Source organism: Fuerstiella sp. (assembly GCA_022447225.1).
Taxonomy (GTDB): Bacteria; Planctomycetota; Planctomycetia; order Planctomycetales; family Planctomycetaceae; genus S139-18.
The window spans coordinates 173,014-230,684 of sequence record JAKVAZ010000010.1 but is presented as its reverse complement, the minus strand read 5'-3'; the positions used below and the strand labels follow the sequence as shown (position 1 = coordinate 230,684).

The window sequence follows — 57,671 nt, the reverse complement described above, 5'->3', positions numbered from 1 at the left end:
GCGCGATCACTGGCCTCAATGTGGTTTCTCACTTCTGTTCGGTGGCGGGAGTCGGCGAGGAGTTGTCGTAGGAAAGACCGACAAGCACGCCGCCTATCCCGCAGAACGGCCCGTGTCAGCGGGAGACATGGTGGCCACGATCTACCATTTACTGGGGATTGACTCGCGGATGACGGTCCGTGATCTGGGGGGGCGCCCCGTACATATCGCGCACGGGGGTTCGCCTGTGTTCGAAGCGATTGCCTGACCTCATCAATCGAAGTTTCCTTTGATCGATGGAAACCAAATACAGTCCTGGTGACCGGGACTGAACTACCAGTCGACAACGGAATTGTCGTCCGGGTCATACTGCGTCAGATAAGGACGAGGCTCACCGACCAGTGCCATGAGTTTATCCTCGTCGATTGTGATGCCAAGACCGGGCTCCGTGGGGATCGGACGGTGGCCATTCCGCACGGGAGGCAGTGGCCTGGCAAGAAGATCAGCGTATTCGTTGTCCCCGCGTTCCTGCACCATGAAGTTGGGAACTGATGCGCCAATCTGAAGACTGGCAGCGAGTGAACACGGTCCCTGCGGATTATGTGGCGCCAGCGGAGTGTAGTACGCTTCGGCCATACCGGCGATGATCTTCAGTTCCGTAATCCCGCCCGCGTAGCAAACATCCGGCTGCAGGATGACAGCAGCCCGTTTTTCCAGCACCTCCCGGAAACCCCATTTGGTAAAGATGCGTTCCCCCGTGGCAATGGGAATGTGGGTTTTCCTGGCGAGCTCAGCCATTACGTCGACGTTGAGCGCCTGGACAATTTCCTCGTAGAACCAGGGACGATACGGTTCCAATGCCTTCATCAGCAGCATGGCGGTTGGAGGCTGTACCGCTCCGTGAAAATCGATACCGATATCAACTCCTGAACCGTATTTGTCTCGAAGTGCTCTGAAACGTTCAGTGACTTCATCCACAAACTTCTGTCCTTCGACATATCTGAAAGGGTTGCGAGTCGTACCAGGGCCAACTTTCATAGCAGTCACCCCGGTTTCTTCGCTGACACGCCCGTAGACGCGAATTCGATCACGAGTCGGACCGCCCAGTAGTTTGTACACAGGTACGCCGTAGCATTTGCCTGTGATATCCCAAAGCGCCTGATCGATCCCGGACGAAATTGCTGTTTTAATCGGCCCACCACGATAAAAGGCTCCTCGATGAATGGCCTGCCAGTGGTGAACCACCGGGCGAGGATCTTTCCCAATCAGATACTTCCCAACCTCAAGGGCGCCTGCGGCACAGGCTTTTGCGTCGTCCTTGAGCATTTCGCCCCACCCCGTAATCCCGGCATCAGTAGAGATTCTGACAAACACCCAGGAATTTTTCAGGACGAACGTGTCAATCGCAGTGACCGTGATCTGATCCTTTGGACCGATTGCTGCGGCCTCCGTACGCTTTGCGTTAAACGCTTCCAGACTGAGCAGTGCAGCGGGCCCGGTGAGCATTGAATGAATCGCCTGACGGCGGTTGAAATGACTTCGTGACATGGTCGTGTCTACCTGAAAAACAAAACCTGGGTTACAGCGTAAAGGTGATGACAGTGTCCATAACCGGCCTTCTTTCGTAAAGGAACTGATTCCGATCCGGATATGAAATGAAACAACAAAGATAACCTGCGGGATCAATCCACGCTTATTGCTTTACAATTACCTCGTGCAGATTCAGCAGAAGTCGCACTGTCACAATCCACGCCGCGAATTCTGCAGGGGCTACAGAATCAACCGTCTGTTCACCTGCGGTCAACGCAGCTGTAACGTCAGACCGATCAGTCAGATGACTTTTTTGCTGCTGATAAAAGTCTCGGATTGTCTGCAGCTCGTGCGAATCCGGAGACCGGGAGGTACATCTCTCGAAAGCCAGTATCAGTTTTTCGTCCTGTGATGTTCTTCGTTCACCCAGAATCTTTTCTGCCAGCGCACGGGATGCTTCAATCGTCAGACTGTCATTCAGCAGGGCGAGCGACTGAAGTGGTGTCGTCGACCGACGACGCCGAACGGTACACGTCAATCCGGGTGGTGCGTCGAACAGTGAAGACATTGCATACGGTGAGGCACGCTGCCGAAACGTATACAGGCTGCGGCGATACTGGTCACCTCCTTCGCTGGTCGACCACCTGAATCCGCTAAACCCGGCCAGGGCTCCGTTCGGCTGAGCAGGAAACACACTGGGACCACCTATTCTGCGATTGAGCAGCCCGCTCGCCGCCAGCAGAATGTCGCGTACCATTTCGGCGTTCACACGATGTCGTGGTCCCCGATCAAGCAGAATGTTTTCCGGATCACGATTCTGCTGCTGTACTGTCGTCCGCGATGACTGCTGCCATGTGGCTGAATTGACAATCAACCGATGGAGTTCCTTGAGGCTCCAGTTCCGTTCCATAAATTCCACAGCCAGCCAGTCCAGTAACTCCGGATGTGACGGCAATGCCCCCTGAGAACCGAAATCCTCCGGTGTACTGACCAGGCCCCGTCCGAAGTACTGCTGCCAGATTTGGTTAACAATCACTCGGGCCGTCAGCGGATTGCGACGGTCAACGATCCAGTTTGCCAGAGCCAGACGTGACGGCGTTTCGCCGGCCCTCAGCGGATGCAGTACGTCCGGAACGCCGGCGGCGACCTCAGTCGCAGGTCGACGGTAGTCACCTCGCTCATGCAGGCGTGTACGACGCGGCACAGCGCGTTCCGACAGGACCATCGTTGTGGGCAGTTGCGGCCGAGTCTCTCGGAGTTCTTCAATCGTCCTGTTGTACTCGGTCAGTTCTTCCGCAACCGACAGGTAGTGTTTTTTCAGCTGCTCGATCTGCTGCCGGCTGCGTTTCGCCGGATCTGCCCGCAGAATCGAGTCAATCACCGGATCACGGAGATTGGCACTGAGAGTTTGTTCATCATCGGTAACAAACAGTCGAAAACGTCCCAATGTCTGCTGATGAACAAAATTCTGCAGAACCGTGATGGTCAGCTTGGTTCTCCCCTCCGCGAGGTACGGTTCATCGACTTGAAACACTGCGACGTGTCGTCGTCGTGCCGCATTGTTGGTATGCCAACTCGTCAGACGATTGCCGTCGATTGCTTTATCGACTGTGCGTCTCTCGTTTTGATACGTTGCATCCGCCCGCACAAAGTTCAATGACCGGATTTCGGTCGCGGAATCACCCTGCTGAGAAACCACGAGCGGTTGTGCATCCACGTCGAATTCCGTGACGACGAAAGTGCCGTCACTCATAACGCTGCCCCGCCCTGGGCCGTGGTTCGGAAGTCGGGGATCCGGGATTGCTTCCAGTCGAAATCCCGTAATCTGCGGCAAATCGGTATCGCAAACGATTTCATACGTATCCAGCTCCGGCCGATCTCCCGTGACCAGCAGAGAACCATCTTCAAGGACTGTCATGGTAGCATTATTAGCCGAAACCGCTTGACGGGGATCAAGCAACTGCCAGCGCACGGCTGTTGCGGACTCATGCTCGATCCATTCCAAAACCCGCTGCTGCAGGTGTTCCTGGCGTTGTTTCTGTGCTGAATCAGTCACGGCAACGTTGGCATTCTGAAGCTCGCTGTCCAGCGGGAAGTGCTGTGGCCTGTCGGCTTCCATGACCGCTATCTGGGCATCGATTTCTGCCTGGCGGGCGAGGAGGTCTTCGACGGGAACTTCAAGTTCCGGTTCATCGGCATTGTTCAGCAGCGCAAAAAACTGAAAATACTCTTCCTGAGTGAACGGATCATACTTGTGGTCGTGACACTGTGCGCACGCGAGAGTGAGTCCCATAAAGACAGTCGCGGTTGTGTGCACTCGATCGACAATCGATTCGTAACGGAATTGCTCCCAGTCATGCGCACCTTCTTCGTTCATAAACGTATTACGGTGGAAACCGGTAGCAATTCTCTGTTGAGTTGTTGCATTCGGCAACAGGTCTCCGGCCATCTGCTCCATCGTGAACTGATCAAACGGCATGTCGTTGTTGAGGGACCGGATAACCCAGTCGCGCCAGGCCCAGATCATGCGGGGCCGGTCAACTTCATAACCGTTCGTATCGGCGTAGCGCGCGCCGTCGAGCCACCACACAGCCCAGCGTTCACCATAATGAGGCGACTTCAAAAGCCTCTCTACGAGGCGTTCCCAGGCGTCAGGTTCACTGTCAGCCATGAACGCATCTATTTCCTCTTTCATCGGTGGCAGACCTGTCAGATCCAGACACAATCGGCGAAGCAGTACGGCCCTGTCCGCACGAGGAGACGGTTCGAGACCTTCATCCTGCAGTCGCGCAACAACGAAGCGATCAATCGGATTCCGGTACCATTTCTCATTGACAATCACCGGCAGTTCAGGACTGACCGGTGGCTGAAAAGCCCAGTGCTCATCAGCGGTCGCCAACGGCACCGCCATCAACAGCAGCACCTGCCACGACAGAACCGGCAAGCCGGCTGGAATCGCGTATCGGAGATTCATTGTGAGAGACCTCGAAACCACAGAATCCGGCTGTTCACCAATCCAACACAGAAAACAAACAACACGGGATCCCGGTACCAGTGCTGACGAACAGGTTGGTTCAGCGACGTCTCAGTAAACGCACGCCGGCGCACGAAAACTTTTATCGAATCATCCCAGCAATTTCTCAACGACTTCTCCTTCCACGTCGGTCAGTCGAAAATCACGTCCCTGGTGCTGAAACGTCAGCTCTGTATGTTCAATACCAAGCAGATGCAGGATCGTTGCCTGCAAGTCGTGAATATGCACCGGATCTTCAGTGACGTGGTATCCTAATTCATCCGTCTTTCCGATCGTCTGCCCGGGATTGATTCCACCACCGGCCATCCACATTGTGTAAGCATTGGGATGGTGATCACGACCACGCGTACGACCAAGCGCCGGATTGTCTTCGACCATTGGTGTCCGACCAAACTCGCCTCCCCAGACCACCAACGTTTCATCCAGCAGTCCGCGCTGCCTCAGATCTTTGATCAGTGCTGCGACAGCCTGATCTGTTCTTCCGCATATCTTTTTGACTCCCCCTTCCACATCCGAGTGATGGTCCCAGCCTTTATACATGAGCTCCACAAATCGGGTCCCGCGTTCAACCAGCCGGCGAGCAAGCAGACAGGTCCCGGCAAACGAAGGCGTGCCGGGTGTCACTCCGTAGAGGTCGAGTGTTGTTTTGCTTTCCTGCGTCAGATCAATCAGATCGGGAGCACTGGTCTGCATCCGGAACGCCATTTCACAGGCAGCGATGCGTGTCTCGATTTCCGGGTCGCCAACGATGTCGACACGATGACGATTCAGTCGGCCCAGCGCGTCGATCGTATTTCGCTGAATCGATCGATCGATCCCTTTCGGATCGCCCAGAAACAGAATGGGGTCTCCATCCGGTCGCAGTGTCACACCCTGATGGACAGAGGGGAGGAAGCCATTGCCATAGCACGAAGCACCACCACTGACTCCCTGTCCCGTTGTAAGCACAACGAATGCAGGCAGGTCCGATGATTCACTTCCAAGACCGTACGAAATCCAGCTGCCCACACTCGGCTTACCGAGTTGAAGATGCCCCGTATGCAAAAAAATCTGTGCCGGCGCATGATTGAATGCATCCGTGTGCATGCTTTTCACAATGGCTATCTCATCAACAACTTCGGCCAGTCGCGGCAGCGCTTCAGAAAGCTCGGCACCCGATTCTCCATAGCGTGAAAAGCGAAGTGGTGACGGCATCAGCGTCGCGTCACGTTCGATAAACGGAAGCTCCTGGTTCCCGAGTACGGAATGCGGAACTTGACGGCCGGCATACTTTCGCAACGAAGGTTTGTTATCGAAAAGTTCCAGCTGACTCGGCCCACCTGCCATGAACAGGAAAATCACATTTTTGGCACGGGGTACAAAATGCGACTCATGTACTGTGCGGGAACGATTTACCTGCCCCCCCGGCGCTGCCGTGGCGCCGCGACGATCCATGAGTGAAGCAAGTGCAACGGTCCCCAGACCAAGTACCGATTCCTTAAGAAAGCAGCGTCGGCCGGCTGTCACGGACAGAGACATGGTTCACAACTCTTTTTCTTCAGGAGAAATCTAATCAGTGTCATCCAGTCCTGTATCACTCAGCCTGGCATAAGCAACTGCCGGGAAACCCTCCCGTCAGACGCTCCGAAAAATTGACCCAACGTGAACAAGTCGGCCGAACTGTGAACTCTAAACAGGATGAAACCAACCAGAACTCGCTATTCCGACAATGGACGTAACAAACAAATCAACTGTGACATCCACGGCCCCCAGCGTATACGTCCTCACCCTCGAAAAACAGTGAGTACACCCGGGGCGAAGTAATACGTATTAATTGCTTTGGTCACTTAAGGGACTAATCACACGGACACCAGAAATTCAGGAGTTCCCGGACCGCCCGGACAAGATCGGGACATCGATGCAGGCAACCGGCGACGGTATCAAAGAGACCCGCATTCGTAATATTCGCCGGACTGCCTGACGCCGCATCTCCAGTTGTTGGGTGTCACTCATTGACTGACTCCAGTTCAACATTGAACAGATGATCACCGCGACGCAGCAGCAGGGAATCTCCGCACCACACGGCAGCATAAAGAACGGGTCCCGAAAAGAACGAGGGACGGCGACCTTCGGCGGCCGGAGTTGGTAGAGGTTTCGGAAGTTCGTCCCAGGTTGTTAGTGTTCCAGACGCCGTCATTTCGGACAGAGAATCGACCTTGCCGTCCCTTCCAAAGAAGAACACCTGACTGCCGCAGCCTACGGGTGTCGCCCAGGAACTGCCCTTCAAGCGGCGAACGAACCGTTCTTTGCCATCTTTCGCGTTCAGTCCGTAGAGCACTCCTTCCCGATTGACAAACAAGGCCGTGTTGTTGTGAACGATCGGCGAACCGAAAGAACTGGTTGCTCGTTTAGCCCGCCACGCGTAGTCGACCAGCCACTGACCGTCTGCACGACGTTGAATCTGAATAACACCATTGCTTTCTGCGGCCCTGCCGGCACCCGATTCGCCACGACCGACTGTTGCACCAATCAGAAACCGACCGTCACCCAGTGGCATTGGAGTCGGTGTTGAATTTCCGCTGATGTCTTCAAATTTCCACAGCTGCCTGCCGGTTTCCACATCCAGACCCGTGAGTGAACCAATAGCACTCAGAACCAGCTGAATGCCGTCTTCCACGGGAATGAGTCTCGGACTGGCCCAACTGGTCGCTCCCGCCCCAACGGCTTTCCACATCGTTTCGCCGTCTGCCTTCTTCAATCGCAGCACGTACGGATCTTCGGACCGCTCAACCCACACAAATATGGAATCCTTGTCCTGCTCAAGTGAGGAAGAAAGACCGTGACGAGCCGCCACGCTTCCGTAATCCGCGACCAGATCACGCTTCCACCGTTGGTTGCCCTCGTGATCAAACGCCACGACGATCCCGCCTTCGAAGAAGCACACGACACCGGATTCGTCTGTGACGGGCGACGGAGCCGATCGACTAACATAAGTGTTATTTTCCTGTGGTGATGGATTGGCAACCGACTGCTGCCACAACCGACTCCCGTCTTTCAGAGCGAACGCAGTGATGTGATAGTTGTCTTTGTTCGGCCCTTCGACCGTTGTGACATAGATGTGTTCATCCCGGACAACGGGCGACGACTGGCCGTAACCTCGAAGTTCAACGTCCCAGGAAATCTCACCGGGCTGCAGCGCTCGATCCGCAGGCTGCGAAACGCGTCCGCCGTTCTGGAACGAAGACCACCTGTCGGCGGCTTTGACGTCTGCTGAGCTGAGACAGAGAAGAGTCAGGATAATTGATATCGTTCTGGTCACGGTGATTCCTGTCAGACGCGAAGTGCAAAAAGGGTATAAACGAACAATTGCTGTCGCCGCTATCCCTGATGCCTCCATGAAAAATTATTCGATTTTCATCACTTCAATCACATCGGCTTCTTCAAACTTCCCGATGCTCATGTTTGCCACGCCAACTGCCAGCAGTGGATTGTCATCAAACCGCAGCAGGCGGTAAAAGAAGACGTATCAGGTTTGGTACGTCGACAACGCGGGCAGGACAAACGCTGCACCACGACGTCATTCTGACGATGTGCTCTGTTGTTTTGTACCATTCCGGACGATACAGATTGAAAGTCACGCACAGATTGCTGAAGGTAAATTTCTGAAAAAAAACCTGTGCCCTGGACTGATGTGGCCATACCGTTTTCCGGGTGACAGGGTTGCAATGTTCGTTATCCGCTATGCGAACTACGCAGATATAACTTCGTGAGACTGCACAACAGCAGGTAAATGATGATGAATCCTGAACCTGATCTCCACTCACTGGACTGGTCGAAAACGGCTCTGGCTTTTCGTGGTTTCGGCGTTTCCAATCTGGGCCGTACCGCGGAACTGTGGGCTCATGATGACTACCGCGCCGTTCTGGACAGTTCACTAAGTACAGCGTCAGCCGTCTGTTCGGAGATCGCCGGGAGTACTGTTGACCTGACAGAATTTGTCCGCGAAGGACAGAATCCCGACGTTGAAAACTACTCCGCAGCTTTGTCGTTTGTCATGGCCGTCGAGTTGGCTCAGTTGAAAATACTGCAGGAATTGTACGGCATCGACTGGACAAAGTCCCAATTGAGCTGTGGCTACAGTCTGGGCGAAATTGCAGCTTTGGTGGCTGGCGGCGTGTTCGAGTTCGATGAAGCACTGCGGATTCCATTACTGCTGGCAGAAGATTGTGTTGAGTTGTCCCGTGAAGTGACACTCGGCGTCCTGTTTTCTCAGACGCATGAAATTCCGTTTGCAGATGTGCAGAGACTTTGCTGTCTGATCAACGCCGAAGGAAATGGCGTCATGGGTATTTCCGGACAACTCACACCCAACTCATTTTTACTGATCGGTCAGCAGGACACACTGAATCGTTTTAAAAACGAAATCAAGAAAAACCTGCCGAAATCAACGCGTCTGCACCGCGACTCCCGTCGCTGGCCCCCCATCCACACTCCTGTTCTGTGGGAACGTAACGTCAGCGATCGTGCCGGCCGACTGATGCACACGATGACCGGTGGATTTAGTGAACCAGTCCCGCCTGTACTGTCGCTCGTGACCGGCGAACTGAGCTACAACGACTACAACTCACGCGAACTGCTGGGACGCTGGATCGACCACCCGATCCTGCTGTGGCAGGGCATCGAACACATGCTTGCCAACAACACCGAAACTGTGATCCACGTAGGACCGTCTCCCGAAATCATCCCGGGAACATTTCGGCGTATTTCGGACAACGTGGCAGGACAAATGCAGTCATGGCCTGTGCGCACAGTTGGTCGAATGGTTCGGCACCCGTGGATGGCGTCATTGTTGCCTAGTCGCGCCACACTTTTACGGGCGCCGCTCGTTCGGCATATCAATCTTGAAGACTGGCTTCTTCAGCAGTCACCGACGGCTTCGATTTCAGGGGAATTCGAGACCACAGAGTAAACCACTTCGACGAATGCCGTCCAAAGCGAGGATCTTGACATGAACAAATCCACCACCGCCGGTGGTGACGTTTGACCTCGCAGTTGCAGATTTTTGCGGCACCGCAACTCCAATCGCACCTGTCAGGCCAGTGAATGCATGTCGGCTAATTGTCGCCAACTCGCGATTGCCAGCGTTCGAAAGAAGTCACCATGTGCGCAACTTTCTCGGGATACAGTGCAGCAACATTTGTGGTCTCGGTGGGGTCGGTTTCCATGTCATAGAGCTCCCACTTTCCACCACGTTCCGCATTCACAAGCTTCCCTTGCCCTTTGCGAATGGCCTCATTCCGCGGCACGCTGAAGCAGAGAATATCGTGTCCTTCTCTTTGCTGACCGCAGAAGACGGGTGTCAGGCTTTTTCCTTCCGGCGGTTGCGGCTTTCGGCTTTGGAATTCACTGGGATATTCCACTCCTGCGATGTCCAGAAAGGTTGCCATGAAATCGATCACGTACCCTGGTTGTGACGTCATCTTTCCATGTTTCCGAATGACCGACGGCCAGCGTGCGATCAATGGTGTACGAATTCCAGTATCGCACACGCGGTACCAGCGGTTTAAAATCACCCAAGTGTTGATCACTTAATTCTGGCGTTTTGAACGTGTATTCTCAATGCTCGGGTCCCTGTTTGACAGGTGACCCCGATCGCACGATCTGTGATGGCCTACTCAGATCAACGGCATGGTGCCGGCTGACAAAGACGGCCACATCGTTGCCACCAGCGGACAAAAACACGATTCATTGATGGCACAGACGCGGACGCTTTGTGTGGCGGCTGCGAACCGGGACAAAACGTGGATCTCATCTGCAGCCTGTCTTTGTCTCAAATCAGGCAGGCCAGCACGTCGTCCCGATAGGCTTTCAGACCAGGCACTTCACATCCACCGACTTTGCCGCCGTCATCCCAACGACGAAGCTGCACAGCAAACTCCAGGTGTGAAGTCTTTTCAAATTCGGTGCGTTCGGCATCGCTCATTTTTCCGCCCTGGACCTCAAAACTATGCTTCGAAGAAGCAGACAGGCCGTCGTAGTAACCGACATCCACGGTGCAGAGGTATCGTTTCGACGGCACATGCAGGCCGATAGGAACTGTGACCTCCTGCGGAAAGAACGGTTCAAGATATTTTGCCCCAACCACTTCGTGTTCAAGATCCTCCTCAAGGAAGTCATTTTCCGTATTGTGTTCGCTGACCAACAGGTGGCCCAGATCATGCAGCAGGGCGCTGGTCACCTGGGCGTGTGTACCTCCGGCCGACTTGGCCAGAGCTGCAGTCTGCAAAGCATGTTCCAGCTGGGTGACCTGATCGTCATAGTTCGTTCCGCCGTTTTTCTCTATGTAAGCAAACAGCGCGTCTACCTTGCCGTCCGCATCGGCGTCCTGCATCTGATGAGCCAGGGACTGGTCAAGCATGTGGATCGTCATTGGGTCACCGTCCTGCCTTGAAAATGTCCAATTTTGCTGATTTGCTGGGCTTTGTCCGAACCACTCGACTTATACATAGCGAATGCCTTACGTTTGTCTTCGTAATACTGCTGACGAAAATCACCTTCTGCTAAGGCGTTGTAGGTCAGGTAGATGGCTCGTCGTGGTTCATCCGTAGCATTCGGAGGACTCTTATGTGGTGCATACGAGCTGAAGAGCAGCACGTCACCCGGTTCCGTTGGCACGGGGACCCATTCCAGACTCTCCGCCGTTTCAGAATGGATGCACCCGCGGTCGTCCAGTGCAATCAACCCCTCCTGGTGACGACCGGGAGAAAAGAACAGGCAGCCATTCTCCTCGCACATCGGATCGATTGTCACCAGGCAGGTCACGTGCTGCTTAATGAATTCGTACGCCGGAGCATCCTGGTGAGCCGCATAACCACCACCACCGGGGTACTTGTAATTGATTTTTTCCTTGTACAGAACGGCAGGCTGTCCCATAAGTTGTCCGAGTGCAGCCAACAGTTTTCCCTCTGTGAGCAAATGCTTCATTCCTGAATGGAAGGGAACGAAATTCTCCGTGCGCGCTAACCGAATATCGCCTCTGCTGGTCTGCTCTCGATGGTGCATCCATTTGTCGTCGCTGACCGGCCATGAGGAGATTTCTTCAACCCAGTCACGGGCATGGGCAACTTCCCGTTCACTGAGGAAACCATCCACTTTGAGGTATCCATCCTCAATCCAGCGCCGCTGCAATGTCTCTGAGATGCTTTCAACCATGCGATTGCTCAATCATGATTCTGTGATGACTGTCTCTGCGGGAATCAAACCGGTAAGGCCGGTATGTTAGCCTCGGCGGTGTCTCTTTTACAGGGTAATTGCACGTCGCGTAGTTCCTGCACGCTGTGAATAATGCTGCCGGACTTACGGTGACCGTCTTTGTACCTGCATACGGAATCTGAATGAGCAACGCACCCCGTTTCTATTGGCTTTAGTATCGTTTCCGGTGCTGTCTTCCATTCCACACACAACAGCACAACAAACGTTTCCGCGTGGTCACGAGACCCATACAGAAACAATCTCGTGGACAACATCACCTTCGAGAGTTTCGCAGGCCAGAAGATGATCCACGACTGCCGCCAACCCAGGCCAGACGTCGTCGCGAGAAAACAGGCGGTACAGTTCTACGGAAACCTGTTCCAGCAGAGTCAGTCGCTTTTGCTTTTCCGCTTCCAGTTGAAAAGCGGCTTCCCACGCGAAGTCCCAGTCAGCTTTCCATTCAGCGACCAATCCTGGATGGTAAGGATCTCCACTGTGCACCATTTCCGCGGCCGGTCCGGCGAGTGCCACCAAGACCATTTTTTGATGCAGTTCTCGTTGTGTGAATCGTGAGTGATCCCATTCAATCCGGGTGTCGCCGAATCGTTCGGGGCCGTCATCCCAGTCCGGATCAATGGTGACCGAGCAAACTCTCGCTCCAAAATAGACAGCAGCGAATGCATGACCGGCCTCGTGGTAGGCAATTATTTCCGACATTGATGTCAGTAATTCCGATGGAATTCGAAACACGTTTCAGACTCATCAGAACCATGGTGAGTCGTGATTGCTATTTCAACAGGTTCAACAAGACAAGCGTACTCCGGCAGATACACAAAGGTTTAGACCATCGTGGTAAGACCCTGCTCAACGAACACGATGACAGAAACCATCGCTCCCGGAGCGATCTCCATATATTAATATTACCCTTTGGTTCTCGATGCAGGTGTCGCTCCGCTGCTTACCGGCTCTTAGCAATCGGTCAATGATAATCGATTCCCGACCACTCCGCTGTCTGCTGCCAACGACACCACAACTGCAGTGGCAACTGTGCATTTGGAGTGACGGAATCTGATCCTGACCAGCCTGCTGCCGTTTGCCGCTTACGGACAGGAAAGCCATGGGTTGGCCATTGAGAACACTGTTCAACACCGATTCCGGGGAACACGTGTTCTCCAGGATTAATGCTTCGATGAACGAAAAAACGTTTGCAGCGTAGTCAACGATCTTAGTGTCATTCAGACCGACGTCTTCATCGTCTGGATACGAGGTACAGGCTATTTACAGGTATAATCAGGAGCTGGGAACGTAAGGAAGTTTCGCATGCTAATAATATCGGGTTTATGGGCCAACACGGGGAACCGGAAATTACCGCACCGAACAGCGCAAATCCCAGGCGAGGTCGACACAACGCCGGTCACGATCCTAATAGGGAAGACGTCGATGGTGTCGGACGCAGTAACACGATCGGCAGTAATATCAACACCAATACGAACGGCTGGTGTGGCGGGGTCTTCAGTTTGTGGCAGGCGCATTTCGATTGTGATTTCGCGTCCACCTGTGAATTGCTGAACCTGCCGCTTGTGGGGCCGAAGCTAATGACCCGCAGTATCGATCGCATGCGGTTTGCCGGACAGCTCCAGGCTCGGTATCGACGGGGTATAACTGGCGACGCAGCAATCGAACCAGAGGATTCACCGGACAACATCGCTGGCGCTGCGGGCATGATCCTGCAACCCGATGCGGCCGGTGTTAATACTGCAGACGACAACGCGTGGTATCGACTGCTGCAGTTCGTTGAGGTTCCCTCGCGCGTCAACCGCATGCTGGGAAACTACATCAATCTGCAGCGTCTGCCGGGGAAACTGAATCTCAATACGATCCGTCTCCGCGAGGTCTACGCCGGCCTGCTGGATGATCTGAACATCGCCAATCTGCCGGTGATGACGGATACCAACGGCAACGGTGACCTGGACGGACCATTTCTGACGTCAACAACGCCGGATGGAAACGACGCGACACCGGGATTGACGACAGGCCGCGATCGCTGGCTGGAACTGATCAACGAACGTGACGGCTATGTGAACACGGTCAACGGCGATACTGGCGTGGCAGCACAGATGTGGCTTCCAGGCACACCGAACAGCCGCCCATTCCGTTCACTGGCGTATACCACCGGTGTGGCAGGTGCGACCGGCAGTCCGTCAGATACCGGAATCGATTATACGATTCTGCGACGTGGCAGTTTGCATCGTCCCGCACATATCGCGGATAATGTTACCCTGCCCATCGATAATGCGTTCGGTGAACCGACCGATGTTGCCACGACCAACCGACACTGGCTGGAACCAGGCGACACAGCCTTCCATCAGGATCCCGATATAGAAACAGTCACCAATGCGTTCGGACAGGCTAAAGTGGGCTCAGCAGCAAACATGGTGCATCGCCATCAGTTCCTGTCGAAGATCATGAACAATACAACCACAACCAGTAACTGTTTCATTGCCTATGGGACGGCCGCTTACTTTGAAGCCGTGCCGGATGCGAGTGGTGTCTTTCGGATTGGTGGCCGCATGGGACTGGATCTGGATGGTAATTCGAACGAAAAAGACGACGCTGGTTGGGAACAGCGTGCGGTGTTCGTCATTGACCGAACCGAGGCCTTCAATGCATATGATTCCGCCAATGGCGAATTCGAATGGGAACGGCTGATCAAACACCTTCTGGATCTGGCATCTAACGGACAGTAGTAAGAGAGACGACTGAAACGATTCAACAGGCGATCGTGGACGTTCGTCCGTCGTCCTGCCCGGATTGAGTGTCGTCTTCCGATCAGGTTGCCGCATGGCTGTGTGAATCGGTGTCGCGAAAACTCGATAGAACAAACAGGGCCGATGCACGAGTGATTCAGGAATACAGTTCGTGAATCGGCTTTCGTCCATCGACAAGGGGATGCGGGCGACCGCTTAAGTCGGTCAGTTGAGTATGTGCCGCGTTGATGCCGATGTTGCGATAGAGTGAGGCAAAGACATCCCGATAATGCACCGGCCGATCTTCTGGTTCTTCGCCGTAACGATTCGTTGAACCAATCGTTTGTCCGGTTTTCATGCCTCCGCCTGCCAGCAGGACTGAAGAGGCCTGAGGCCAGTGGTCGCGGCCTGCCTGAGTGTTGATCCGCGGGGTGCGTCCGAATTCACCCCACATCACGATGGACGTGTTGTCCAGCAGATCGTGATTCTCAAGATCGCCGATCAGTGCCGACAGACCGGCATCCAGCATCGGCATAAATTCCCGACATCCCTGGAAATTATCTTTGTGAAAATCCCAGTTAAAACCTCCGCGACTGCCTCGATCCATTGGCCATCGGCTAAATGCCAGAGTGACACAGCGGCAACCGGACTGGACCAGACGCCGCGCAACCAGAAACTGCTTCAACAATTCAGGGCCTCCATATGCGGGAACTGCTGAGTCACTGATACCATATTCGCGACGCAGTTGATGGGGCTCCAGCTTGAAATTAAGTGCTTCACCAAGCTGACTGGAAGTCAAAATACCGAATGCCTGTCGGTTGATGTCATCCATGCCATCCATCACTCCCGATGCATCGAGATCTCGTCTCATACGGTCGAAGGACCGCAGTAGCGCACGACGGTCGTTAAAACGATCCAGTGACATGTCCCGCAATGAGATCTCGGCATTTTGTTCCTGATCACTGTTAACCTGTGATTTTGGAACATTGGATTTGTAGACGACGTCATGACGCTTCTTGCGATTGGGTTCAAAACCCGCGTGGCCAATCCCCAGATACCCCGGCTGGTTCAGCGATGCACGGGTAGTTGATTCTGCATTGGGCGGTGCGAGACTGACGAACGGCGGCATACCTGGCTGAACCGGTCCGTACAACCGAGACATCACAGCACCCATCGACGGCCATCCACCAGACGGGAAACCCGGCTTCATCACCGAATCTCCCTGCTGTTCATGTGTTTCCCATCCGGTCAGATTGATGTGCAGGTTGTGGTCATTAAATCCACCATGCAGCGACCGGACAATCACCAGCTTGTCCATCATCGCGGCCGTGCGCGGCATCAACTCTGTAATTTGAATACCGGGAACGTTGGTGGCAATGGGTGAGAACTCACCGCGAATCTCGGTCGGTGCGTTCGGCTTCATATCGAACATGTCCAGGTGAGGCGGGCCACCTGGCAAAAGAATCATGATGACAGACTTGTGCGGCTCAGAATGCCCCAGATGCTGTTCGGCGCGCAGAATGTCAGTGAGCGATGCCCCTCCCAGACCCAATCCACCGATGCGCATAAAACCACGTCGGTTCAGACCGTCGCAATATCGAGCAGGTGCGTCGGGAATAGTCAACATAACCGTGAACTTTCAGATTTCCGCAACTCGGACGAAAACAGCCATCTCATAATACTATACCACATCGTCCGGGCCAATTAGAGAGAGTATCGGATAGTTCTCTTCCGATGCCGCCTTGCCTTGATTTGCCTTTGTTTTTTCAGGGCACGATGCCCGGCCCGATTCGACGGGGCATTGACTGACTCAGTTCCGTAGGCTGTTCTAGAGTCAACATTCTGACGTAGACATGTCTTTTACACATTCATCATCGACATCATCGACTGCCATAAACGGGGTTTTCCTCAGTTGACCTGTTGTTAAGTTCGAAACCAGGTAACGAAAGCTTCCGATGAGGGATACTTTGTATCTCCTGTGTCCTTGGCTGCTAACTAACCCGTCATTCGTGACGACGTCAAAATATGACGGTTTGATTAACAACATCATTTGACGACTCAGCTGCATTGTCGCCGTGGTACGCTGCCGCTAATTTGAGACAGACACAGATGATGTACACGACGTCCTCGTCCGGCGTCCGACTGCGGAAGCGCAGCATGATGACGATGCGGAAAGGGTTCAGATGAAGGTTCGGCGCTGGCTTGAGCGGGCAAACAGTTTCCAGTTCACCTGCTATACCACTCTGGCCGCCTTTTGCACCTATTTCTGTATGTACGCGTTTCGCAAGCCGTTTGCGGCGGGCGAATATGCGGACATGACGCTTTGGGGGATGGACTACAAGATCATCCTGGTGATTGCCCAGGTTGCCGGCTATACACTCTCCAAATTCATTGGGATTCGAGTCATTGCGGAAATCTCCGGGCGAGGCAGACTCGCCATGCTGGTTGCTCTCATTGTGGCGGCTGAGATTGCTTTGATTGGCTTTGGTCTGGTTCCCTGGCCATACAATTTTCTGTTCATGTTTCTCAACGGACTGCCCCTGGGAATGATCTGGGGACTCGTGTTCAGTTTTCTGGAGGGAAGGCAAACGACCGAAGTCCTGGCGGCTGGACTGAGTGCAAGCTTCATCGTCTCTTCGGGAGTCGTAAAAGCCGTCGGCAAACACACGATGGACGTCTGGGACGTACCGGAATTCTGGATGCCGGCCACAACCGGACTTCTGTTTTTCATTCCGTTACTGGTTTGCGCGAAATTACTTAGCCTGGTTCCTCGTCCCACACAGAGCGACCAGTTGAGCCGCACCGTTCGCGTACCGATGAAACGAGCTCATCGCCGCGCTGTCCTGCACCACATGTTCTGGGGAATTAGTCTGCTGGTGCTGGCTCACATGACATTAACGGCCGCGCGTGACTATCGAGACAAATTCGCGGTGGAGATTCTTAGCAGCATCGGCGTCGGAGACGCGACGCATCTGGCCACCTCTGAGATTCCTGTGGCAATCGCGGTCCTGGTTCCATTGGGAGCCATTATGTTAATCCGCAGTCACAGGACGTCGGTCATCGTCCTGCATGGGTGTCTGATCTTTGGTTTTCTGCTGGCGGGCGGGAGCACACTTGCCTTTCGCTGCGGAATACTGGACGGGTTTGTGTGGTACATCCTGGTGGGCACAGGTCTTTACCTGGCCTACGTACCGTTCCACAGCATTCTGTTCGAAAGACTCGTGGCACTGATGAAACGCCCCGCCAATGCTGGTTATCTGATCTACATTGCCGACGCGACGGGCTATCTTAGCAGTGTAGTAATCCTGTTGTGGAAAAATTTCGGTGCAGGCGTCACTCCTCCTCTTGAATTTTTCGTAAATACGACATACGTGATCGCGTTGATCGGCAGTATATCCGTAGTCGCTTCTTTAGTGTTTTTTGTATTCAAACGAAGTGACACCTTAGATGAAGCTGAATTGAAATACTGACATGAGATAACGCTTCACAGAGAGTCACAAACAGAACGTTGTGGGTTCCATGGATAACATCTGTCAGCGTTGATCCGGATACCCGCGTTCTTTTTTGTTTTCAATGTTCTGACAGACGTCTTCGTACAGGAGAGATACCGAAAACCGCATCTGATTGAGTCTGCACGAGTAAGTCGACCACGGACGCGACCGTTTTTCGAGTCAGCTGATTGTCAGCATCTACTCAGACACGTGTTCCTGACGATGATCGATCGAGCGCAGGGACGAGGAATGTCCGGACCCGTTTTGTTGGTCTTGGGGATTTTTCTAACGACCGAAATCTGCAACCCAAAGGGCATTCAGCCGTCTGCATTTCACAGTCAGCCAAAGACAACGATGTGTCGACACCCCAAACGTTACTGCTCATCGAACCTTACAGTGTCCCTGTCGTGAATAGACCGATAACTGCCGTTCAGGAAGGAAACAGTTGCGACATCGGAGCTATTCACAACTTGAAATTCACCAACTAAAACTGAGTCCTCAACAGCTGCAGCAGACTCATCTCACAGATAACAAATCCGCAGCAATCGCAGCCTTGTGAGAAGAATCCTAACCGTGTTAGGATGGCCAAATTACGAGTCTGCCAACTAACCGTCTACCAGTCCTCAAACGGCTCAGTTCGGCAGGATTTTTTTTGAGGGACTTATATTCGTGAAGTGTGGAATTACCATTGCGCAAACGATGTGTTGTGCGGTTTTACTGGCATTGTATCCGATCGACGCACCCCTTGTTCACGCTCAGACAACAGCAACAGTACCATCGGTTGACCCGCATGTGCCACAGGGACGCCCGACACCGAACGTGATTGTCGAATCACTGAAGAGAGCTCAGTCCCATCAGGGGATCACTGCGTGGTGGCTGGGGAACTCCGGGTTTGCTGTGCAGATGAATGAAAACATTGTTCTGACCGATCCCGTAATTGAACTGGCCCGGGATTCAGAACCACTGCTGTCGGAGATGGGCTGGCGCAAGCAGGGCCCGGGAGAATGGCTGCAGCCGGTGTGGCAGTGCGAGCAGATCGTTCCACTTCGTTTTCGACTGCCGATGCTGGCCCGCGAAGTCCCGAAATGTGATGTGGTCATGGTCAGCCATGCGCATGAGGACCACGGCGCATCCAAGACGCTGCATGTACTGGGTCGGCAGACCACGGCTCACTTCTGCGGACCACTGGATATGAAACAAAAATTTCTGGACGTGGGCATCCCCGAGGACCGTATTCATTTAGGCCTGCCGGGACACAGGGAAAAGGTAGCCGGCCTGAATATCGAATGGACCTATGCCGTACACGGCCCTCCCACTTACTCATGCGGTTTCCTGATCGATCAGGACCATGAAAGAGTGTTCTATACGGGCGATCAGAGCACGATGGACCCGCACAAAGATTTTCCGCACATCATGGATTTCCGGGATATCGATCTGCTGATCATGCCCATTCCTTATTTGCGAGGGAACAAAGGTCCGATGCTGGCAAATTCGACCGATGCCTCATTCGTTCTGCCATCCCACTTCAACACCTACGATATCCCCGGCGAGCAGCCCCACACCAGCTGGATGGGAGGGAACCCGGAAGACTGGCGGCAGTACATGCATCATCCCGATCGGCTGATCCGCCTGCTGCAGGGCCAGGCCCTGCATATCGAAGAAGAACAGGGCAGTATTATCACCAACCCCAACCCCAGGCAGCTCCGCGAACAGGCGTGGCCGGCCTATGGAAAGATCACAATCGATGGTGATCTGAATGACTGGCAGCGGGCCCGCTGGACCATCAAACTGAGACCACGGATCCTCACACACTGGGGAACCGATACGGCCCGCTGTGCGGTGCTGTGGGACGAAGAAAATCTGTATATCGGTTTTGACGTCAACGACGCTGAAGTTCGCGGCACGGTTAAACAGCGAGACGGCTCGACCTTCAGTGACGACTGTGTCGAAGTAAATATCGATCCACACGGTGATCGGCCGGAAAGACTGGAAAAGAATGATTACATTTACACCCTCAATGTGCTCAACACGATGAGTGATGCCTCGGGTCCGGGAGAAGACAAGACCTGGAACAGTGAAGTCCGCCATGCGGTGGTGCGACGAGGTTCCGGTTACAGCGCCGAGATGGCAATTCCGTGGCGAGACCTAGGTGTGGAGCCGCGAGTAGGGATGAGAATTCCGATTGACTTCATTGTCGGCGATCGCGATCTGAATCGGGAAGAAGGTGAAACGGACTACTACTACGACTGGGCCGAACTGCGCAGCCCGCAGACACCTGTCAACTGGGGAGAAATCGAACTGGTCGGCCGAGCCCGGTGACTCTTCGCATGTCCGACAGGTTTTTCATCCCCCGAACAAGTTTGATGTACCTGATGACGATCGTCTTCTTGAGATGATTGTGGTCAAACAGTAAGGAAAGGATAACGAGGACATCCCCGCAGCGTATTATTTGGCGAAGGCCTGACCTGGATTCCAAAAAGTGCTCCACCGATATTGATTGGGTTCTTTGGCCAAAGGACTGTTCAGGCGTCCTGTTCTACTCAACAGGCTCCGGACTTTAACAGTCCTGTCCGCGATGTTTCAGGTGGATGCGCTGTCAGACGTCGGTGTTGTTTGAACGTTAAAAAAGGACAGGGACAGACCTCAGACACTACGGACAGGCTGGCTTTAGTATCCGTAACGGTCGATTTTTCGGACCTGCATCCAGCAGAGACCGAACCTGACCTGCAGTCCTTGGTGACTGTCATCCGACTGGTGTCTGATGTTGACACGGAAGCATGGTGGTCTCGTATTGGGATACGCTGTTCGAAACGGCTGCGTGTCAAAACCTTAAACAGGTCAGGGAGTCTACGGATGACACAAACACCTGTTCCGGGGAAGGAAACAGAAGGGCCACACTGTGGATAAAGTCGCGATCTTCGTAGACGTTCAGAACGTCTACTACACGGTCAGGGAGATTCACGGATGTCATTTCAACTACAGGACATTCCGGGATTCGGTTACGGCAGGAAGAGAAGTCGTTCAGGCATTCGCCTATGCTATCGATCGTGGGGACGCGAAACAGATCAGGTTTCAGCAGGTCCTCAAATCAATGGGCTTCGAAGTTAAGCTCAAGCCTTTTATCCAGCGAAGCGATGGCTCCGCAAAGGGTGACTGGGACGTCGGCATTACCCTCGACATGATCGAACTGGCCACTGAAATTGACGTAGCCGTGCTTGTATCCGGAGATGGAGACTTCGACCTCGTCGTCAGGAAACTCCGGGACACCCACGGCGTGGAAGTCGAGGTTTACGGGGCAAGGGAATTAACAGCGAATTCGCTGATTCAGGCCGCCAGCCGTTTCGTGCCGATCGAGGGTCCGCTTCTGCTGCGAAGTTAGACCGAACTTATCTGAACCTGCTGAATTTTCATCTCGATTTCACGGGGCGACACGGGCCGTGGTGTCGCGACTCTCTGCGGGGATGATCAGCCAAAACTTCACTACAATACAGCGCAGCCCGCGACCACAAAGAATATGGAAAAACCATGCACAAGCGACGAATTTCATTCGAAGACATCTACGCATCAGGCCCACATTACAGCCGCGGTGTGCGGGCAGGCAACACACTGTACCTGTCCGGATGCACGGCAAACGGTTCGGATGCAGAGCAGGGCACTGCGATGCAGCAACTGCGCGTCGTACTCGATCGAATCACTCGAATGGTCATTGCCGAAGGTGGCAAGGCCACTGACATCGTCAAGTTGACCACATTCGTCTCTGATTTCGAAGATTGGTTTCCCTTCGAAGGGGAACAGGTTGAGATTTTTCATGAATTCTTCGGTGACGATTATCCCGTCAACACAATTGTGCGTGCCGGATTTCCGGTCACCAGCGTTCATGTAGAGATCGACGCAGTCGCCGAGTTGTGACGGAACTCAGCCACCACGATGCGTCACCCCTGATGACCTGCATGACAACACCAGTTGAGTCATCGGTTCACTGTCCGACCATGTTTGTCACGCTGTATCACAATCAGGGCAGGAACCCTGGTGCAGCCATACTCAGGAATCACTGCAGACTGCCCCACCTTTTCACTCAACATGAAGCGAGGCCACTGAACAGGAAGCCGGACCGATTTCATCTGAGTCCTGCAGTGTCGCTGCGGGTTCGCGGGTTCGCGGGTTCGACCAGCGTTTCCCAGGAGATTGAGACAAGGCTGGGTTCTTTTTTTTGACGTTGAACACATATGGCCTTTCGTGTGCGCTGCTTGAGTAAACCGGTTTCCTTGTTGGTTATCACAAAAACCGGATGCACCGAAAGATGTGCAGCGCGTTGATGATAATACGGGGGAACTCTTCCAAAATGCTTCGTCCAGCACAACGGTTCCGTAAAGCGGTGAAACCGATTCGGCAGGACACAATACGTAACTCAAAGGCGCAGTGAAGATATGATTGAAGGCAAATGACTGATTCCCTGATCCGATGATCGATTCAGATAGCCGAGAAATCGGCTGAGCTTGTTCGGCAGGGATTCTTCGATCAAAACGCGAAGCCGTTTCAGATAGTCGTGGACGTCATCCGTATCCATATCTGAGGGGGCTCCCGTGTCAACGCACAAAGTCGCTTCCATCAGCCGAACAAGACATCTTTGCTGATCAGCAACCCCTTCACACTGTTTGTTCAGTATTTCGTCGACTGTTCCGGCAGCCTTACGTTCCGCCCCATCCAGGTATTCAGGTTTGATACCGGATTTCACAGGCAGTTTTTCCTTTGCCAGCACCGTTTCCTGTTCGGTAAGTCCGCGAGCAATCCATTTTGCAGATTCGGCCGGCTGCACCTCTGACCAGTCGGCCGATGTCGTCCGGAATTTACAGATATTGCCGGACGCTCGAAATCGAAATCCCGGAATGGCATAATCAGCGGAGTTCCAAATCCCGTGAAGACGATGAATATCGCTGCCCGCAAACATCGTTTGTTCAGTGTCTCCGTTCAGGAGACGGACCCGCACATCATTCAACAGGAGATTTCAAATGTCAGTGGCCACAGAATCCGAAGTGTTTGCTGCGCCGGTCATTCGCCAGAAGGGTATTCTGATCGGTGACAAATGGCGTCCTGCTGTCAGCGGTAAAACGTTTCAAACAATCAATCCGGCTACGGAAGAAGTCATTTGTGAAGTAGCCGAAGGTGACCAGGCAGACATCGACGAAGCCGCTCAGACGGCGCGTACTGCATTTGAGTCCGGTCCATGGTCAAAAATGGACGCTAGAGACCGAGGTCAGCTGCTGTTGAAGCTGGCTGACCTGATGGAAGAAAATCTGGAAGAACTGGCGGCACTTGAGACACTGGACAACGGTAAACCAATCGGCGATGCAAGAGCAGCTGATCTGCCTCTGGCGATAGACTGTCTCCGCTACTATGCAGGCTGGTCCGACAAGATCCACGGTGACACGATTCCGGTTCGTGGTGACTACTTATGCTACACGCGTCGCGAACCCATTGGGGTTTGCGGTCAAATCATTCCATGGAACTTTCCGATTCTGATGGTCGCCTGGAAATGGGGCCCGGCTCTCGCCACCGGTAACACGATCGTAATGAAGCCTGCAGAACAGACACCACTGTCCTGTTTGCGGATGGGTGAACTGGCGTTGGAAGCGGGATTCCCGCCAGGTGTAATCAACATTGTTCCCGGATACGGACCGACCGCCGGCGCGGCGATTGTCAAACATCCCCTGATCGACAAGGTCGCGTTCACAGGATCCGGAGAAACGGCACAGCGGATTATGGCCGATGCCGCAACCACGCTGAAGCGGCTGACGTTCGAACTGGGCGGCAAGTCACCAAACATCGTTTTCGCCGATGCCGATCTGGACGCAGCGATCACCGGCGCCGAATTTGGATTATTTTTCAACCAGGGACAATGCTGTTGTGCGGGCAGTCGTCTGTTCGTTGAAGATAGTGTCCACGAAGAGTTTGTGGAACGTGTCGTGGCCCGAGCCAATCAGCGGGTGCTCGGTAATCCGTTCGACAGCAAAACGACACAGGGACCTCAGGTCGACAAAGACCAGTTCGACAAGATCATGGGCTACATTGACAGCGGTTCGAAAGATGGTGCTACGTGTGCCACCGGGGGACACCGAGTCGGTGACCGCGGATATTTCATTGAACCCACTGTTTTCACAAATGTTAGTGATGACATGGCCATCGCTCGCGACGAAATCTTTGGTCCGGTCATGAGCATTCTTAAATTCAGTGACATGGACGAAGCCATCAGCCGCGCCAACAACACGTCGTATGGACTGGCAGCGGCTGTGTGGACCAGCGACGTGCAGAAAGCTCATAAGATTGCCAGGAGTGTCCGCGCAGGCACAGTCTGGGTGAACTGTTACGACGTCTTCGACGCAGCAGCTCCTTTCGGTGGATTCAAGATGAGTGGCATGGGACGGGAACTTGGCGAAGCCGGACTGGCAAATTACACCGAATTGAAAACAGTCACAGTTAATCTCGGTGGATAGTCAAACCTGCGGTGAATTTACAGCCCTACCTGGACTGGATTATTCCAAACAAATGCTGCGACGAAACATTTGATCACAAACTGTCAAGTGGTATTTCGTCTCCCGGCACAATCCAGCTCGTGGCGTTTTTAACCGACGGAATCGTCAACAGATCCAAGTCCGGCAGCGGACGCATCCTGATCCTGCAGAGAAAACAGCAACCGGAAACGGCAACAGGCTAATGTCCATCCCTGTAGACTACTTTCCATTTTCATACTCAACGGAATCATCCAAATGACGGGTACATCAGTAACCGCGCGGACTTTGCCTTTGTTGTTGTTCATTCTGCTCGCGGGGTCTTCTGCCAACGCCGAAGACGTCACGTGGGTCTCACTGTTCGACGGCAGCACCATGGAAGGCTGGGAAATCGTAGGCAGCGAAAACAGCAAGTGGGAAGTCAAAGACGGTGCACTGGCCGGGTCAGGGCAGCCGTCAATGCTGGTTCACACCAGCGGCCCGTGGCAGAATTTTCGTTACCGTGCAGAAGTAAAGATCAGTGATGGTGGAAATTCAGGGTTGTACTTCCGCACTACCCGGAAACCAGGCTTCGCCAACGGCTATGAAGCTCAAATCGACAGTAATCATCGCGATCCAATCCGCACGGGTTCACTTTACGGAATGAATCATGTCTACAGGCAGTTGGTACCACCGGACACATGGTTCACTTACGAAATCGAAGTCCGCGACAATGTGTGGCGTGGCCGTGAGAATACACGGATTAAAGTGACTGTTAATGGTGACGAACTGTACGAATACCTGGATTTTATGATGACCTTTAGAGAGGGACATTTCGCCTTTCAACACCACGATCCGGACAGCAGGGTTGCCATTAGAAAAGTCGAGGTCCTTAAACTGCCGGACGGGAACGGACAGTGAAAGCGAAACCGACTTTCCTTAGAGACAACGGCAAAACGTCGTTACCGGAAAACCTGATGACCGTTTGCCCCGGTCCGCACGATGCTGAAAAATCGGATGTTCCTCACTGCTGTCACTGTCCAGCACAAAACAAGGGCCCTGGATGAATTACCCAGGGCCCTTGTTTTGATTTTGTTCGCTATACAGTTGCAGTCAGGCGCAGACACTCCTCTCCTGCAGGTCAACAGTTGAACAACGTCAGCCGTCAGACTACGTGAGGTAATTGCCGACTTCTTCGAACTTACTGTTGGCACTGCTGCCTACAGTCTGGATAGCAGCAATACACACGACGATGATCAATGCCAGCATAACTGCGTATTCAACTGCAGTTGGACCATCTTCAGAAACCAGAAATTTTTTGATGCTGTTTGTAAACTTAGTCATTTAAGAATCCCTCATATTTGCCCTGTAACGAGCACATAACGTTGCAGCGGACAACAAATTATCCGCCGAAAAGCACTCTGCTACAGCAGAGCGGACCCACGTGGGTGATCCCTGATCGACGATTCCGGAGTTAACGAATTCGTCGGCGATCATCCTGACTGCCATGGCATCCCAACCACGCCGAAACTTAGGTCGGGAAACCCGGGGGGCAAACTGTTTTTCAAAATTGCAGGACCATGCTGCACGAACAGGCCACAGACATACAATTCACGGAAAAATTTACCTGTGCAGAAGGAAACGTCGAACTGTGCGCTGGAACTGTCTGCCAAAGAAAGAGACCGACGGACGAACCGCACAACCGGATCAACCACGGCAAGCGTCACGAGGGTCACTAAACTAATTCGACCTTTGAAGGTTACAAATCAGGAATGCCCACTGGTCTGCGATTTCTTCAATCAGTTTGGAAGTCGGCTTGCCCGCACCATGCCCGGCTCGGGTTTCAATTCGAATCAGCACCGGACTCGCCCCCCCCTGACATTTCTGCAGCATCGCTGCAAATTTGAAGCTGTGACCCGGGACAACCCGATCATCCGTATCCGCGGTGGTAACCAGCGTCGCAGGATATCTGACACCCGGTTTCAGGTTTTGCAGAGGCGAATAAGCCAAAAGTGCCTGGAATTCAGCGGGATTCTCTGCACTGCCGTAATCGTCAACCCAAAATCGGCCGGCCGTGAACTGGTGAAATCGTAACATGTCCATCACTCCCACCGCCGGCAGACAGGCTCCGTACAGATCCGGCCTCTGCGTCATACAGGCCCCGACAAGCAGACCACCGTTACTGCCACCCTGAATAGCCAGACGGGGTGACGTTGTGTATTTGTTTTCGATCAGCCATTCGGCTGCCGCAATGAAATCATCAAATACATTTTGCTTCTGGAGTCGGGTGCCGGCTTTGTGCCAGGATTCACCGTACTCTCCCCCGCCGCGCAAATTGGGCATGGCGAATACGCCGCCCCTCTCCATCCAGGCCAGACGACTCACGCTGAATCGTGGTGTCAGAGAAATATTGAACCCGCCGTAACCGTACAGCAGAACCGGATTTGAACCGTCAAGTTCAAGGCCCGTTTGATGAGTGATAAACATGGGGATCTGTGTACCGTCTTTACTCTCATAGAATATCTGAGATGTACAGTAGTCCTCCGGATCAAAGTCAACATCCGACCGTCTCAACAGGGTGCTCTCTCCCGTTTCAACATCAAAACGATACGTACCGGGCGGAGTTGCAAAACTGCTGAATGAATAGAAAGATTCAGAGTGGTCACTGTCACCGCGGAATCCGCCGGCAGTACCAATGCCGGGCAGGTCCACATCGCGCACGTGTTTGCCATCCAGTGAGTACTGCCGCACCAGAGTCTTTGCATCTTCCAGATAAGTCGCCAGGAACTGACCACCGACGATATCGACGCCCGTCAAAGTGTTGGCGGTTTGCGCAATAATCTCTTTCCAGGAATCAGCTTCGGGATGTCTGAGGTCGATGCCAATGACACGACGCTGCGGGGCGTCACGACTGGTCTGAAAATAAAGCAGCGACTGTTCATTACCAACATACGTGTACTCGAAGTCAAAATTGTCAATCAGCTCATAGGGTTTCTCATCAGGTCGGGTCAGATCATCAACAACAATGCGATAGCGATTGTCGGTCCCCTTCCAGACGTTCAAGATGAGATAATTCCCGTCTTCAGACACATTGATTCCGAATCCCCAGTCGGGATGATCGGGACGCTCATAAATGAGTCGATCCTGCGACTGGGTCGTCCCCGCAACGTGATAGTAGACCTTTTGGTTGAGATTCAGAGACTGAAATTTGTCACCTTCGTTCGGTACGTCGTAACGTGCGTAAAAGAACCCCCGGCCGTCAGGAGTCCAGGCCACATTACTGAATTTGACCCATTCGAGTTTGTCCGGCAATAACCGACGAGTCCTGACGTCCATCACTTTCCACGTCCGCCAGTCAGAACCTCCGTCCTGGACACCGTAGGCAACATAACGACCGTCGTCGCTGAACTCGACACCGGCCAGGGCCACGGTACCGTCGTCGGACCAGTCATTGGGGTCAATCAGGACGACCGGGACATCGTCCAGGGTCTGCTGCATGTACAGAACCGACTGATTCTGCAGACCGTCGTTTCGAAAGTAGTAGTACCGGCCTCCCGCTCGAGTCGGCACGCTGAAACGTTCGTAGTTCCAAAGTTGAGTGATGCGATTTTCGACGGATTTTCGTTCGGGAATCTGTCTGAGATATCTAAAAGTGACTTCATTCTGTGCAGCTACCCAGGCCGCAACATCTTTATTTTCACGGACGTCTTCCTCAAGCCAGCGATACGGATCAGCAATCTCCGTCCCGTGAAAGTTATCCACCTGCGGCACAGTGCGCGTCTCAGGATATGTCAATTCGAAGTCCTCAGAAAAAACAACACCACACAGCAGACAACCTGCTGCCAGCGAACAGCCTGAAAATTGCATCGATTTACTCCGACGGCAAACTGTTTGTACGATCTGCGCACCGTGTTCAGTTTGGCGTATTCACTTAGTGTGCAGATTCAAATTCGTTCTGTCTAACCTGAAATGGACAGCAGCGACGTGCGCCTGTTGTTCCGCGCCGCACTCGACGACATCGGCTGTGTGCGGGCTGATACTTCGCGGTCCACATTCGTAGGCCCCGTGATCCGTTACGACCGGTCTGCCATGTCGGAAACTGTGGCTGCTGCGACAGCTCCCAACATATCCGACCAGCTTGCATTTGCTGCCTGAGCATGCACTGTCATTCCGGCTTTCCCGGCCGCATCCGTCGTAAGCTGACTGATGGAGACGATCCTCGTCGAACAGTCTTTCTGTTTCAACTGTGGAAACAAAGTGGCCACCTGGCCGGCAATGACCGGGCTGCTGATACCGATCCAGTCCAGCGGTGGCTGACAAAATCGCTGTCGGAGTTCATCCGATTCGCTCACATTCACATGTCGATAACATACGACTTGGCGGACTGTCGCACCAGCGGATGTCAGCAACTCACGAAGGCTGTTACGCGCGCGATCAGCAGCCGGCCACAAACAGCGTTTTCCGTTAACAACCGGTTTCAGTACCTCGGCCAGGGCTTCTGATCCTGACTGTTCCGGAACAACGTCAGCGCGAAGCGACCAGTGGCCCAGTTGTGCCTGCGTCGAAGCTCCCACGGCCGCAATCTTAACTGAATATATTTTTCGTGCATCATGTCCACGTGCCCACAACAGCGTCATGAATTCGCGTACCGCATTGGAGCTGGTGAATATCAGCCAGTCGTAAGACTGCAGATCATCGATGGCCTCCTCCAGGTCCTGCTGCTGCTGCCGGTCCGGTGGAAGCACATCAATCATCGGTAACAGCACTGGCTGTCCACCGGCTCTCACGACAGCCTGCACGACTTCGTCTGACTGATGTTCTGCGCGCGTAATTCCGATTCTGAGACCAAACAGCGGTAAGCCTTCGAACCATGACAAAGTCTCTCGCTGATTGACACATTCTCCTACGACAATGAGTGACGGAGCACGCATATTTTTCTGTTTGACGGCATCCGCCAGCTGCCCCAGTTCAGCTGTGACGACTCGCTGATCGGGAAGCGAAGCGTGCGAAACGACTGCAGATGGCGTATCCGCAGCCATACCTGCGTTAATCAGTCTGTCACAAATCGACCGAACGCGGGCCAGCCCCATGTAGAAGACGAGCGTCCCGGGAAATTGAGACAGGGCAACGTAATCCACAGGGCTGCTGGCTTTGCCGGCAATTTCGGTTCCCGTGACAAAAGCAACTGCGGAAGAATGATCCCGATGAGTATATGAAAAACCGGCATAAACCCCGGCTGCCGTTGCAGCCGTGATACCGGGGACAATTTCAAACGGCACTTCAGCATCCAGCAAAGCCCGCACCTCTTCGCTGCCCCGACCGAACACATAAGGGTCACCACCCTTCAGGCGAATCACGCATTTTCCCGCGTGTGCTTCCTCAATCAGCTGTCGGTTAATTGCGTCCTGAGGAAAAATCGTCTGATTACCCGATCGTGTTCGGGCAGTACGCACACAACGTCCGGCCGTGATTGACAGCAGCAGCGGATTGACAAGTCCGTCGTAAAAGACCACGTCCGCCTGAGCCAAAAGCTCGGCACCGCGTACCGTAATCAAACCCGGATCGCCAGGCCCCGCTCCAACAAGAAAGACTTTCCCGGTCACAGATTTACTGTCCCGTACTGTTTTCATCGATTTGGAAAAAATGACCATGCGGTCAGCGGAACCAAAATCAGCGGACGCAGCGTGTTCATCGCAACATTAGCAACAGCATCCTGTGAATATTCACAGGATGCTGTTTCCCGGCAACTCAGCCGAACTTGGAATACTAACAGTTCCTTAACGAAATCTACATATCTCGCCACACAATTCCTGCCATCAGTCATGGAGGCTGATCACAAGGAAGGACGGTTCATTTCAAGGTTCGAACCAATACCCATTTCTGCGAGCCGTTTGACTCGCATCTCGTCAACACAGATAAAAAAAGGAACACGACAGTGAGGAACACGACAGGCCGGAAGCCTTCCCGTGCTGGTTTCACCCTAATTGAACTTCTGGTGGTGATCAGCATCATCGCTATTTTGATTGCTCTCATTCTGCCGGCAATCCAGTCGGCTCGCGAGGCAGCACGAAGCGCTCAATGCAAGAATAATCTCAGACAGATCGGTATTGCGCTCTACTCATGGAGTGACACAGACCCGCTAAGACGTTTGTGTTCCGGTGCATTTGACCCGAAGCGGGATGGAGACCCGTCGCTCTACAGCTGGGCGGCCAATGTCAAGCAGGTCAAAGGCGGGTTCGTCTCTGATATGCTTTGCCCGTCCAGCGAACTGAAAGGTCTGGAAAAACTGAATGACATGGTCGGCGGAACACCAACATCCAACGGGTCAAATGCACCCGTAAACCGTGTTGGCACCGGCCCGTTTAACTTGATCGCCGCAGGCGGCACTGCCGACTTTGAAGGCACGGCATACAGCGACCTTGTGTCATTGACTCAGGCAGCTGTCCGGCAGGGACTGAACACGAATTACGCGTCCAGCTGGCACATGGGACGCGGTGGCCTGTTGACCGGATTCACCGCGGCAGACGGGATGGTCTACGATGGTAAGGACTGTAAAGACTACGGTCGTTCAAAGGGCCCGCTGACACAAATGCAGATCAGCAATTCGGACATCCCTGCGTCTTCGATCCCGCTGCTGGCTGATGCATCACCGGGAGATGCAAGTGAAGCAATCCTCTCCGCAACGATCGATGCCGATCGAGGCCTCGTACAAGGCGTTCGCCTGTGTGAAACTCAGAACGATGGTCCTGCACGCGTGACCGGTGATGGCATTGAGATTATGGATAGTGACAACTTTGATCTGCCGTATGACGCGGCTGCGGGTACCGGTGGAATCCCCGTTGCAGCTTTGAATCCCATTGCATTTCCCAAACGTGGAGAACCGGTCGCCAGTGGTGTTGGATTTCAATCTGACGCGACGATTGGTCTGGTGCTGCAGGACACCCGTGACTTCTACGCTGTTCACAACGGCATTGCGAATGTGCTAATGGCGGACGGAAGCGTGAAGACGTTGAGTGACATCAACGGAGACGGCTACTTCAATCCCGGATTTCCAGTGACCTCAGGCTTCGACGAAGAGACCGACGGGTACACCAGCAACATCTGTGAGGTTGACTCCTTTGACGTCTTCTTCGGCGTTTCTTTACAGAGGAAAACGACCACAAAGGGGAACTACGAAGGTCAGTAAGCAGGTTCCGTACACCCGATGTGTACGCCATTTCGCAAACTGCCGACCGTTGGCCCCGTAGGTTCGACGGTCGGTTTGTGCGTTTGTTCTGTCTCGGCATGTGTGTCGCAGGATGTCCAGACAGGATCGTTGTACTGAAAAACCAAATGCAACACCGTGATGTGATTGAAGCCGCCGCGCTGAATGACCCCGAATGGGTGAAGATTTCGGCGAACGGAAACACGGTCACAGCGTATGCGAATGAAGACAGAGATCTGAGGATCTTCGATCTGGAAGCAATAACATTACGGCTGTCGGCTGTCGGCTGTCGGTGAATTGATCGCATCTCCGGCCGACCGGAATCGGGAACCTGAATTGAAATTCAGTTAATTCTTCAAATCCGTGCAGATCAGCAAACCCCTATCAAAACAAGCAGGTGGTCTCCAGGGTGTCCTTTAACTCCTGGCATCTTCTTCTGCGCAACCGGACTTAACGATGAATCTCCGCTCAACGTTTTTTGACATGTGCACTATTTGTCTGATTGCTGTATCGGCACCTCTACTGTTTCCCCTGGTATTACTGTGTATCACAGGTTGTGATTTCGCAGCCGACACACCGAATGCCCCCGACACACCGAAGGATTCAGAAGTATCGACAGCTCCCGAACAGCAGAACAACACGAATCAGGTCTCAGAAGTAATCCAAACAGCGGGTGGACTTTTTTCAGGAACCAGTCGGCTCAATCTGTCGAAAACACATGTGACAGATGACCAGATGAAGGATCTCGGGAAACTCTCGCACCTTGAATCTTTAAACCTCAGCGGTGCACAGATCACGGAAGTCGGTCTGGAATCCCTGCGGGAACTCACCAACTTAAAGGAACTATACGCAGCGGGTACTCAACTCACAGATGAAGGTCTGAAAAAACTAAAAGGTCTTACCAGTCTGGAACTACTCAACATCGTGAATACCCAGGTTACAGACGCCGGTCTGGAACATCTTGAATCGCTGACCAGTTTGAAAAAACTCTACCTTTCGGGAACACAGACCACCGACACGGGGCTGGATTACCTCAAGGAGCTCACGAATCTGGAGTTGCTGAACATCGCTTTCACGAGAGTCACCGACACCGGACTGGAACACCTCACGGGTCTCAGCCGCCTGAAGCTCCTTTTTGTTTCCGGGACGAGGATCACGAATGATGGTCTGGACTGTCTCGGGCATCTCGAAAACCTGGAAATTCAGAGACCCCACTGGAGGTAGCCGTGTGTATGACCTCAGGAACGACTGCCGAAACCACCGGGAACAGACCGTGTTTTCGGCGAGGCCTTCGCCATTCGGGCAGGGGAGACTGGTCGCTTCAACGAATCCCGCGGAACGAATAAGCTGAGCACTATTAATGGATATTCTCACCGCTTTGGATATTTGCGGCTGATCACTGCGGCACTGTTCTGACGCGATGCAACATGGTCAACTGTCAGCTGATTGCGGCTGTCGCCATGACAGGATTTGTGTCTGCAAACTGGCGCCGTACTCTACTGTGTTCTGCATGGTCCGGGCAGGATTCGTCAATGCTCACTCTTTGTTCGTTTCTGCTGTTTACCGGCCTGGTTGCCGTTGTTGCCTGGTGGAAGACACATGACGACCGCAAGGACACCGCGACAGATTATTTCCTTGCGGGACGTAGTCTGGCCTGGCCGGTGATCGGCGGCTCGCTGCTGCTGACAAATCTGTCCACAGAACAGCTGGTGGGCATCAATGGCGGCGGTTATCAACACGGCATGCTGCTGATGACGTGGGAAGTCTGGTCTTCGCTGTCCATTGTTGCCATGGCACTGTTCTTTCTGCCAAGGTATCTGAAGAGTGGCATCACGACGGTTCCGGAATTTCTGGAAATCCGGTTCGACCGCAGCGTAAGACTGTTCACATCGTGTATCTCCGTTGTGTTGATCACGTTCATTCTGCTCCCGTTCATTTTGTTCTCCGGAGCCGAATTCATGATTCCGGTGTTTAATGTGCCGGAATACCTCGGCGACAACACCGGGTTCAATCTGGTTGCAGTCAGTGGTCTGCTGGCAGTCGTCGGCGGCTGCTATGCCGTCATTGGCGGACTCAGGGCCGTTGCAATTTCAGATACAGTCAACGGGATCGGACTGGCCCTGGGTGGTCTGCTGATACCAATTTTTGGGTTGAGTTTTGTTGGAGGCGGGAATGTCCTGAGAGGGTTATCAACTCTGATTGAACAGCACCCCGAACGCATGGCCCCGATGGGTGATTCAGATGCCAACATCCCCTGGCATGCACTCTTCACCGGGGTCACATTGCTGACGACATTTTACTGGTGTACCAACCAGGGCATTGTTCAGCGAACCTTTGCTGCAAAGAATCTGGCTCAGGGACAAAAAGGCACACTCTTCGCAGCGGTCATGAAGCTGCTGGGACCAGTGTATCTGGTACTGCCCGGACTCATCGCATGGCACATCGTCAGCAGCGGTCGTTACGAGATTCCGGCAAACGTGTCGCTTCCGCCGAATGCCAACGGTTCTTATGGATTTCTTGTCAAACTTGTGCTGCCGCCATGGGCTGTCGGTTTTTTTGCAGCAACGATCTTTGGAGCGATCCTGAGTTCCTTCAACAGTTTTCTCAACAGCGGCAGTACACTGTTCGGGGTCGATATCTACAAAGGGTTGATCAATCGCAGAGCGACAGACCGACAGGCTGTGCGCGCCGGACGTATTTTTGCCGTAATGACGATTCCGCTGAGCGTTAGCCTGGTACTCTTCTTCAGGTTCTACTCGTCCACAAACCAGGGACTGTTCGGCAAGCTGATCGATTTTGCCTCCGTGACCAATATTCCGATGATCGCGATCGTGGTTGTGGCCCTGATCAGCAAACGGACGCCTGCCATCGGAGTCAATGTCGCACTGGCCGCAGGCATGATATTTCAGTTTGTCTTTGGCATCGTGAACGGAGGAAACCTTGGGCTGATCATTGGTGGAGAATTCTATGGTTTCAGGATGCACAGCCTCCATCTGGCCGGCATCAATTTTGCAATACTGATGCTGATCATGTTCACCTTTCGGCTTCTGATGCCTTGGAAAAAACCGTTTGAACAGGAATATTCCGGCGACATTGATATAACGCCATGGAAACTGGCCAGGCCGATCGGTCTGGGAGTGACACTGTTCGTGGCCGCGATGTACATCGGCATGTGGAATCAGTTTGGACTCGTCCCTGGAAAACAGGTAGCTGCTGAATATCAGAAAATCCATCCTTCACCGACACTCGACTCCGGGACAATCGAACCTGATGACTGATGCTTCAGAAGTGATCCTGCTGTGCTACCTGGGAGCGAGTTGACAGGAATCGTATTTCGCCAGTCGACGCCAGCGGTACAGGACGTAATAATTTACGTTAGTCCGAACCAATCGACCGTACTCGATTGTGTGAATGAAAACAGTCATTCGGCTGTCAGTGTTCAGCCCCTCCGAATTTAGTGAGTTATCCGAGCAATGTCTTTGCCCATCGTCGTAGATGCACCGGACAATTATGAAGATCCACTGGATCTTATGGATGAGATCGATCAGCTTAAAAAGGACAGGGGCGCCGCAATCCTCGCTCATTATTATGTCGATGGAGAAATCCAGGACATAGCTGACTTCACGGGCGACAGCCTTCAGCTGGCACGGGATGCAACGCGTGTGGAAACAGAGACAATTGTGTTCAGCGGTGTCCATTTCATGGCTGAATCCGCAAAAATCCTGAATCCGGAAAAGACGGTTCTGATTCCGGACATGCATGCCGGCTGTTCACTTGCGGAAAGCTGTCCGGCTGATCAGCTCGAAGCATTTCAGGAACAGCTGAGGGAGAGCGGTCGGGAGTTCGACACAGTCGCTTACATTAATACGTCAGCGGCCGTGAAGAGCCTGTGCAACTGGATTGTGACCAGTGGGAACGCAAGGGAAATCATCGACCGCGTTCCGAAGGATCGGGAAATCCTGTTCGTGCCCGACCAGCATCTGGGCCGCTATCTTCAGGAAGTCACCGGCCGCCAGATGATCCTCTGGCCGGGGTCCTGCATGGTACACGAAGTTTTCAGTATCCAGGATCTCATCCGTGCCCGCAAAAACAATCCGGGCAGCCAGGTGATTGCTCACCCTGAATGCCCTCAAAACATACTGGAACTCAGTGACTTCATCGGCGGTACAGAAAAAATGCGGCGTCACGTGATGGCAATTGCGGAGCCATCAACTTTTCTGGTTGCCACGGAAGCGACCATGATTCACGCGTTTCAAAAATCAGCTCCTCAGCACACATTTCTTCCGATACCCGGGATCATGGCTTCGACCGGTGAGACATGTGCCTGCAATCGTTGCCCACATATGGAACGTAATTCTTTGCGGAAGGTGCGTGACTGCCTGCGAGACGGACATCCCGAAATTGTCTGGCAGGACTACTTTGAAAGAGCGCGTGCTGTTCTGAAAAAAAGTCTTCTCAAATAGAGCTGATACTTTCGGTACGTTTCCACATCGATCTGATTTGGGTGTTAACACTACGTCTTTGTCCCAAAGGATTAGTTGTGAATACACAACCAACAAAAGTTTCAGAAACGTGGCTCAGTAGTCGCTGCAAGCATCGTAGAACTCAGTATTTCCGTTAGTTTCCGTCCTGTTGTTCAGCGGAGTCCTGTCCTGTGAAATGGTTCTTCCAGTCCTGTCTGATCGGTTCCTGTTTATTAAATGCCATCGATTCTCTGAATGCCGAAGATATGCCACTCCCGGTGCGCTCGATTGAAGGAATTACTGAATACCAACTTGATAACGGTCTTAGGGTCCTGTTGCTTCCGGATGTCTCCCGACCGACCGTTACTGTTAACCTGACCATCCTGGTGGGATCGCGCCATGAAGGATATGGTGAGGCCGGAATGGCACATCTGCTGGAACACATGCTGTTTCGAGGAACGCCCACTCATGACGATATTCCACGACTTCTCAAGGAACGAGGAGCGGAGTTCAACGGAACCACATGGCTGGATCGGACTAACTACTACGAAACGCTTCCGGCCAGTGAGGAGAACCTTGAATTCGCACTCAGGCTGGAAGCGGATCGCATGATCAACAGTTCCATCCTTAAGGAAGATCTCGATGCTGAAATGACAGTCGTGAGGAGCGAATTCGAAAGAGGCGAAAACAGTCCGTTCCGAGTACTGATGCAGCGAATGACGGGAGCCGCCTTTGAATGGCACAATTACGGCAAATCCACCATCGGAAACCGCGCCGACATCGAACGCGTTCCTGTAGAAAACCTGCGCAAATTCTATCGACGGTTCTATCAGCCGGACAACGCAGTCCTGGTAATCGCGGGGCAGTTCGATGCCGAACAGGCATTAACACTGGTCACTGATTTTTTTGGTGCAATTCCACGTCCGGAACGCGAATTGAATCAAACATGGACCGAAGAACCGGCTCAGGACGGAGAACGCCTTGTCACCATGCGCCGAGTCGGTGATGTTCCCATGGCTGGTGTGATTTATCATATTCCGGCCGGAAGTCATCCGGACTTTGCAGCTGTCGATGTGATGACAACAGCCATGGCAAGCGAACCGTCGGGACGACTTTACGAGCGGCTGGTAAAACGCGGTATGGCAGCCAGTGTTTATGGGACTCGTTTCGCGCTGCATGATCCCGGAATGGCCATGTTTATTGCAGAAGCGGCTAATGGTGTTGAGAGCCCGGATCTGCTTCAGGGAATGGTCGAAACCCTGGAAACAGTGGCCGAATCACCGTTCACAGACAAGCAAGTGGAACGGGCTCGTCAGGAACTACTCAAACGCCGCGAACTGAACGTAGCCAATTCACAGGGAATCGCAATATCTTTGAGCGACTGGGCTGCCCAGGGTGACTGGCGCCTGTTCCTGCTTCACCGCGACAGGCTGGAAGTCGTCACTGCTGCAGACGTTAATCGTGTAGCCGCTGCTTACCTGCGTCGGACCAATCGCACTGCAGGACTGTTCGAACCATCCGAATCTCCGGACCGTACCGCGATTCCCTGGACCCCGGACCTTGCTGAGATGATTGGTGATTATCAGGGTCGAGAGCAGATCGCCCAGGGAGAAGCCTTTGACCCGTCACCGCTGGCGATTGAATCACGGCTCAAACGGCTCAATCTGCCTTCGGATATCCGTACGACACTATTGTCAAAGAAAACCCGTGGAGAATCGGTCCATTTGCGACTGACCCTCAGGTACGGCAACCTGGATACTCTTCGCGGCAAAGCGACCGCACCGGCATTTCTTCCCGAAATGCTGATGCGGGGAACCACCACCCGAACCCATCAGGACATCCAGGATGAACTGGATCGCTGCCGGGCACAACTGAGCATGACGGGTGAAGCAGGCCGCCTGACCGTGAGTCTGCAGACATCGCGCGACAACCTACCGGACGTGCTGTCGCTGACAGAAGACATCCTGCGCAACTCGATACTTCCCGCTGAGGAACTCGCTTTGATTAAGGAGTCACGACTGGCAACTGCAGAACAGCGTCTCACGGAGCCACAGTCAATTGCATCGAATACTGTTCAAAGAAAAATCAGCCCTTATGACGCTGACGACCCACGCTATCACGCCAGTCTGCAGGAAGCCATCGAGCGTATCCAGGCCCTGACAATTGACGATGTTCGCGAAATTTACGAGTCTCTGATTCAAGGTAAAATCGGCGAACTAACCGTAGTCGGAGACTTTGATGAAGACTCAACGGTATCTGCTGTTCGGCAAATGACGGACCAGTGGACATCAGAAACGGCATTCAGCCGGATTTCCCGTCAGGCAGCCGGTCTCCCTGAGGGCAGCTTCGAAAAGATCAACACGCCCGACAAAGCCAACGCTACATATTTTTCAGCTTTTACACTTCCGATGCGAAGCGACCACCCGGACTATCCGGCACTGATAGTGGGTAACTACATCCTGGGCGGGGGCGCACTGTCGTCACGGCTGGGTAACCGAGTCCGACGAGAAGAAGGACTTTCCTACGGTGTGCAATCGGCCGTTCAGGCGTCGTCGCTGGATCCTCGTACCGTGTTCTATATCTACGCTATTTCAAATCCACAGAATGCCGATCGCGTCCACGAAGTGATTCAGGAGGAACTCGAAAAACTACTTAAGGAAGGCATTACGGAAACAGAACTGCACGAACAGCGAGCCGGCCTGCTTCAGAGCCGCGAACTGAAACGGACCAAAGATGCAACACTTACTCAGACCCTGGCCACATATGCACGTGCCGGATACACGATGCAGTATGCATCTGACCTGGAAGATCAAATTCGGACGTTGACGGTCGACGATGTGAACGCCGCCATGCGAAAACACATTACCCCTGCCCGCCTGCAGACTGTGATCGCCGGTGATTTTGAAAAAGCAGGCGACAGGTAAAGTCCCCGCGAATCACTCAGACTTCCGGAATGAGCGTCTCAGCAGGACTGTGGAAAAAAGTAAGGCCGACATTTTGCTGCCGGCCTTACTGAAACTGTCAATTTTGCACTGCGGCTTAAGCAAGTGCTTTCTTTGTCGTTTTGATGATCACTGCCGCGATTTTGTAGGGATCGCCGTTGGAAGCCGGTCGCCGGTCTTCCAGGCGGCCTTTCCAGCCATTTTGAATCGTGGCCACGGGAATCCGAATAGATGCTCCGCGGTCTGAGACACCATAACTGAATTTGTCGATTGACTGAGTTTCATGTGCTCCGGTCAAACGCTGATCATTGTCGGCACCATACACAGCGATGTGCTCCTCAATGTTTTTGCCGAACTCCTCGCAGATTTTGGTATGAACTTCTTCGCCACCCGGGTCTCGCATGGCACCGCAGGAGAAGTTGGCATGCATGCCCGAACCGTTCCAGTCTCCTTTAATTGGTTTAGGATGCCAGTCCACTGCCACACCATATTTTTCGCAGGTGCGTTCAAGGAGATAGCGAGCCATCCAAATCTGGTCACCGCACTCGGCTGCCCCTTTGCTAAAGATTTGAAACTCCCACTGGCCGGCCATCACTTCCGCGTTAATTCCTTCAACGTTCAGTCCGGCTTCGAGGCACAGATGCAGATGCTCGTCGATGATTTCCCGACCAAAGGTGTTGCGTGCACCGACGGACGTGTAGTACGGTCCCTGCGGGCCCGGATAGCCATTCCTGGGGAATCCAAGAGGCAGATTAGTCTCGGTGTCGATCAGAGTGTATTCCTGCTCCAGACCAAACCAAAAATCATTATCTTCGTCTGCAATGGTTGACCGGCCGTTTGAAACGTGTGCTGTGCCATCCGCGTTAAGCACTTCGCACATAATCAGCCAGCCATTGCCCCCAAATCGATCAGGGTCGGGGTAGACAGCCACGGGCTGCAGCAGACAGTCTGAGGAATTGCCTTCAGCCTGTTCGGTGGAAGAACCATCAAACGACCACTGCTTGGCATCCTCCAGCTTCCCGCTGAAGTCATCTGCGATCATTGTCTTGCTGCGCAGGCTCTGAGTAGGCTTGTAACCGTCGAGCCAGATGTATTCCAGTTTAGATTTCGCCATGCTTTTCACTTCTCCCGTGCTATCTGGACTGCCGCAAGCTGTGCACGATGAAATCGTGCTGCGCTCGTCCTGTTCCGGCTCAGGTCCGTCCCTGTTCAGATCCAGTCAGTCGTACCACACGCTGGTACTCGAACCAGACAAATTCTGACGAATCTGCGTGCACCAGTCCCGGCTCAGGGTATCTGCCTGCACGTTGAGCACTTCTGCCAAATCCGGCGGCAGAATACCGGTCCAAATCAATCTGACCGGAGATCGGCATCCTACAACGCACCTGCCGTGCCAATCAAAGCGGACGGGCTGAATTCGCCGGAAACACCAAGGCTGACTGTCTTTGAGGGGTGCATGCCACAACTCTGCCTGTATCTCATCTTGTGGCATCTGACCGGAAAGGACAGAATTCTGCAGCCCCCGTCAGGAGTACACACTCCCGAACGGCGGTATGAAGCCGCCGATTGCCGCGTCAGTCAACGCCACGACGATTCTCATTCAGAGGAACGCGGCAGTCTCACATTCATGGATGACACCTTGTCTTACCCACTTCAACCGCTCTGCCAGACTGTTTTGCTGCTGGTCACTGCACTAAACACCGGGTGTATTACCGGATCCGGGCGCGGAGTTCCGAGAACAAATGCCCTTTTGATTCCCTCGAACACTGTTGACGCCACCTGGGAACGTGCGGTGGACGTGCTGCATCGCAATCACTTTCTGATTGCAAGAGAAAGCAAACTAGAAGGAATCATCGAAACGGAATACCGAGCCGGATCCAACATTCTGGAGCCATGGCACCCTGACTCCGTCGGACTGCAAAATCGTATGGAAAGTACGCTGCAGTCCATCCGCCGCAGAGTCGTGATCTCCTTTGGCCGAAGCGGCTCAGATCAAATGATGGTTTCCGTGGTGGTTCACAAAGAAATTGAAGACGTACCAGGTCCCACAGCCACGCACGCCGGCGGTGCCACATTCTCTGAATCAGATGTCTTTGATCGTGACCTGAATCAGGTACTGGGCCAGGCAGCTCCATCCCGCTGGCTGCCCCGCGGACGAGACCCTCATCTGGAAGCCCGCCTAGTCGCTCAGATCCAGGGAACGCAGTCGTAAATTCCTGTCTAGGACTCGGCTGTTATTTTCTCCAGCTCCTGCTGAAGTTCCCTCAGCGAGGCAGCCAGATTCTGCTGGCGGCCGGCAATTGCCTCAATAAGGTCAAGAGCGTCTTCGTCTGCAGATTCCCGCAGAGACTGTGCTGCAGCAGCCAGACGATCGGAAATTCGGCTTTGTCCGATCTGCAGCCAGTCAAGCAGTGTTACCAGCGAAATGAAATGCAGGTCAGTGTATTCCGTGGGAAACACACCAATGTCTATTGGCAGCTCACGATCGATTAACAGCTGCACAAGCTCGCTGACATCCTCTCGTTGTCGGGCTGCCAAAAGCTGCAGTTGCTTCTCAATCGACTGGTGCGACACGTCAACCCACGGCCAGCTTTCTGCCACGTACTGCAGAAAACTGCGCGCCAGGCCAATCAGGGCCTCATTGATTATCGATGCTGTCGGCGGATTTGTCATGGAGATCCAGCTTCACGACCTAAAGAATCACATCCCGGAATAAGTACCCTATGGGGACGCAACAATTGCAGAAAAGATGCTACCGGCCGCTTCTCCTGCGATAACACTGAGCCCGTCTGCAATGATTGGCGCACATCCCAGCAGCAATACAAATGCCCCAAGCAGACCAATGTATATGTTTTCAAGATTTGGCAGCGTGACCGCACGCGCGTCTGCCGGACGCTCGTCAATGATCATCGTTTTCAGCACACGCAGATAGTAGAACAGGCTAATAACAGTATTCACAATCCCCGCGGCCAGCAAGACATACATCGACCAGTGCAAATCTCCGGCTTTGTAGACTGAACCAAAGATCATCAACTTGGCAAAAAAACCGCCAAACGGTGGTATCCCCACAAGACTGATCATACAGAACACCATACACACACACAGTGCGGGACTCTGGCGGATCAAGCCCGCATAGCTGTCTATTTCTTCGCTGAAGGTGTAATTGCGTATCAATGCAACGACGGCAAAGGCTCCCAGATTCATAAACAGATAAACAGCCAGATAGTAAAGTAAACCGCCAAGACAGGCATTAATTTCCTGACCAAGCGCACCGGCCTGGCTGCTGTTTTGCATCACCAGCATGGCGGAAACCGCCATCAACATATATCCGGCGTGAGCAATCGTGGAATACGCCAGCATCCGTTTAATATTGGACTGACCATAAGCAGCCAGATTACCAAAGGTCATGGTGCCGATTGCCACCACACCCAGACCGATGCCAAACGCGGTCATCAGTTCAGCGCCGGACGGATCACCAGATAAGGCCACTGAAAACCTAACCAGTAACGCAAATGCTCCGGCTTTTGATGCCACGGACAGAAATCCCCCAACTTCTGCCGACGCTCCTTCGAACGCATCCGGACACCAGAAATGGAACGGAACCAGTGAAAGCTTGAAGGCCAGACCAACCATGATCAGCATCGTACCCAGTGCGACCAGCCGTACGTCCGGATCACCCAGCCCGGCCATTCCGTTTTCCGCGACGATCCGCAGACGATCCGCCAGCAAACCCATGTCACCGGTTCCCAGAATTCCAACTATCAGGCTGACACCATACAGCATCACCCCTGCCGCACCTGCACCATAGACCACGTACTTGAGTGCGGCTTCACTGCTGGACCTGCGTCCTTTAAGAAAGCCGACCATGGCGTAACTTGGAACACTGGCCATCTCCACGCCAATGAACAGCATCAGCAGGTTGTTGGCACTGGCCATGATCATCATGCCGATCGTGGCACCCAGCAGTAATGTGTAGAAGTCCGGGGAATCTTCGTTATCCGGGATCCCGGTCAGAATTGTCAGCACTATCGTCAGCGCAAGGAACAGTGACAGAAAAAGACGAAAATAGACACTGAACTGATCATGAATCAGCATGCCGGTGAAAAACGTCTGCGACCCATCTGTGACAGTCAGCTGAAACCAAGCCGCAACCGTGGCAGCCACTGCACCAGCCAGAGCAAGAATGGAGGTCGGAATCACCCGGTCCATCGAGAGCAAACGAAACAGCAGCAATGCCACAATAGTGCCGCAGAGCCACAATTCTGCTTCAAAGTAACCAAGCGAATAATCGAGCGTGTCGTCGATCAGGTTTTGAATCAGCTGAGAAAACACGATCTGATCACCGAACTGAAAGTTGTTTTAACAAAAGACGCCACAGGTTCCCTGCCAGGGAGTTAACGCATAGCCTGCAGTTGCTGATCCAGGTATGCCGCTGCATGATCATAGCCTGCCTGCATATGTTCCGTGAGTTCCGCAACAGATCCGTTCATGATGCTGAACATGAGACCAGGGAACACACCCAGAAAGATTGCCAAAGCCAGCAGAATATAACCAACCGAAGCTTCACGAGGCGTAATTGGTCTGATTTCTTCTTCATGCGGCCCTCGGTATTCAGCTCCCAAATACACTCGCTGCAGCGCCCACAGGATATAGCCCGCGGTCAGAATCACTCCACTGGCCGCCACAATGGCCAATGCCGGACTGAAATTCCAGGTACTCAATACGACAAACACTTCACCGATGAATCCACACATTCCCGGCAAACCCAGTCCCGCGAAAAAGATCGCGACCGACAGGCCGCTGTACACCGGCATTTTGCCCATCAGGCCGCCAAACTCGTTTAGATTTCGGTGGTGCACCCGGTCATAGATCACCCCCACCATAAAGAACATACCAGTCGAGCTGATTCCATGAGCTACCATTTGAAACATCGCCCCATTGATCCCCATGTTCCACATGTCAGGATTAACAGTTCGACCGTCCGTAATCTTCCAGACTGCCATACCGATTAATACGTAGCCCATGTGACTAACCGAACTGTACGCCACCAGTCTCTTGAAGTCGGTTTGTGCCAAGGCCGCGAATGCACCGTAGATGATACTGATCACTCCGATTGCCACCAGAAACCACGCGGCCCAGTACGCACCGTACGGACACAACGGAAACGCAATACGGATAATTCCGTAGCCACCCATTTTCAGCAACACCCCGGCCAAAATCATGCTGATTGGTGTGGGTGCTTCAACATGAGCATCCGGAAGCCATGTGTGAAACGGCACGGCCGGCATCTTGATCGCAAATCCGATAAACAGCAGCACGAAGGCTGTGATCTGCATCTTCGGTGTGAGCCCGGTGGTCAGGTAATCGCTGTTGCCCGCAGCCACCTTTGCCAGCTCAATCAGATTAAAACTGTGTTGCTGCCCACCGGTAGTGAAGTACAGCATCAGCATGGCGATCAGCATCAACACACTACCGGCCAGCGTGAACAGAAAGAACTTGATAGCTGCATACTCTTTGCGAGGTCCGCCCCAGATGCCAATCAGAAAATACATTGGCAGCAGCATGACCTCCCAGAACACATAGAACAGGAAGAAATCCAGCGAGAGGAACACACCCATCATCCCGCTTTCCAGCAGCAGGAAGAGAATGAAATATCCCTTGTGAAGTTTATTGATGCTCCACGAGGCCACAGCTGCCAACATACTGACGAGACTGGTCAGCAACACGAGTGGTAAACTGATCCCGTCGACGCCGAGTCGGTAATACACGTTCCACGACGGAATCCAGTTTTTGACGACTTCAAACTGAATACCGGACTCACCGTAATTGAACTCGAGAGACAGCAGCAGAGTGAGCACAAATGTGATGATCGTAACCACCAGTGTGAAATTCCGCAGCTGACCGACAGCACGTCCGTCCATGAAAGCAAGCAGCAGGGCGCCAATGGCCGGAGCAAAAATTATGAGTGAAAGAAGGACTGTAGGGTTCATGAGTTAACCACAGCTGTTGGCTGGATATCAGCAGTTGACTAAAGAACAGTGCACTGGCCGTAAACTTCAGTTCGGAAACGTTGTAAATAACACGGCGAACAGCGCCACAACACCCACGACAATGAACATCACATACTGTCTGAGACGTCCGGTCTGAACAACCTTTAACAAAATTCCGGAAGAGAATGTGGCTCGACCGATCAGATTCACAAGCCCGTCAATAAATTTCTCGTCAAAGAAACGGTCCCATTTGGAGACCTGCACGATCAGTCTTGCTGACGAATGGACCAGGGCATCGATCAACGTACGATCGATCCACGCAAAAAACGCTGCAACCTGATGCATGGGTTTCATAAACAACGCGTCGTACAGCTCGTCGAAATACCATTTCTGTGACAAAAACTGATGCATTCCCGCCAGATGGCGTTTCATGTCATTCAGATTGACTGTCTTTGTGCCATACAGAACATAAGCAAGCAACGTACCGGAAACGGCGGCAACCAGAGCCCACATACCGGCTTCTGCATGAACCTCGTGAATGGCATCATGCCCTGGCAGAGCCAGGGCGCCGGCTGCGGCCGCGGACAAACCACCAGCCACGTGCCCCGGCTCACTGCTCAACAGCAACATGTACAGCGGGCCCTGTTCTCCACCAAAAGCACAACCCGCTGCAAACACAGCCAGTACCATCAAAGGTACCGTCATGATTCGTGGTGATTCATGAGCATGATCATAGACGTGCTGATCCCGCGGTTCTCCGTAAAAGGTATAGAACCACAGGCGAAACATGTAAAATGCGGTAATGCCAGCTGTAACCAGAGGCAGCAGAAACAACAAAAAGTGTGCAGGGTTGGCATGAATAAACGCCAGAGCCGTGGCCACAATGGCGTCTTTTGAGTGATACCCCGAAAAAGCGATCACGCCAGGAACAGCCAGTCCACTGATTGCGATCACGCCAATCAGCATCGTGCCGGCGGTAACGGGCATCTTTCGCATCAGGCCACCCATCTTTGGCATTTCCTGTTCGTGATGGCAACCGTGAATCACGCTTCCGGAACACAGGAACATCAGTGACTTGAAGAACGCGTGAGTAATCAGATGAAACAATCCGGCAGCCCAGCCAAACATGCCCAGCCCCAACATCATGTAACCAAGCTGACTAATCGTGGAATAGGCCAGCACTCTCTTAATATCTGTGGCGACAACTGCAATCGTTGCTGCAACAAACAGAGTAATGGCACCGACGTAAGCTATTGTCAAAAGGACTTCCGGCACAAACATCGGATAGAAACGGCCCACAAGATAGACACCTGCGGCCACCATCGTTGCTGAGTGAACGAGTGCGGAAACGGGGGTTGGCCCTTCCATCGCATCGGGCAGCCATGTCTGAAGAGGAAACTGCGCACTTTTGCCGATACATCCGGCGAAGACTCCAAGTCCGGCTACGACCAGCAAGCTGTACGGAATCGATTTGGACTCACCGCTGTGCGTATTGACAACGACTTCCCCCAGTTCATCGGCAACGACATGACCAGCCGAATCTCTCGGTAGCAGATCAAACAGCTCGCTGAATTGAAATGTACCAAACCATGTCCAGACAACCATGAGTCCGATCAGAAACCCAAAGTCTCCGATACGATTCATAATGAATGCTTTATTGGCTGCGTCGCCCGCAGACTTACGCTCCGTGTAAAAACCAATCAGCAGATAGCTGCAAATGCCGACCAGTTCCCAGAACACGAAGACCTGAAAAATATTTCCTGCCAGAACAAGGCCCAGCATTGAAAAACAGAACAGCGACATATACGCAAAAAACCGATAGAAGCGACCTGGACGACAAACATGACTGCCGTCGGCCGTGTGCGCAAAATGATCTTCGTATTCATGAGTCAGCTCATCACTCATGTACCCAATCGCAAACAAATGGATACAGGTTGCAATCAGGGTCACCATCGTGAACATCACGAGTGTCAGACCGTCGATGTAATAATCGATCGACACGACCAGACTACCGAAGACACCCAGGGTATACAGTGTTCCGCTGTAAATCGCAGGAGCAACATCATGTTCTGCGCTGCCGGACTCCGCAGTGTCCGTCAATGCAGTCACCTGCCAGCCGGAGCTATTCGTTACAGCATGGTGTTGCTGCTCATGAACCGAGTCGTCGTGGTCGTCGTGAATGTGTTGATCATCTTCGGAATGATGTTGATCCGCACCATGCCCGCCGTGACTGTCCAACACGGCCCATTCGCCGGCCTGTCCCCACGTCAGCAAAGCAAACAGACTGCAAAGAAATCCGGTTCCGATGCACGCAACCGCACACCAGGCCGGCCATTTTGTGACCGCGCGATCGCCTGTTTTGCCGTGGAGCAACTCCACAGCAAAACCCAGCAGCGGAAGCAGCCAGGCGATTGTCAGCAGTGTTGGTATAAGCACTTCACCAACCATCGGTTATTCGCATTCGATACTGAATGACGATGAATCGCCTCCCTCTCGAAGGACTCAGCCTTTCAGGCTGTTGGCTCGATCCACATCAATCGTCAAGTGGTTATTGTAAAAATTGAGAGCAATTGCCAGGGCAACGGCAGCTTCAGCAGCCGCCAGCACAATCACGAACAGTGAATAAATCTGACCATCGATACCCAGAGTCGTATAGTGAGAGAATGCAACCAGATTCACATTGGCCCCATTCAGCACGAGCTCGACACCCATCAAAATCCCAATTGCGTTGCGTTTGGTGGCCATGCAAACCACGCCGCACACAAACAAAACCGCGCCAATCATCAGATATCTGCTGAGGGTGGGCTCCATAGATTCAACAATCACTAACTGAACAACTGGTGTCCGACAATGAACAGCCTTGTACCGGAACGAACTCAGGAATCACGACGTCGCTTTGCCCGAGCCAGATAAGCGGCTCCGATCAGCACAACGAGCAAATGCACAGAGACAATTTCAAATGGCAGTAAATAGCCTGTATGCAACTCACCGGTTTCAGCTGCACCCCGATCAGGCCTTAAACTCAAAAGACTCATACCGATTGTTCTCAACGTATTACCGTCTGATCCGGAATCGAACGCAGATACCTCACCTGTCGTCCCGCCGGCAGCGGCAATTTGCTGATTTGTAACGTCCCAGTCGATTTCGCTTTGAGACGAAATCACAATAAACAAAAACAACAGACCCAGCATTGCCGCCATCACGGTCTCGCCGGGTGACGTTTCAATATTCAGATAAGGGCCACTTGACGTAAGCATCACGGCAAACACCAGCAGGACCAGCGTACCACCAACGTAGATCAGCAACTGAGCCGCTCCCAGGAAGTCGGCATCGATCAGAAAGAACAACGCGGCCGTGCTTCCCAGTGAAACGATCAGCCAGAACGCCATACGTACCATTCTCTGGCTGACAACCACTGCGATCGCGCCCAAACACGCCATGAGAGCAAACAGAGTAAAGAACAGAGACTCGCCAATCATCGCGACACGTCCTCTACTGAATGGCGTGTCACGAAATGACCGACCTGCGCCGAGGACGCAGAATCCTCTCCCTCCACCCCGGTCTGGTGACCTGACGAACCGGGTTCCAATTCACCGGATTCCTTATCGGTTTCCAGAACGCCGGTGACCGGCTGACCACCTTCAATCGCCTCAGCGACACGCTCACCGAGTGGTTCATTCCAGGTTGTCCTGTCCCCCAGCCCAAAATGCAGAACCAGCGGCCAGACAATCGCCCCCAGGAACAAAAAACAACTGATCGGAATAAGATATTTCAGACATACGGTTATAACCTGATCGATCCGGATGCGTGGCACCGTCCATCTCAGCCAAACCTGGATAAACACGCCAACGGCAGCCTTTGCTGCAAAAACACCGGCTCCGACAACACCTGCCAGATAGCTCCCCGCACCCTCACCGGCACGCATTTCGGAAAGAAATTCGTCGGCTGCGGGCAACCCTGTACTCCAGCCGCCCAAAAACAGAATTGACGCGATACCGCACACAGCAAACATGCTGGCATATTCCCCCATGAAGAAGAACGACCATCGCATACCACTGTATTCGGTATGGAATCCGCCAACGAGTTCGCTTTCTGCTTCAGCCAGGTCGAAAGGCGCCCGCTTGCAACTGGCCGTCGCCACGACGAAATAAACGAAGAAAGCAATGAACGTGAAAGGATCGTGCAACAGAAACCAGTTTTGAATCCCACCACTTTGCATATCACCAATTTCGCCCAGATTGAGCGACCCGGCGGCAACAACCGGAATCAACGCACAAATAGCCATGGGAATTTCATAACTGACCATCTGGGCGGCTTCTCTCATTCCGCCAAACAGCGACCATTTTGACGCGCTGGAATAGCCGGCCAGAATGATTCCAAAAACTTCCAGCGACATAATTGCCAGCATGATGAACAGACCGCAATCTGCGGCCACGGCAACCCAGCCTTCACTGAACGGCAGAACAATAAATGCTGCAAACGAAGACATACAAACGATGTACGGTGCCGCGTTGAACAACATGGAATCTGCTGCCGGAGGACACAGATCTTCTTTTTGAATCAGTTTGACCCCGTCGGCCAGAGACTGCAGCCAGCCAAATCGCCCCCCCACTCGCGTGGGCCCCAGACGGTCCTGAATTCGACCGGCAACTTTGCGTTCCAGCCAGATCAGAAAAAACGGGCACAGAGAAAACACGCCGAACAGCAAAGCCATGTGGATCAATGCAGCACCGACGTATTGCCAGCCTTCCAGGGCAGCATTCTGCAACGACTGCGGAACAAGGTCCTCCAGAAGCTCTGGTAGCGATTGTGAGGCGAGTGTCAGAAACATGCGGTCCTGTCCGCCGTACAAACGTGCACTGGGGCACTGCGGAGAGAAGTAGGATAGCCCGATATCGGTGGAATCGCAGAAACGTTAGCGATGGACAGGATGTTTGCCCGCCGCATAACCAAACGAAGAAGCAGACTTACACCCGTCCGGCTCCGAAACTATGACAAATGCGTATTTCTGCTGCAACCAAGTGCCTGACCGTTTCGGACGGGCGGGAACAGTTCCGAATCGTGGCCTGACCTGCCAGGACGAGTTCCCACTTGTGGGAAGAAACATACAATAATGGAACAGGTTGCAATGATTTCGAATGTTTCGCTGAAAACCCTCGAATCCGAACGCCGTCGGGCAGGGTTGGTATGCCCCGTGATGCAAGTGACCTCTTTTTACAAACAGGGCTGCCGCACACCGGGCACTGGCCGTGTGCGGTCGGCAACTCTCCTTTGGCGGAAATATCAATCAGAACAGGACGACATGTCCAACCGCTGTCCCGCAACGATCACCAAATGCTGTGTTGTGATTCCATTCAGCAGCCATGATGATTTCGGTCTCAGATTCGCTAATGTTCCGGATGAACGGCAACTTGCTGTCCGGCGTCTGTCACCTGCTACCACACATTGACTGAAACGAGATCACTCAGACACTGGTTCCCGTTATGGAAGGCTGTTGAAATCAAATCCTCCCTCAGTCCACCTCAGGAAGCCAAACCGAGCCGTGTCCAATCCTGCTGAACGTCCGCTTGTGTTTCACAGTGTGCGTTCAGATAATCATCGTGGGCACCCGGTTTCGCACTTTGCGATCATTGTTCTTCGCATACGTTATCGAATATCCGGTGATTTGCTGAATTTGCTGCAGTTGCAGACTGCGTCACGCACTGGTTCGAAGCGTCTATTTCAGACGCAAAGTTCGATCGGTCAGGCTCATGTGTTGTCGTTCACCTCGTCCCTGGACACAGGTGACCATCGAGGATCCGTTCCATGAAGATTGTCGTTTCCGATCCTATCGGTTTTAAAGATGAACACATCTCGGCGCTCATCGATGCAGCCGGTGACGGTACTGTTGTGCTGCCCGCGGAGCAGGACCTCGTCTCCGAAATGGCTGACGCGGATGTGTTCATGGGCCATCACTCACCGGAGATTTTCACACCGGCACCAAAACTGAAGTGGATTCAAACGGCTGCTGCCGGACTCGACATGATACTGACTCCTGACGTCGTCAAACGTGGACTGATCGTCACAAATGCCAGCGGGCTGCATGCGGCGCCGGTTGTGGAAACCGCATGGGCCCTGACACTGGCTGTCTCCCGTCACCTGAAAACTTTCCAGCAGCGGCAGAACGAGCATGACTGGGATCCGTTCATCCCAGATGATCTGGACGGCCGAACGGTCGGCATTGTAGGCCTGGGCGGGATCGGGCGTCGTTATGCCCGGGTCGCCGCTGCCTTCGGAATGCGCGTCATTGCTGTCGATCGGCATTCTCCCCCCAAACCCGACGAGGTGGAGTCCCTTCAGGGACTTGAGCGACTGAATGACCTGGTCGCCGAAGCAGACGTCCTGCTGGTTTCCTGTCCGGCCACTGCAGAAACACAGGGACTGATCGGGCCCGAGCAGATCGCGCTGCTCAAGCCAAACGCAATTCTGGTCAATATTGCACGCGGCGGCATCGTCGATGAACCGGCCCTGATCAAATGTCTTAAAGAAGGCCGCATCATGGGTGCCGGACTGGACGTGACGGCCGTTGAGCCACTGCCGAAAGACGATCCACTTTGGGAGACACCGCGTCTGATCATCACACCTCATATCGCAGGATGGTCGGGTGACCGCTCAAGGCGTCTGATGGAATTCTTTTGCGACAATCTGCGTCGTTACCGGTCCGGGGAACCGCTCAGAAACCTGGTGAACCAGTCGCAGGGCTACCCGGTCCCGGGAACCTGACATATGGCGGAGCCAGCCGTTAAGACTCGCAGGAAACCACCAACGATTCACGCATCAACTGCTGACGCGGCAGGCAGCGGATCTGTCCAACGAAGACAAAATCTCATGACAGCGCTTCAAGCGGTCCAACTCCGATGGTGGTGTTGACCGTCAGCGGATACTCCTGCAGCAGCGACCGGATCTGTGCTGCTCCGATGTTCCGCACAATCCCCAGATCATCGGCGACAGAACTGTACTCACCGCGATAGACCCAGTTTCCGCCAAGCGATGATAAACGCCCCATCGGTCGTTCTCCTCGCAAAACGATGCGGGATGCAACTTTGTTGCGCGCCTGTTCGAGTTCCTGTTCAGTAACACCATCACGGTTCACAAGGTCAAATATTTTCTGCATCCGCTGCAGATTTTCTGACGTGTGTTCCGGATTGCAGCTGAGATAAGTCATCCATGTTCCTGCCCCGTCATACTCGTTGTAACCCAGTTCGGCAGCATCCGCATGACCTGGATACACGATATCCCAGAACATTCGACTGCCTGATTCATCTCCAAGAATCACCGCGAGAAGTTCGGCCGCGAATCTCAGCGGATCCGACGCCAGCGGCGCCTGACCCATCTGCATAACATGCTGGTGGCCGCTTCCGTCTTTCACAATGAATTCGCTGCGTTGCCGGGGTTCAACCGGCGGCAATCGGCGTGTACAGGTGCCGGAAGGAATCGATCCGCAGTATTCCTCTGCCAGACTCAGCACTGACGCGAAGTCTGTGTTGCCGGCAACGGCCAGTGTGATATTGGCAGCATGATACTGCTGTTTGTGGTACGCCCGCATTTGATCGGCGGTCAGGTTCGCAATGCTCTCATTAGTTCCGAGAATACTCTGTCCAAGTGGATGACCCGAAAAATGAGTTGCCATGACGTTGTCATAAGCCGTGAAGGACGGCATGTCTTCATACATGCCTATTTCTTCAAGGATAACGTTTTTTTCGGTGTCAAAGTCGTCCTGACGTAATGATGGCTGCATCAGAATTGACAGCATTTCCATGGTGGTTGTCAGGTATTCCGGCAGTACAGCAGCGTAGTACGTTGTGACGTCTTCGCCCGTGGAGGCATTATAGCGGGCACCCACTTCGTCGAAGATTCGATTCACATCATCAGCCGAATAGTGATCGTTCCCCTTGAAAGCCATGTGTTCCAGAAAGTGACTAACCCCGGAGACTGAATCCGTCTCGTCACGCGCACCGGTGCGCACAAAAAATCCTGCGGCGACACTGTGCACAGACGAAGTGAGTTCAGCAACGATATTGAGTCCGTTGGAGAGCTGGTGCCGGTAAAACTGCATTGGTGGTATCCGTACGTCGGGCGGACCCGACAGAATGTGAGTCATCGAAATGTCAGATGTGAGCGGACCGGAGAGCTGTCAGGTCACTCCAGTCTTATCAACGGTGAATCAGCCCCGGTCCCTGAATCCAGGTCACTCCTGAAAACACAGGTCGGTCACGTCCATCGCTGTACTGACAACAAATGAGGTTGGTTTTCTGGTATGTTTTACACGGCCGTCGTCGCAGACTGCAGACAGTCCGCATTGAGTGGTTCCGGTCCGATCGTGACCAGTACGATTTCTTTTGGAGCATACTCCACCGTGTAGTCATGGACGTCCTGGACTGTAATTTTGTCAACGCGGTTCCGTATCTCATCCGGCATGAGCACCCGCCCCAGATGCCAGGTATCACGCGCAAGTGACGAGGACCGTGACATGGTCGACTCCTGCTGCATAATCAGGGAGCTCTTGGCCTGGGCCTGACAGCGACGGAGTTCATCAATCGTGAGTCCCTGATGCAGTCCACGGATTTCTGCCACTGTTGCTTCCAGTGTCTCCTGAGCACGTTCGGTGGTAGTCCCCGCGTAGCCAAACACTCTTGCTTCGTTCTTGAGTGTGTTGAGTGACGCAGATACGGAATAACACAGGCCGCGTTTTTCGCGGACGTTTGTGAAGAGCCGGGAACTCATACCTCCACTGAGAATGCTGACTGCCGCCCACGCATCAAAATAACGTTCATGGCCGTACGGAACACTCGGCCACGCCAGACCAATATGGGTTTGAGCCGATTCATGATTGATATGACTCGGAGAGGACTCACACGGAGATGTGCTGATATCTGCACCTTTGCCACCGGTCCATGAGCCAAAGGAGGATTCAATGGCGTCACCTATCCGGGTGGGCGAAATATTCCCGGCAACACCGATGATTGTTTCCTGTGGTCGCGCATATGTGTTGAAGTGCCGGCGAACATCGTCGCACGTGATCCTGTCAATATCCTCCAGCGTACCACCCGACGGATTCCCCCAGGGAGCGTCGTAACTGCAACGTCGCAGGTACTGTCCCAATCGCTGCTGCGGTTCATCTTCCAGTGCGTGCAGTGACTGCCTTACAAGATCCTGCGCCGACGCAAAATGCTCATCATCCAGATGTGGATTCGTCATCACAGCAGCAAGCAGAGGAACCGCATCAATAATGCGGTCGGCAGTCGTGGCTGCCGAGAGCGTCAAATGACTGAGTCCCGGTGAGACGCTGCGCTGAACGCCGAGATTATCCAGCGAGGCAGACAACTCCCGAGTCGAATAACCGCCGGCACCACGAGTCAGCATTTCCGACAGGAGTGCCGCCGTACCGGACCTGCCGGGTTGATCATAGACACTTCCGGCAGGCTGCAGGATCGTGACTGCAGCAGACTGAACGTCTGCCATTTGTTCGACAACAACCGTCACCCCGTTGCTGAGTATCTGAGTCGATACACAGGAATGCGTCATAGGAAAACAACCTCAACCGATAATCGGGCGGAATCCACAAATCTCAGATTCTGAAGAGCGGTCAACGCGGGATATTGAAATCACCGCCAAGACTTCTCCAAATCGAATGCACATGATTCGCCTGATTCTGCGTGTTGTTGTATTCAATCACAAAAGTCGGTCCCTGGACCACGTAGTGATGGGGTTCATTGATTTCGGAACCACCCCGCCACGCAAAATAAACATTGTCAATCCCGCCGTCGTGGATTTCTTTTGTGCGTTTGGCAACGATGCTTGCCGGCATCGCCGCGAGGTACTCACCGATCAGCTCTTTCATGAGTTTTTGCTGCTCGGGATTCATCCGGCCAAATGCCAATCCTTCAGGTTCATCAACTTCCGGCTGAGCGGCACCAGCTCCCCGGATGTCTTTCGGCGCCTTGGCAGATAGCAGAATTTTGGTCTTATCACCGGTTGACGCAGCTTTCAATATGGCCCGGGCAAGGTCTTCACGCCGCCCCAGTACTCGCAGACTGCGTCCCGGCCCTGCATCGATAAGCCCGGGGTTCGCGCCGAAGAATTCGGGTGTGGAACTGAGGATCTCACTCCCCTTGACCGTGTAGTTCAGTGACAGGTGGTGCCCTTCAAAACGCCAGCCCCAAACGGCGTCCCCTGACGGATCGCCGAAGATACTGATGTAATACCTGTGTGGATGCCTTTTCATGCGTCGTTCCGCTTCGTCGCCGGATTCAAACAGATACAGAACTTCTTCCAGGCTGCGGACCTCGAGTGATGTTTGATATCCCGCGACCGTGAGTCCCGTTGCCACCAGCGCTTCTGCACTCGTCAGAGCCTTGCCGTCAAGATCCCATAATCCCAGCCCAAGACGTTCACGAGGAATGAAATGCCAGTTAACCCGTTCCTTATCATCAAAATCGAATTTGGTCGTCGCTCTGTGCTCATTGGACAGTGAACTCAGATAGCTGGTGGCCGCTTCCGCCATGGCCAAACCGGGCTGATCACCGGCCACCGCTGAAGTCCCGGCCATAAGAAGTCCTGTCAGCGTCATTGACAGCAGTGGAACAGTTACATTGCGGAACGTCATCGAAAAAGAATCCTCTTCTGAGTTTCTGAGTTTCTGAGTTTCTGAGTTTCTGAGTTTCTGAGTTTCTGAGTTTCTGAGTTTCTGAGTTTCTGAGTATTCAGGGTGCGGTATCTGGAATTTAAGACCAGATCAACCAAGGAGATCGACAATTAAATAAATCAACCAGGAGGCCACGTCAGACTGCGACCGCCCATGATATGAATATGCAGATGAAATACGGTTTGGCCACCATCACGGCCGGTGTTAATCACGGTTCTGTAGCCGTCTGCCAGCCCCAAAGTCGCTGCGATCTGAGGAATTTTTAACAGCAAATGACCAGCCAGCACGGCATCAGAATCATCAATAACGTCCAGTGACTCGACGGGTTTCTTGGGAATCAGCAAAACATGCACGGGTGCCTGAGGATTCACATCGTGGAATGCCAGGCACAACTCATCTTCGTAAACAATATCTGCTTCGATTTCGCGATTGATAATTTTTCTGAAGATGGTCACGCGGTTAAGAACCCTTCTGCCGTGAGCGTTGTCGGTTCAAAGATTAGCAGGTCACGGACCGAACGCCAGTAACGAACCGGCAATCTCCCGCCCGAATCCGGCTGCAAGGGTGGTCAGCAGGAATTCTCGTTTTCCGTCTCGCCCGATCCTGTCGCCGGACTTGATTTCAGTACTTCCGGAGTCAGACGATCTATGATGCCATTAACAAACGCAGCAGAATTAGCAGAACCGAATTCCTTTGCCAGCTCAACTGCTTCATTGATTGCAACGGGCGATGGCGTACCCAGATAATGCATTTCGAACACTGCAAGTCGCATCACATTACGGTCCGTCGGAGCCATTCGTCCGACTCGCCAGTTTTGCGAAGTCTTCTCAATCAGACTGTCGATCACTGACCGGCGGGCGCGCACCCCCGCCACAATCTGCTCCGCGAATTCCGTGAGTTCCGGATTTGGCAATTCCTGTTTAATTGAATGATGCAGCTGTTCCTGCGAAGCATCCGGGTTCAGGTCGATCAGATAGAGCATCTGCAACGCAGTTTTTCGGGCATCAGTGCGGCGCGGCATTGGACAATCAGTCATCAGTTGAAAGGAACAAGCCGGTAACAGGGAATCAACACCCGACAGGAACGCGATAAAGACTCGCTGAAGCATTCCGACAATTTAGGCCGTCAGGAAATCCCGTCAAGCAGGATCAAACCGGCAGCAGGAATTCAGCGGAGAACACAAATTCAACACCGAAACCATGTCTTTCATAAAGTGTTCGGTTCCCCGGTATTCCTGTGGAGAATAACGGATTCCTCATCACACCTGCCGGATTCTCCAAACGATACGGAATAAAATCCCCAACTGCGGTCACGTCCGTAAAACCACACATGACCGTTGCGTCGCAGCGATTGCAACCGTAGCCAGCGGACTCATGTCGGACGAAATCAGATTGCCGGTAACCGATGGAGGAATCATTCGTCGGTATCGGACATCGTACTTACCGGCTTCCGTACTGTGAAACAGTTCAATATGAGCTGTGCTTCGCAGCAGGGTTTTGTGGTGCCCCCTGCTGGTTCGGTCCGAATAAATCTCCGCAACGTTACCGATGACAAAACAGCTGTGGTGTGTCACTTAACTGAACAGTTTGTGAATTTCTGACGGCCCGATAAACTTAGAGGATTCCAGCAATTCGGCAGGTGATTTGTTGCCTCGTCCGTTTTTTCAGTCGACAGCCGTGTCTGTCCGTCGAATAATCGCAGCCTTCACCTGTCGCAGGTTCCCCTGACAGTGAACCACCTGCAGTCTGACTCGAAGCACCTCAAACGAAGTCGCGACGTCCAGGAGCATCTGATGAAAACCATTGTCGGAATCTGTGTTTTGTTCATATTGATGTCCGTCGGGACCGCGGCAGCAGAATTCGAATCAGGACTTCAGGTGGGTGATTCGCCAG

General features: G+C 53.2%; 44 protein-coding genes (2 of these 44 only partly in view). 18 read left to right on the top strand and 26 right to left on the bottom strand.

What is annotated here, in order from left to right; all coding sequences use genetic code 11:
* Positions 1-247, top strand: partial view of a DUF1501 domain-containing protein gene (locus MK110_12980; protein ID MCH2212212.1) — the 3' portion only. The gene continues 1,163 nt to the left of window position 1, outside the view; 247 of the gene's 1,410 nt are visible here — the last part of the coding sequence; its start codon lies beyond the left edge, outside the window; it ends in the stop codon at positions 245-247.
* A gap of 65 nt (positions 248-312) precedes the next feature.
* Here MK110_12980 and dgoD read toward each other — a convergent pair whose 3' ends face one another.
* From dgoD to MK110_12960, 4 genes are all read right to left on the bottom strand, one after another.
* Positions 313-1,527, bottom strand: a complete 1,215-nt coding sequence (dgoD, locus tag MK110_12975; GenBank protein ID MCH2212211.1) for a galactonate dehydratase — start codon at positions 1,525-1,527, stop codon at positions 313-315.
* A gap of 145 nt (positions 1,528-1,672) precedes the next feature.
* Complete coding sequence (locus tag MK110_12970; protein ID MCH2212210.1) at positions 1,673-4,483, bottom strand: DUF1549 and DUF1553 domain-containing protein; 2,811 nt, start codon at positions 4,481-4,483, stop codon at positions 1,673-1,675.
* A 150-nt stretch (positions 4,484-4,633) separates the two neighbouring features.
* Complete coding sequence (locus MK110_12965; GenBank protein MCH2212209.1) at positions 4,634-6,061, bottom strand: DUF1501 domain-containing protein; 1,428 nt, start codon at positions 6,059-6,061, stop codon at positions 4,634-4,636.
* A 466-nt stretch (positions 6,062-6,527) separates the two neighbouring features.
* The gene (locus MK110_12960; GenBank protein MCH2212208.1) at positions 6,528-7,841 is read right to left on the bottom strand and encodes a PQQ-like beta-propeller repeat protein; all 1,314 of its coding nucleotides are present in this window, start codon (positions 7,839-7,841) and stop codon (positions 6,528-6,530) included.
* A 477-nt stretch (positions 7,842-8,318) separates the two neighbouring features.
* On the opposite strand from MK110_12960, the gene MK110_12955 reads away from it, so the two are divergent.
* On the top strand, positions 8,319-9,491 hold the full coding sequence (locus tag MK110_12955; GenBank protein ID MCH2212207.1) for a hypothetical protein: 1,173 nt from the start codon (positions 8,319-8,321) through the stop codon (positions 9,489-9,491).
* A gap of 145 nt (positions 9,492-9,636) precedes the next feature.
* Here MK110_12955 and MK110_12950 read toward each other — a convergent pair whose 3' ends face one another.
* From MK110_12950 to MK110_12935, 4 genes are all read right to left on the bottom strand, one after another.
* On the bottom strand, positions 9,637-10,002 hold the full coding sequence (locus MK110_12950) for a hypothetical protein (protein ID MCH2212206.1): 366 nt from the start codon (positions 10,000-10,002) through the stop codon (positions 9,637-9,639).
* A 350-nt stretch (positions 10,003-10,352) separates the two neighbouring features.
* Complete coding sequence (locus tag MK110_12945) at positions 10,353-10,952, bottom strand: HD domain-containing protein (protein ID MCH2212205.1); 600 nt, start codon at positions 10,950-10,952, stop codon at positions 10,353-10,355.
* Positions 10,949-11,734: a phytanoyl-CoA dioxygenase family protein gene (locus tag MK110_12940; protein MCH2212204.1), complete on the bottom strand. Its 786-nt coding sequence runs from the start codon at positions 11,732-11,734 to the stop codon at positions 10,949-10,951. Before MK110_12940 ends, MK110_12945 begins: the two co-directional genes overlap by 4 nt.
* Before the next feature lie 276 nt (positions 11,735-12,010).
* Positions 12,011-12,490: a hypothetical protein gene (locus MK110_12935; protein ID MCH2212203.1), complete on the bottom strand. Its 480-nt coding sequence runs from the start codon at positions 12,488-12,490 to the stop codon at positions 12,011-12,013.
* Positions 12,491-13,113: 623 nt separating this feature from the next.
* On the opposite strand from MK110_12935, the gene MK110_12930 reads away from it, so the two are divergent.
* Positions 13,114-14,520: a hypothetical protein gene (locus MK110_12930; protein MCH2212202.1), complete on the top strand. Its 1,407-nt coding sequence runs from the start codon at positions 13,114-13,116 to the stop codon at positions 14,518-14,520.
* A 157-nt stretch (positions 14,521-14,677) separates the two neighbouring features.
* Here MK110_12930 and MK110_12925 read toward each other — a convergent pair whose 3' ends face one another.
* On the bottom strand, positions 14,678-16,147 hold the full coding sequence (locus tag MK110_12925; protein ID MCH2212201.1) for a DUF1501 domain-containing protein: 1,470 nt from the start codon (positions 16,145-16,147) through the stop codon (positions 14,678-14,680).
* Between the two features lie 556 nt (positions 16,148-16,703).
* Between MK110_12925 and MK110_12920 the strand changes: the two genes are divergently transcribed.
* The 4 genes from MK110_12920 to MK110_12905 all read left to right on the top strand — a co-directional run bounded on the left by MK110_12920 (position 16,704) and on the right by MK110_12905 (position 21,920).
* Positions 16,704-17,990 (top strand): DUF5690 family protein, encoded by a 1,287-nt coding sequence (locus MK110_12920; protein ID MCH2212200.1) that lies wholly within the window; start codon positions 16,704-16,706, stop codon positions 17,988-17,990.
* A gap of 690 nt (positions 17,991-18,680) precedes the next feature.
* Positions 18,681-20,330: an MBL fold metallo-hydrolase gene (locus MK110_12915; GenBank protein ID MCH2212199.1), complete on the top strand. Its 1,650-nt coding sequence runs from the start codon at positions 18,681-18,683 to the stop codon at positions 20,328-20,330.
* Positions 20,331-20,910: 580 nt separating this feature from the next.
* A complete protein-coding gene (locus tag MK110_12910; protein MCH2212198.1) occupies positions 20,911-21,390 on the top strand; it encodes an NYN domain-containing protein in 480 nt (159 codons plus the stop codon).
* 146 nt (positions 21,391-21,536) lie between these two features.
* Positions 21,537-21,920, top strand: coding sequence for a RidA family protein (locus MK110_12905; protein MCH2212197.1), 384 nt, complete (start codon positions 21,537-21,539; stop codon positions 21,918-21,920).
* A 499-nt stretch (positions 21,921-22,419) separates the two neighbouring features.
* On the opposite strand, the gene MK110_12900 is transcribed toward MK110_12905, so the two are convergent.
* A complete protein-coding gene (locus MK110_12900; GenBank protein MCH2212196.1) occupies positions 22,420-22,959 on the bottom strand; it encodes a hypothetical protein in 540 nt (179 codons plus the stop codon).
* Between the two features lie 61 nt (positions 22,960-23,020).
* Between MK110_12900 and MK110_12895 the strand changes: the two genes are divergently transcribed.
* Positions 23,021-24,502 (top strand): aldehyde dehydrogenase family protein, encoded by a 1,482-nt coding sequence (locus MK110_12895; protein ID MCH2212195.1) that lies wholly within the window; start codon positions 23,021-23,023, stop codon positions 24,500-24,502.
* 273 nt (positions 24,503-24,775) lie between these two features.
* Positions 24,776-25,417, top strand: coding sequence for a DUF1080 domain-containing protein (locus tag MK110_12890; GenBank protein MCH2212194.1), 642 nt, complete (start codon positions 24,776-24,778; stop codon positions 25,415-25,417).
* Between the two features lie 249 nt (positions 25,418-25,666).
* Here MK110_12890 and MK110_12885 read toward each other — a convergent pair whose 3' ends face one another.
* From MK110_12885 to cobA, 3 genes are all read right to left on the bottom strand, one after another.
* The gene (locus tag MK110_12885) at positions 25,667-25,840 is read right to left on the bottom strand and encodes a Flp family type IVb pilin (protein ID MCH2212193.1); all 174 of its coding nucleotides are present in this window, start codon (positions 25,838-25,840) and stop codon (positions 25,667-25,669) included.
* 396 nt (positions 25,841-26,236) lie between these two features.
* Positions 26,237-28,363 carry a prolyl oligopeptidase family serine peptidase gene (locus MK110_12880; GenBank protein ID MCH2212192.1) on the bottom strand — a complete coding sequence of 709 codons (2,127 nt, stop codon included), beginning with the start codon at positions 28,361-28,363 and terminating at the stop codon, positions 26,237-26,239.
* Positions 28,364-28,569: 206 nt separating this feature from the next.
* Entirely contained in the window at positions 28,570-30,099 is a 1,530-nt protein-coding gene (gene cobA, locus MK110_12875) for a uroporphyrinogen-III C-methyltransferase (protein ID MCH2212191.1), read from the bottom strand.
* Positions 30,100-30,431: 332 nt separating this feature from the next.
* Between cobA and MK110_12870 the strand changes: the two genes are divergently transcribed.
* From MK110_12870 to MK110_12845, 6 genes are all read left to right on the top strand, one after another.
* The gene (locus MK110_12870) at positions 30,432-31,682 is read left to right on the top strand and encodes a DUF1559 domain-containing protein (GenBank protein MCH2212190.1); all 1,251 of its coding nucleotides are present in this window, start codon (positions 30,432-30,434) and stop codon (positions 31,680-31,682) included.
* A 146-nt stretch (positions 31,683-31,828) separates the two neighbouring features.
* Positions 31,829-31,996: a hypothetical protein gene (locus MK110_12865; protein MCH2212189.1), complete on the top strand. Its 168-nt coding sequence runs from the start codon at positions 31,829-31,831 to the stop codon at positions 31,994-31,996.
* A gap of 160 nt (positions 31,997-32,156) precedes the next feature.
* On the top strand, positions 32,157-32,924 hold the full coding sequence (locus MK110_12860) for a hypothetical protein (protein MCH2212188.1): 768 nt from the start codon (positions 32,157-32,159) through the stop codon (positions 32,922-32,924).
* A 308-nt stretch (positions 32,925-33,232) separates the two neighbouring features.
* Positions 33,233-34,978: a solute:sodium symporter family transporter gene (locus MK110_12855; protein MCH2212187.1), complete on the top strand. Its 1,746-nt coding sequence runs from the start codon at positions 33,233-33,235 to the stop codon at positions 34,976-34,978.
* Positions 34,979-35,173: 195 nt separating this feature from the next.
* Entirely contained in the window at positions 35,174-36,163 is a 990-nt protein-coding gene (nadA, locus tag MK110_12850; GenBank protein ID MCH2212186.1) for a quinolinate synthase NadA, read from the top strand.
* A 191-nt stretch (positions 36,164-36,354) separates the two neighbouring features.
* Entirely contained in the window at positions 36,355-39,087 is a 2,733-nt protein-coding gene (locus MK110_12845) for an insulinase family protein (protein MCH2212185.1), read from the top strand.
* Positions 39,088-39,202: 115 nt separating this feature from the next.
* On the opposite strand, the gene MK110_12840 is transcribed toward MK110_12845, so the two are convergent.
* Complete coding sequence (locus MK110_12840) at positions 39,203-40,219, bottom strand: glutamine synthetase beta-grasp domain-containing protein (protein MCH2212184.1); 1,017 nt, start codon at positions 40,217-40,219, stop codon at positions 39,203-39,205.
* A 342-nt stretch (positions 40,220-40,561) separates the two neighbouring features.
* Here MK110_12840 and MK110_12835 point away from each other — a divergent pair, with 342 nt between their 5' ends.
* Positions 40,562-41,317 (top strand): hypothetical protein, encoded by a 756-nt coding sequence (locus MK110_12835; GenBank protein ID MCH2212183.1) that lies wholly within the window; start codon positions 40,562-40,564, stop codon positions 41,315-41,317.
* Between the two features lie 8 nt (positions 41,318-41,325).
* Here MK110_12835 and MK110_12830 read toward each other — a convergent pair whose 3' ends face one another.
* The 7 genes from MK110_12830 to nuoH form a co-directional block, all read right to left on the bottom strand.
* Positions 41,326-41,778, bottom strand: coding sequence for a hypothetical protein (locus MK110_12830; protein ID MCH2212182.1), 453 nt, complete (start codon positions 41,776-41,778; stop codon positions 41,326-41,328).
* A 48-nt stretch (positions 41,779-41,826) separates the two neighbouring features.
* The gene (locus MK110_12825) at positions 41,827-43,437 is read right to left on the bottom strand and encodes an NADH-quinone oxidoreductase subunit N (protein ID MCH2212181.1); all 1,611 of its coding nucleotides are present in this window, start codon (positions 43,435-43,437) and stop codon (positions 41,827-41,829) included.
* A gap of 62 nt (positions 43,438-43,499) precedes the next feature.
* Positions 43,500-45,095, bottom strand: a complete 1,596-nt coding sequence (locus MK110_12820; GenBank protein MCH2212180.1) for an NADH-quinone oxidoreductase subunit M — start codon at positions 45,093-45,095, stop codon at positions 43,500-43,502.
* A 66-nt stretch (positions 45,096-45,161) separates the two neighbouring features.
* Positions 45,162-47,531, bottom strand: a complete 2,370-nt coding sequence (gene nuoL / locus MK110_12815) for an NADH-quinone oxidoreductase subunit L (GenBank protein ID MCH2212179.1) — start codon at positions 47,529-47,531, stop codon at positions 45,162-45,164.
* A 66-nt stretch (positions 47,532-47,597) separates the two neighbouring features.
* A complete protein-coding gene (gene nuoK / locus MK110_12810; protein MCH2212178.1) occupies positions 47,598-47,906 on the bottom strand; it encodes an NADH-quinone oxidoreductase subunit NuoK in 309 nt (102 codons plus the stop codon).
* A 65-nt stretch (positions 47,907-47,971) separates the two neighbouring features.
* Positions 47,972-48,574: an NADH-quinone oxidoreductase subunit J gene (locus tag MK110_12805; protein ID MCH2212177.1), complete on the bottom strand. Its 603-nt coding sequence runs from the start codon at positions 48,572-48,574 to the stop codon at positions 47,972-47,974.
* A complete protein-coding gene (nuoH, locus tag MK110_12800; protein MCH2212176.1) occupies positions 48,571-49,926 on the bottom strand; it encodes an NADH-quinone oxidoreductase subunit NuoH in 1,356 nt (451 codons plus the stop codon). Before nuoH ends, MK110_12805 begins: the two co-directional genes overlap by 4 nt.
* Before the next feature lie 974 nt (positions 49,927-50,900).
* Between nuoH and MK110_12795 the strand changes: the two genes are divergently transcribed.
* On the top strand, positions 50,901-51,857 hold the full coding sequence (locus MK110_12795; protein MCH2212175.1) for a D-2-hydroxyacid dehydrogenase: 957 nt from the start codon (positions 50,901-50,903) through the stop codon (positions 51,855-51,857).
* A gap of 103 nt (positions 51,858-51,960) precedes the next feature.
* Here MK110_12795 and MK110_12790 read toward each other — a convergent pair whose 3' ends face one another.
* The 5 genes from MK110_12790 to nusB form a co-directional block, all read right to left on the bottom strand.
* Positions 51,961-53,235, bottom strand: a complete 1,275-nt coding sequence (locus MK110_12790; GenBank protein ID MCH2212174.1) for an insulinase family protein — start codon at positions 53,233-53,235, stop codon at positions 51,961-51,963.
* Positions 53,236-53,396: 161 nt separating this feature from the next.
* Positions 53,397-54,659, bottom strand: a complete 1,263-nt coding sequence (locus MK110_12785; protein ID MCH2212173.1) for an insulinase family protein — start codon at positions 54,657-54,659, stop codon at positions 53,397-53,399.
* A gap of 61 nt (positions 54,660-54,720) precedes the next feature.
* Complete coding sequence (locus MK110_12780) at positions 54,721-55,740, bottom strand: DUF3500 domain-containing protein (GenBank protein MCH2212172.1); 1,020 nt, start codon at positions 55,738-55,740, stop codon at positions 54,721-54,723.
* Between the two features lie 158 nt (positions 55,741-55,898).
* Positions 55,899-56,234, bottom strand: coding sequence for a histidine triad nucleotide-binding protein (locus MK110_12775; protein ID MCH2212171.1), 336 nt, complete (start codon positions 56,232-56,234; stop codon positions 55,899-55,901).
* A gap of 113 nt (positions 56,235-56,347) precedes the next feature.
* Positions 56,348-56,800 carry a transcription antitermination factor NusB gene (nusB, locus tag MK110_12770; protein ID MCH2212170.1) on the bottom strand — a complete coding sequence of 151 codons (453 nt, stop codon included), beginning with the start codon at positions 56,798-56,800 and terminating at the stop codon, positions 56,348-56,350.
* Positions 56,801-57,571: 771 nt separating this feature from the next.
* Between nusB and MK110_12765 the strand changes: the two genes are divergently transcribed.
* Positions 57,572-57,671: the start of a hypothetical protein gene (locus MK110_12765; protein ID MCH2212169.1), read on the top strand. The gene runs 452 nt beyond the window's last position; 100 of the gene's 552 nt are visible here — the first part of the coding sequence; its start codon is at positions 57,572-57,574; the stop codon falls past the right edge of the window.

Bases quoted from the DNA above. Each gene is read 5' to 3' on its own strand.
- MK110_12965 (MCH2212209.1), bottom strand. From the start codon at position 6,061: ATGTCTCTGTCCGTGACAGCCGGCCGACGCTGCTTTCTTAAGGAATCG.
- MK110_12795 (MCH2212175.1), top strand. From the start codon at position 50,901: ATGAAGATTGTCGTTTCCGATCCTATCGGTTTTAAAGATGAACACATC.
- MK110_12930 (MCH2212202.1), top strand. From the start codon at position 13,114: ATGGGCCAACACGGGGAACCGGAAATTACCGCACCGAACAGCGCAAAT.
- MK110_12840 (MCH2212184.1), bottom strand. From the start codon at position 40,219: ATGGCGAAATCTAAACTGGAATACATCTGGCTCGACGGTTACAAGCCT.
- MK110_12935 (MCH2212203.1), bottom strand. From the start codon at position 12,490: ATGTCGGAAATAATTGCCTACCACGAGGCCGGTCATGCATTCGCTGCT.
- MK110_12890 (MCH2212194.1), top strand. From the start codon at position 24,776: ATGACGGGTACATCAGTAACCGCGCGGACTTTGCCTTTGTTGTTGTTC.
- MK110_12835 (MCH2212183.1), top strand. From the start codon at position 40,562: ATGCCACAACTCTGCCTGTATCTCATCTTGTGGCATCTGACCGGAAAG.
- MK110_12940 (MCH2212204.1), bottom strand. From the start codon at position 11,734: ATGGTTGAAAGCATCTCAGAGACATTGCAGCGGCGCTGGATTGAGGAT.
- nusB (MCH2212170.1), bottom strand. From the start codon at position 56,800: ATGCCGCGCCGCACTGATGCCCGAAAAACTGCGTTGCAGATGCTCTAT.
- MK110_12945 (MCH2212205.1), bottom strand. From the start codon at position 10,952: ATGACGATCCACATGCTTGACCAGTCCCTGGCTCATCAGATGCAGGAC.
- MK110_12780 (MCH2212172.1), bottom strand. From the start codon at position 55,740: ATGACGTTCCGCAATGTAACTGTTCCACTGCTGTCAATGACGCTGACA.
- MK110_12860 (MCH2212188.1), top strand. From the start codon at position 32,157: ATGAATCTCCGCTCAACGTTTTTTGACATGTGCACTATTTGTCTGATT.
- MK110_12805 (MCH2212177.1), bottom strand. From the start codon at position 48,574: ATGATTGGCGAGTCTCTGTTCTTTACTCTGTTTGCTCTCATGGCGTGT.
- nadA (MCH2212186.1), top strand. From the start codon at position 35,174: ATGTCTTTGCCCATCGTCGTAGATGCACCGGACAATTATGAAGATCCA.
- dgoD (MCH2212211.1), bottom strand. From the start codon at position 1,527: ATGTCACGAAGTCATTTCAACCGCCGTCAGGCGATTCATTCAATGCTC.
- MK110_12900 (MCH2212196.1), bottom strand. From the start codon at position 22,959: ATGTTTGCGGGCAGCGATATTCATCGTCTTCACGGGATTTGGAACTCC.
- MK110_12880 (MCH2212192.1), bottom strand. From the start codon at position 28,363: ATGCAATTTTCAGGCTGTTCGCTGGCAGCAGGTTGTCTGCTGTGTGGT.
- MK110_12920 (MCH2212200.1), top strand. From the start codon at position 16,704: ATGAAGGTTCGGCGCTGGCTTGAGCGGGCAAACAGTTTCCAGTTCACC.
- MK110_12925 (MCH2212201.1), bottom strand. From the start codon at position 16,147: ATGTTGACTATTCCCGACGCACCTGCTCGATATTGCGACGGTCTGAAC.
- MK110_12820 (MCH2212180.1), bottom strand. From the start codon at position 45,095: ATGAACCCTACAGTCCTTCTTTCACTCATAATTTTTGCTCCGGCCATT.
- MK110_12855 (MCH2212187.1), top strand. From the start codon at position 33,233: ATGCTCACTCTTTGTTCGTTTCTGCTGTTTACCGGCCTGGTTGCCGTT.
- MK110_12905 (MCH2212197.1), top strand. From the start codon at position 21,537: ATGCACAAGCGACGAATTTCATTCGAAGACATCTACGCATCAGGCCCA.
- MK110_12885 (MCH2212193.1), bottom strand. From the start codon at position 25,840: ATGACTAAGTTTACAAACAGCATCAAAAAATTTCTGGTTTCTGAAGAT.
- MK110_12865 (MCH2212189.1), top strand. From the start codon at position 31,829: ATGCAACACCGTGATGTGATTGAAGCCGCCGCGCTGAATGACCCCGAA.
- MK110_12955 (MCH2212207.1), top strand. From the start codon at position 8,319: ATGAATCCTGAACCTGATCTCCACTCACTGGACTGGTCGAAAACGGCT.
- MK110_12790 (MCH2212174.1), bottom strand. From the start codon at position 53,235: ATGACTCACATTCTGTCGGGTCCGCCCGACGTACGGATACCACCAATG.
- MK110_12785 (MCH2212173.1), bottom strand. From the start codon at position 54,659: ATGACGCATTCCTGTGTATCGACTCAGATACTCAGCAACGGGGTGACG.
- nuoK (MCH2212178.1), bottom strand. From the start codon at position 47,906: ATGGAGCCCACCCTCAGCAGATATCTGATGATTGGCGCGGTTTTGTTT.
- MK110_12950 (MCH2212206.1), bottom strand. From the start codon at position 10,002: ATGACGTCACAACCAGGGTACGTGATCGATTTCATGGCAACCTTTCTG.
- MK110_12970 (MCH2212210.1), bottom strand. From the start codon at position 4,483: ATGAATCTCCGATACGCGATTCCAGCCGGCTTGCCGGTTCTGTCGTGG.
- MK110_12830 (MCH2212182.1), bottom strand. From the start codon at position 41,778: ATGACAAATCCGCCGACAGCATCGATAATCAATGAGGCCCTGATTGGC.
- nuoH (MCH2212176.1), bottom strand. From the start codon at position 49,926: ATGTTTCTGACACTCGCCTCACAATCGCTACCAGAGCTTCTGGAGGAC.
- MK110_12895 (MCH2212195.1), top strand. From the start codon at position 23,021: ATGTCAGTGGCCACAGAATCCGAAGTGTTTGCTGCGCCGGTCATTCGC.